The sequence below is a fragment of the Niallia taxi genome (assembly GCF_032818155.1).
GTDB classification, from domain to species: Bacteria; Bacillota; Bacilli; order Bacillales; family Cytobacillaceae; genus Niallia; species Niallia taxi_A.
Map to the genome: position 1 here is coordinate 2,378,814 of NZ_CP102589.1, position 57,671 is coordinate 2,436,484.

Consider the following 57,671-nt stretch of genomic DNA (forward strand, 5'->3'; position numbering starts at 1 on the left):
GCATTACCACATTGATGGGCGATAAGGTAGAACCTCGCCGCAAGTGGATTGAATCAAATGTAGCGTTTGGTTTAGAAGAAGAAGGAAATATTCTCGAAAATGAAAATATCGTGGTTGCAGAGGAGGGGGATGAATCATGAGTTCAACAGAACAATTTCGTGATTTACCTTTAGAGGACGTTCTCGGTGATCGCTTTGGACGTTATAGTAAATACATCATTCAGGAACGGGCATTACCAGATGCCCGTGATGGCTTAAAACCGGTACAACGCCGTATATTATATGCGATGCATGTAGATGGCAATGTGCATGACAAGAACTTCCGTAAGTCAGCTAAGACTGTCGGAAATGTTATCGGTAATTACCATCCTCATGGTGACAGCTCTGTATATGAAGCAATGGTCCGTATGAGCCAGGAATGGAAAGTTAGAAATTTGCTGATAGAAATGCATGGAAATAACGGAAGCATCGACGGTGATCCGCCAGCGGCCATGCGTTATACAGAAGCAAGACTTTCTGCAATATCGTCTGAACTGCTTAAGGATATTGATAAAAGAACAGTCGATTTCATTCCAAACTTTGATGATACATCCAGTGAACCGACCGTTTTACCCGCAAAGTTTCCAAACCTGCTTGTAAATGGTTCAACTGGAATATCTGCCGGATATGCTACTGATATTCCACCACATCATCTTGGAGAAGTCATCGATGGTGTCATCGAAAGAATGGACAATCCAGCTTCAACAGTAGATGACATTATGCAGCATATTAAAGGTCCTGATTTCCCGACAGGCGGCATTATCCAAGGCGTGGAAGGTATTAAAAAAGCCTATGAAACAGGAAAAGGCAAAATCATCGTTAGAGGAAAAGCTGCCATTGAAGACATTCGCGGCGGTAGACAGCAAATAGTTATAACAGAAATACCTTATGAAATAAACAAAAGTAATTTAGTGAAAAAAATGGATGAAATCAGACTTGATCGCAAGGTGGAGGGCATCTCAGAGGTGCGTGACGAAACCGACCGTACTGGTTTAAGAATTGTAGTTGAACTGAAAAAAGACGCAGACGCATCTGGCATTCTGCATTACTTATACAAAAATACAGATTTACAAATTACTTATAGCTTCAATATGGTAGCCATCCACAATAAACGTCCAAAGCTAATGGGCATTCTTGAGATGCTTGATGCTTATATTGAGCATCAAAAGGATGTTGTCATAAGAAGGACTCGTTTTGATCTTGAAAAAGCAAAGGAAAGACAGCATATTGTTGACGGACTTATTAAAGCACTATCGATTTTAGATGAAGTTATCACAACAATCCGTGCTTCTAAAGATAAACGAGATGCTAAGGATAATTTGATTTCATCCTTCCAATTTTCTGAAGCGCAAGCAGAAGCGATCGTTTCCTTGCAGCTTTACAGATTGACGAATACGGATATAACAGCATTGACAGCAGAAGCTGAAGAGCTAGCAAAAAAAATCGAGGAATGGTCTGCCATTCTTTCAAGTGAGAAAAAGCTGGTGTCCGTTATTAAAAAAGAGTTGAAGGATGTCAAAAAACGCTTTATTTCTGAGCGTCGGACTGTTATTCAAGCAGAGATTGAGGAAATCAAAATCAATCTTGAAGTGCTTGTCGGCAGTGAGGATGTTATCGTTACTGTAACGAAAGAAGGCTATATAAAGCGTACAAGTCAGCGTTCTTTTGCCGCAAGCAATGGACAGGATTTCGGTATGAAGGATACAGACCGAATTCTCGCCAAGTTGGATATTAATACAACAGAAGTTGTATTGTTGTTCACTAATAAAGGGAATTATTTATATTGCCCTGTTCATGAACTCCCAGATATTCGCTGGAAGGATCTTGGTCAGCATATTTCCAATATCATTCCGATTGACAGGGATGAAAGCATCATCCATGCTATCCCTGTTAAAAGCTTTGATGAGGGTAAATACTTGCTATTCTTCACGAAAAATGGAATGGCGAAAAAGACTGAAATGACAAGCTATAAAGCACAGCGCTATAGCAAGCCCCTTGTTGCCTTAAATCTGAAAGGCGATGATGAGGTAGTAGATGTTGTCGTTACAGATGGAACGAAAGAAATCTTAATGGCTACACACTATGGCTATGCATTACGCTTCCACGAGGAAGAAGTTAATATTGTTGGACCAAGAGCTTCCGGAGTGAAGGGGATAGCCTTGAAGGATGATGATTTTGTTGTATCAGGTCAAATCATTACCGATGTGAAAAGTGAATCGGTTGTCATTATCACACAACGAGGATCCATTAAGAAAATGAAATTAAGTGAATTCGAAAATGGCGGCAGGGCGAAGCGTGGCGTTGTTATGCTAAGAGAACTGAAATCGAATCCACATCGTATTGTTAATATGTTTATTGCCGCAAAGGCAGATATTGTTCATATTCATACAGAAAAGGGAATGCTTGAAGAAGTATTGGTCGAATCCATTCGATTTAATGACAGATATTCAAATGGTTCGTTTGTAATCGACGAAACAGAAGCTGGGAAAGCCGAATCAGCATGGATTACCAAGATTGCAGAAGCTTAAGAAAAAAAATCCTTCACCACATGGTGGAGGATTTTTTCTTTTCCTTTCTTACATGTTTTTTCCATTAATGGAGATGATATTAATAATGGGATTTATGTAGGAGGGATAATTTTGAGAAAAGAACTATTGTTCGCATTTACAGCATTTTTTTTCATGTCACTAAGTGCGATAACAGGCGCATACGCATTAGAAAACGGAGAGCAAGAAAAGATATTATTGGAGGAACAAAAGGACTTCAACGGCGATGGGAAAACAGAAAACATGACGTTACTTGGCATTTCTTCTGAGGATGAAGACAATTTCTTTAAAAAGCTGACAATTCAAGTGTCAGACGAAAAAGAAACGAAAGCAGATATAACGATGGATGGTGGATATAATCCAAACTTAGAACTGTATGATCTTGATGGTGATAAACAGGAGGAAATGTTTCTGACGATTTCTGATAACGAACGAAACAGCAGAAAAAGATACCAATTATTTGATTTTAATGGGACTGAAATAAAGGAAGTAGCAATTCCTGAATTACCTGTAATGACAAGCAGCTTTAAGGATGATTATAAAGCAGAGCTAGTTATTGATGGTCTAAAAACATATAATTTTGATTTATATGAACGAAAAAATACATATGAACAATTAGGCTTGTACCAAAACGGACATTTAAATGAGTCAACAGAGCTTATAATCAATCCTTTTACTAGTTTAAAGCCTTCTAGGTATAAACAAAAATTCTCATTAGAAGGCAAGCAAATCATCAGTGGAATAGCAGCTGTTGATAAAATTGCTTATCTGGAAACAGTATGGACAAGCAAAAAAGATGGATGGAAGCTAGAAAAATTTAAAGTGAAAGAAATTAGCAGCAAAACAAAATAACTAAAAAAATTACTCAGCCATGCTAATTGAAAGCAGGTTGAGTAATTTTCTCTGACAAAATATTTCGTATTTCCAACTATTTTTTATGATAGTATATGTTATATACATCTATTAAATTAGCAAGAAGGGATATTGCATGTCATTTTATAAAATGTTAGCATCAGCGCTTATTGGTGGTACAGTTTTTTATTTGTGTCATTTGCCGTTAGCCTGGCTCTTAGGTGCTATGATTGGCACATTAGCTTATGTAAAGCTCTCCAAACAGACTCCAAAACTACCTTTTTCCTTTCGAACATACGGGTTAATTCCAATCGGCTATACAATTGGGGAACATTTTAATAAACAAACACTAATGGATATGGTCACACATCTGCCGTCAATGCTCCTTATGACAGTTGGTTTAATCCTGTTCAGTCTGCTGTTGGCAGTTGTGACAAATAAGCTGACACACAGTAATTTAAAGTCAACGATAGCAGGGAGTATTCCCGGTGGACTAACGCAAATGATCGCCATCAGCTCTGAGATAAAGGGAATAGATCTTACGGTCGTTACGATTATACAAGTATGCAGGATAATAACAGTTATTATGCTAGTGCCTTTTATTGTATACAGTCCAATCCTGCATGCTGGCAGTACAGTAGTATCGGTTGCAGGAGGAGCACCTGTTAGCTGGCTGATTCTGCCGTTTATGACTATTGCCTTTATTGCTGGAATCATCGCAAAAAAATGCAAATTTCCAACTCCATTTATGCTCGGACCGCTCATTATTATTGCCATTTTGCTGCTTGCAGGTGTTAATGTAGCAACAATTCCAACACCAATAATAGCTGCAGCACAGGTATTGATTGGGATTGATTTAGGTTTACAGATGAAATTCGGAAAAATTGAAAATAAATCACGTTTTCTTGCCGTTTCCGTCATTTCATCAATTGTGCTTGTAAGCTTTTCTTTTCTACTTTCCGCCATATTGTTGGGAATAGAAGAGAATATCTCATTATTAACCGCATTTATTGGCTTAGCACCAGGAGGAATGGCTGAAATGGCCATTTTAGGTCAAGCTGTGCATGCCGATTTAACGATCATTACCACATACCAGCTGTTCCGATTATTATTTATTCTATTTATTGTACCAATTATCATGAAAAAAATATTCCTATATATGGAACGAAGGAAAGAGATAAAAGCAATATTAAAATGAACCTATGAAACTAGACATATAAACATTATGTCTAGTTTTTTTGTATGAAAAGCGCTTACATAATAATCAAAAGTGAACTAGGAAAATGAATCTAATAGTAATTAATTTATGATGAAATCAATTAATAAAGACAGGATAAACTATATTATTAATGAAGCGAACGAAATTTAATCTAAAGTACAAAATATTTGCTAGTAGATTACGGACAAGCAACCTAGAATCAAAACATCACATGAAACAGCAAAAAAACAATATAAGCAGATATCATTAAAATTTTTTATTCTGTCTCACTATCTAAAGTATACTTAAATTTGAGACAAGATTTTTCAATTTTACCTTTGCTTGTGATAATATATATTATGTAAACTAGAAAAAAAGAAAATCCTGATAATCATACTTGCTGTTAGTTTTCTCTTCTTCTGCCATAATAACAATAATAAATATGTTTTAAGGAGCTTTGTTCATGTATTTTGATTTTCTTTCAGCATTAAATTCATTGCCTATAAATACATCCGTTTCGAAAGAATTACTTTTAACGACAGAATTTCAAATTTATGCTGAGCAAGATCTTGTTATGTACTATTCACCACATAATGATTATGTTAACAAGAATGCAAAAATTGTCATTGTTGGTATAACTCCTGGCTGGCTGCAAATGAAAACGGCTTTTGAAGCTTATTTATCGTGCGAGCAGCAATCTTTAATAGATAAACTGCAATTTACAAAAGAAACAGCAAGCTACGCTGGAACAATGCGAGCAAATTTAATTGCCATGCTAGATGAAATTGGTCTCCATAAAGCGTTTGGTATATCCTAGCTGTACTGAATTATTTGCAAACAAACGCTCGTTGCTGCATACTACCTCCCTTCTTAAATATCCTGTCTTTTATAAAGGGAAAAACTACACAGGTCATAATCCGTCTATGAAGCACAGCAAGCTTCTTACCTCCTTCGTTTTCTCGGTGTTTCCAGAGGAACTAAAGCTAATCGACAAGAATGCTTTAATCATTCCACTTGGAAAAATTGTCGATGAGATGATAAAGGAATTAGCTTCAGCAGGTAAAATTAATCAGCCCTTTCTTACTGGTTTTCCCCACCCATCTGGAGCAAATGGCCACCGCCTAAAACAGCTGGAACAGGAAAAAAACCAGCTAGCTAAGCTAGTATCTTCGTGGAAAAACGACTTGGCATAAGCATAAAACAGCCTTCTGCGATCAGAAGGCTGTTTGCGAGCTATTTATTGTTTCCATGAATCCTTCAGCAGCAGTGCATGCTTCGTTAAGTTTTTAGCTGCCTCCGGTGAAATGTTTTTACTTTTATCTTTACTGATCTGATCAATAAGTTTATCAAGTGCCTTTAATGCTTGCTTTGTTTTGCCTTTATGCTCATGTTTTAATGCCTGTTGAAAGCTGCTGTTTAATTGTGAATAGGATTTTTTTGACAGCTCTCCCTTCGCCTTATAATCGGTCAGTAGCTGCTCTAATATAACAGCTAATCCAGGAGTGTTAAATGTCGGAATCGGCACTTTCGACCAATCTGTATCACTTGCGAAATAAAAGCTTGTATACGAAGGCTGATTATAGGTAGTGCTTTGTCTTGCAACACCAGTGCGGTATTGAACATCATGCATAAGCGTGTAAAGCTTTCTGTTTGTCACTTCTGTGCTGAGAAATATTCTGATTGCTGAGCTGTCTGTCGTGCGGACAAGCAGCTCCTCGCGCCAATCGCCAAAGATATCAGCTACAAGTGAAGGATTTCCCTTTGTGCCGTTATTTGTTCTTGTGCCGTCTAGGGTTAAAAGTCTTCCCTTCTGCCAATCTTCAATAGTAGGTGTTACATCAAGTGCACCATCGACTATTTGTGTTGTCATATCTGCTGCCCATTTAATATTCATATTTGTCCCTGGTGCTGTGTCACTGAGCTTTGTTCCTCCTGCTGTATATAAACCGACACCAGTGTTTGCCCACGTTTCAAGACCGCGCTTTGTTGGGTCAATATCACCGATAATCCCCCTTCCTGTATCCTTACCTGTATATCCGCCATAAATTACCTCGCCGGTCTTAGCATCCCTTAAAGTGTAGCCATACGGGGCACCTGTTGCTCCTTCATGCACCATATATATCTCCAACCCGGGACGGTCTGGATCAATATCAGTCACATGGAGAGCATCACCATGGCCAATTCTTGCAGTTGTTCCTGGTGCAGAGCTTCCTTCAGGCAGAACACCTGTAGAACTGTATAAAAGCGAGCCGTCATCATCAATTGTCGCACCGCCATACACAATTTCCTGCTTACCATCACCATCTACATCAGCAGCCTCTAATGAATGCGCACCTTGTGTTGTCAAAGTGGCGAATTCTTTATTGGTGCCATCCTTGCCGTGTGGGCTATCATTGAATGGATTGGACATCGGTGTCCACCCGCTGTCGACATCCCATTTTTTCTGTAAATGCTTGCCGTCCCAGCTGTAAGACACAAGGGTTGTTCTTGTATAATAGCCTCTGGCAAACACAGCATACGGCTTTTGTCCGTCAAGATAAGCCACAGTGCCTAAAAAGCGGTCAACACGGTTACCAGGTTCAATTCGTGCCATCGCATAATCGCCCCACATAAGCCCATCATCATGTCTGTCTGTTTCATAATGGATGGTTTCTAGCTCCTTGCCTGTCGAGCCTTCAAACACAGATAAATACTCAGGACCATCTACGATAAAGCCCTCAAATGTCCTTAAATCGTTACGCGTGCTTCTGCTTGGTGCATATACATCCATAAAATAATCGACAAGGCTTTCTGCATCCTGTTTCCCTAACGGGTAGCTGTATTTTTTCTCCGTTCCGAATGCCTCTTCCAGCGTTTTTGGCCAATTACCGTTAACGACCTCTTCTTGCTTATGCCAATTCATAAACATTTCCACCATATGATCATAATAATCATCAGCACTCATGCGATAGTCGTCTTTATTACTGTAACCAGCTTTAATATCTTCTTTAGGCATTGTGATGTACTTTTCAGACGTAATATTCCCTTTTTTGTCATAGTGGATGACCTTTGTACCTGGAGCCGTCTTAAACATCATTTCTGCTTTACCGTCCCCATCAAAATCATATACAGACATTTGCGTATAATGAGCACCTGCTCTGATATTCACACCAAGATCAATTCGATAAAGCAATGTGCCCTCCAGTGTATAACAGTCAATATAGACATTCCCCGTATAGCCCTTTTGTGATACATCCTTAGAGTTAGATGGGTCCCATTTCACGAAATACTCATATTTGCCATCGCCATCCACATCACCGACACTCATATCGTTCGCAGAATAAGTGTAAGCCTCCCCAGCAGGTGTGACACCATCAGCAGGCTTTTGGAGCGGTAGATCATAATACTGATTGGACCATGGGCGAACCTCGTCACTTTCATCGACCTCTTTGCCGTTCACTACTGCTCGTACCTCATAGGCAGACTTTGCGGTCCCTTTTTTATCAAGAAAATTGGTGCTGTCTGTAACAGCAGCAATTTTCTTATTATCTCGATAAACATGAAATGTGGCACCCTTCATTCCCGTTTTCGTATAGCCTGTCACCTCTGTACCTAAAAGCCGCCAGCTGAGGAATATTCCTTCAGACGTTTGTGCAGCAGTCAAGCCTCTGTCCAAATACTCAAGCTGAACCTTCTGTGTGGCATACTTGTCATTTGAACTTGCAGCAAAAGCTCCGCTTGTATCAACTAATAATAACGGCAGTGCTACAGCAGCACAAAGCGCTTTTCTTACATAGGTCGAACCTTTTTTCCACGACATTTGCAGTCACCTCAGTTTCTAATAATAGTAAAACGTTTTCATTTTATTGTTTTTAAGGAAGCCCATTTAAAAGGACTTCCTCATGGTAATCACTTTCACTGACAATCCTGCAGGAATTCTGCCAGACAGAGAACAGCAAGGGATTGCCCATATGGCATGGCGGTGATTCTGATATCTTTATAGAATTGACGCGAATCTCCCATCCCTGTGCCGACAGAGACCTTCTGCAGCACGCCATCTGTGTTTATCTCCGCCCTTATAGCCTCTATTGCCTTATAAGCGGTCTCTCGATACTTTTCTGCTACATAGCCCATATGCACAGCCTTTAAGATTCCATAGGCAAACCCCGCAGAAGCAGATGCTTCTAAATAGGAGGAACGGTCATCAAGCAATGTGTGCCATAACCCGCTGTCATGCTGCAGCTCGTAAAGTGCTTCTATTTGTCTGTTTAATGTATCAAGGAGGAAGCTGCGAAAGAAATCCCCTTCCTGTAATTCCAATATGTCAATCAGTTCAGGGATAGCAATTGTTATCCAGCAATTCCCCCTTCCCCACAGCGCCTCTGCATAATGATGATTTCCTTCAAATGTCCAGCCGTGGAACCATAGACCTGATTTTCTATCTGCCAAGTACTTGATATGAATCAGAAATTGCTTTTTCGCTTCCTCTACATACTCTTGTCTATGTGTCAGCATACCGATTTTTGCAAGTGGAAGAACGGTCATCATCAGCGTATCATCCCAGAGCTGATTTTTGTTTTCTGGACCGTATGTCATATGCTGAAGTCCGTCATCCTTTGTTCTAGGCATTTCCTTCATCACCCAGTTTGCCCACTCTTCCAAATAGGGCAACAGGTTAGGATCCTGTGTTTTTTCATAAAGAAATGCCAGTGTTAAAAGCGGGGCCATTGTATTGACGTTTTTAGGTGGAACACCTTCTGCAAATCTTGCAGTGAACCAGTCGTGAATTATCTGGATAGCACTCTCATCCTTAGTGAGCTTCCAGTACTGATAGATTCCATATAAACCAACACCTTGCGGCCAATTCCAAACATGCCAGCTTTTGTCATCCACAATTAAGCCATCAAAATTCAGTAAGTATTCTCCTGTGTCATCCTGTATTTTCGTCAAATTAGTCATTAACAGCTCAATTGTCTCGATTACCTGTTTTTTATCAGCTGCTGTTGTTTTTGTCATCTATATCTCTCCTTTCACTAGTTTTGCTGCCATACGTCCATTTCTTCAAATAAGGAAACTGCATTATCGTATGAAATAGCAGCGATAAGCGGATCATTAACAAAAGCATTGCGTGCCAGATTTTTATCTTCAGTTAGAACAGCTTGTATAACTGCTTCCTGATTAAGAATATGCCTGTTCACCATATTAGCGACATTAAGGGGGATATCGTTTGTTCTCACAGGCTGGACACTGTTTTTTCGGATTAAAGCATTTGTTTCCACGATAGCATCCTTGGGCAGATTTTGAATTTGTCCTTTATTCGGGAAGTTGACATTCGTTACAAGGTCTTCTATTCCAAGCAATGCTAAGAGAATTTCGACACCTTCCTCCCCAGAGGGCTCAAGGACAATCCTTGTATCATCTGTAAAGACCTTTTCATTTTCTGATATCTTTCGTTGCTGGTCCTTCACACGAAAATCAAGCGTTGTTAAATGAAACTTCCAGTCATGTACGGTTTGCGGATTTTTCAAGTAAACAGGTGGCATGAATTCTGCAAGATGGCGATCTCCAGCGGCAGCGATTAACCGGTATTTTTGAAACAAATCAAATTTGACCCGATTGCTTGAGTGGAAGACACTTTCCTCCCATTTTCCTTGTTCCTTTTCAAAGCCTGTATGTGCGTACTTCTCGGCAAACTTGGCATACAGAGGGAATAAATCGATATTTTGATAGGTTGCTTCATTAATCCATGTAAAGTGATTGATACCTGTTACACTTACCTTAATGTCCTTACGGTTTTCGACCGTGACACCGAGCATTTCTTCTGCCATATTTGCCAACAAATGCTGTGTTTCAAAGACTTCATGACAGCAGCCAATTGCTTTTATTTGCGGAAAGGCTTTATATAATGTTCTTGTACAGACAGACATCGGGTTTGTATAGTTAATGACCCATGCATCTGGACAATGCAGTTTAATCTGTTCTCCAATTTCCATAAACAGTGGAATCGACCTGACAGCTCTCCTTATTCCGCCAGGTCCAACCGTATCCCCGACAGATTGATAGATTCCATACTTCTCGGGAAAATGAACATCCTTTGCCATGTCAGCAAATGTACCTGGGAGAATCGAGATAATCACAAAATCAGCATCTTTAAGTGCTTCCTCAATTGTTGGGATCGCTTCATACGTCCATTTTCCTGTTGCATCTGGATGGTTGGAAATGAGTGTCCCGATTCTTTGATTTGTTTTAGCTGCATCGTGATTAATGTCGTAAAGAGCAATAGTACCTGACAGGCGCGGCTCTAAAGCAAGGTCATACATTAACCTTCTTGCCCAGCCTTGAGACCCGCCGCCAATATAAGCAATTTTAATAGTATCCGTAGCCATGTTTATTCTCCTCTATATAGATTGTAAGATTCGATATTCATATTTCCCTAGCTTCCATTCTCCTGCAGGAATGTTCTCCTGTGTGATACAATCCCTAACAGCTTGCGGAACAGTAACACCTCCGCCTCTTCCATCCATATTGACAACAATCCAATATTTCCTTCCGTCCTGTTCTCTTGGTGCTGCAATTGTTCCTTCAGAAGTTATGATGTCCTCTGATACTCCTGCCTCCCTTGCATAGGTATGGATCATTTCAGTGAGCATTTTGCTGCCCTCTTCACCTGTTGGCAGGGAACCAAGCATTACAAGCTTGCCTTTCCCAAGCTGTTTTTCTGTTAAAAATGCTTTCCCGCAAACAAGACCGCCTTTTATTGTGCCGATTACCTTGGCATCCTTCTCGTCAAAAACAGCACTCCATAACCCTAAAGGAGCTGTTAAGCCGTATGCTTCCCCAACAGAGCCAGTGTTTTCAATAGGAAAGGTAAAAGCTGTCTCCATTCCCGCAAGCTCTTCTAATTTTCCTAAAGCAGCATCTGTATGAATCGTATGATGCGCTGTTCTGCCGCCAGTCATCGGTCCAACAATCCAAACTCCGCCCTGTTCTACAAATGCTTTCGCTCTGTTTATGTAATCATCTGACAAATAAGGAACAAAAGGGGTAAGCAGCAGCTTGTAGCCACTTAGTTCTGCGCCTTCTGGCAACAGGTCACGATGTATTCCGGCAGCTAAAGTATGCTTATAAATGTCGGTTATCAATTCTTTATAATGCAAGCCTTTATGTGGCTCTGTGTTTAGAAATATTTTGGCTCTGTCCGAATAGGTAATCGCAACCTCTGCTTGAAGAGGACGTGTGCTTGTTATGAATGGCTCAATGGCAATCCGAGCTTTTTCTGTCTCTAATACCTCCTCATAACCGACAGTCGGTTTTCCCCATGCACTTATAACCGAGCCATGTGGCTGTTCGCATCCAGCTCTTTGCTGGCGCCACAGCCAATAGCAAAACCCTGCTCCTCCGAGAGCGTAGCTTGCTACCGCTTCTGCTTTCAAGTAGCCCTTCGGATGCGGGGTCGCATAGCTTTCAAGGGAAGCGCTGTAGGACGGACTCGTTTCCATTATCCAAAAATCCTTGCCTTTTTTCAGGTTTCGCCATAAATCACAATTGAACAAGTAGGAAAAATAAGACGCTGCTGGAGCGTAAGTGTCAAAAGAAGCAAAATCAAGGTTTTGAAAGAGGCGCTCATTGTCGACAGCGAACATGATGGTGCTGTTATGAGTGATTGGTAATTGTGAATGCTCGCGGATAATTGCTGCTTGTTCTTCGGCAAATTCGGCTATTGCTTCTGTTGAAAAAAGTTGATACATCGTTTTTAAGGAGGAATTATGCAAAAACGGTACAGGGCCAGGCTGCGGCACCTGCTCGAAGTCATGGTAATATTCACTCCATATATCTGTGCCCCAGGCATCGTTTAATTGCTCCACGTTGTCATAACGATGTTCAAGCCATTTATGCCATTGCTCTTTGCAAGTAACACACATGCATTCTGCAACATGGCATTTAAATTCATTGTCTAGCTGCCAGCCAATAACACCTGGCATATTGCCTAAAGCTTTAGCAAGCTCATTGGTGAGGATTGCTGCACGCTTTCTGAAATAGGGATTACTCGTACAAATATGCTGACGAGAGCCATGAATCATTGTTCTGCCGTCTGCATCCACATACATTCGCTCAGGATGATTGTCAGACATCCATATTGGCGGAGTTGCCGTTGGTGTGCACATAATGACCTCAATACCATTCTCGTTTAGTAAGGAAATGATCTGCCGGAAAAAGGTAAGATCTATCTCTCCTTCTATTGCTTCCATTTTTGACCAGGCGAACTCACCGATCCGAACGACATTTATCCCTGTTTCCTTCATAAGACGAATATCTGTAAGTATCGTCTTCTCATCCCATAGCTCTGGATAATAAGCCGCACCATGGTACAGTTTTTTTGCCATGTTTGTCATTCACTCCAATCTAATCTCTTGATATTAATCACGCTAACTAATGTTTAACCCAAGTTCTTTCATTCCTTCTAGAACGAGCCTGCAAATTTCAGAGGCGCCTAATGTGCAAAAATGGGTGTCATCCTGCAGACCCTCCGGATAATTTGGATGCTCCTTTGCACCAAGCCAAACAAACAGCTCCTTTGATTTTTCCGGACCATAGCCTTCGTACAGGTCTTTCGTTTTGACATGTAAATCAAGGAGCGGGACATCAAGCCTTGCTGCCAACTGACGCATAGCATTTGGATAATCGCCAAGCGTATTCACCAGCTTCCCATCCTCACCAAATTTCCGTCTGTTTACAGATGTTAAGAAAACAGGAAATGCTCCTTTACTTTGTGCTGCCTCTGCATATTCCTTCAGGCACGCTTGATAGGTAGTATAAGGCACGGTGCCATAAGATTTTTGGTCATTATGCCCGAATTGAATAAACAGATAATCGCCTGCAGCGATTCTTTTTGTTATTGTTTCAAGTCTGCCTTCCTCTATAAAACTATTAGAGCTCCTTCCTCCCATCGCTTCATTACAGACTTCTACTTTTTCCAAAAAAGGCTGCAGCATTTGTCCCCAGCCTGCCATTGGCGCTTCATATGCAGGGCAGGCTGCAGCTGTTGAGTCACCAGCAATAAAAAGGCGGATTTTCTTCGTATTCACCCCTTTTTCCTCCTTTAAATTCAATCGATAAAACGTTAAGCATACACACGCTTCGAGCTTTTCAAGAGCTGGGAGAGATAAACAAGAGAAAGGCCTTGTCCCCAGCCATGAATCCGTTTGAACGGTACTGCTTTATAGCCTGCCGTGTCATCCATAACAGCAGTACCTGCAGACACATTCATCACCTTTCCTTCTTCTGTGATACGCTCTAAAATACTTGGGATTGCCTTTTGTGTATACTTGTTGTACAAAGAGCCTCGTGTTAATAAAGCAGCTAATATCCCGCAGGAGCCGGATACTTCTAGATAGGAGCTAGAATCAGTCAGAACTGTGTGCCAAAGACCTGAGTTTTCATCCTGCAGTCTTGCTAATGCACTTAACTGGTCTCTTAGTGAGCCATCGATGATCATAAAGGATGGATGTGTTACTTCAATCAACTCAAGGGCCTTTGCCATCGTAAGTGCTGCCCAGCCATTTCCTCTTGCCCAAAATACCCCAGACATATGCGATCTTTCGATATTATCCCAGCCGTGGTAGTATAAATCCGTTAATGGGTCTTGAAGTACGTCTTCATGGCCATGATATTGGCGCAGTCCATCGTTGAAATAGTCAATATTCCCTGTAAGCTTGCCGATTCTTAGCAAAAAAAGGCCTGCCATCATCATCGTGTCCACCCATGCCTGTTCATGAAAGATATAAGTGGTTGAATTAACTGTATGCTGGAGAATGCCATCACCAAACCGCTCTGCATCCTGTTGTAAAAATTCGGCAAGCTGAAGGGCGGTATCTAAGTATTTTTGTTCATTTGTGGCCGTATAAAGGGAAAGAAGAGCATGCCCCATGGAAACACCGTTGACAGACAGCTTAGGCAGTCCATCCTCCAGTCTTTCATCCATCCAGCTTTTTAAGAGATCAAGATACTCTGCTTTTCCTGTCGCCTCATACGCTTCTGCCACCCCGTAAAAAGCGACACCTGCTGGCCAATCCCAATTAAAATCCATTTGAAACGTCTTACTAACAACAGCATCTATCGCTTCAAGGACACTGTTTTCATCAAAAACAAGTGCTGGCATAATTTCACTCCTCCTAATTATTTTAATCCGCTCGTGCTAATACCTTCGACAATATACTTTTGGAACAGGAAGAAGATAAGGACAACTGGCAATAGTGATACGACAGACATCGCGAACATCGCACCCCAGTTAGAGGCTGTTTCCGAATCAAGGAAAAGCTTTAAGGCAAGGGAAACCGGATATTTCTCTGGACTGTTTAAATAAAGGACAGGGTTGATTAAGTCTTCCCATTTCCAGTAAAAGGAGAAGATACCGGCAGTCGCAAGTGCTGGTGTAATCAACGGTAAAATGATTCGGTAAAAAATGCTGAATCTGCCACATCCGTCAATTCTGGCCGCTTCATCAAGCTCAAGCGGAATATTGCGAATGAATTGAACCATAAGGAAAATAAAGAACGCATGACCAAAATACTGTGGAATAACAATTGGCTTAATTGAATTGAGCCAGCCTAGCTTGGCAAAAATAATGTATTGAGGAATCATGATGATTTCATGTGGAAGCATCATCGTCACCATCATACAGGCGAACCAAAATGCTTTCCATTTAAACTGAATTCTCGCAAAACCATACGCAATCAGAGCGGATGAAGCGACGGCTCCAATTGTGGACAAGCCGACAATCACTAGGGAGTTTTTAATGAATACACCAAAGGACTGTCCTGCAATGCCCTCCCAGCCTGCTGCATAGTTGCTCCAAATAAACGGCTTTGGGATAAGGGAATGGGCTGTTATAAACACTTGTGAGCTTTCTTTAAAGGAGCTCATTAATAGCCAGATAATCGGATAGAGCATAATTAGTGCAAATCCGCCTGTAAGGATGTGATAAATCCACTTTTTAGCCTTAAAACGAGGAGTCTTATACGATATAACCGGATCAGTCATGATTGGGCCCGTATCTTTAGTGACTGTTTTCATGTGATTAATCCTCCTTCGATTCGTAATGAACCCAGAATTTAGACGTTTTGAACAAAATAAGTGTTAATATGCCAACAATGACGAGCAGCACCCATGCCATCGCAGATGCATAGCCCATTTGAAAGAAGTTGAACGCCTTTTGAAAGATATACAGGGAATACAGAAGTGTGCCATCAAGCGGTCCACCTTCCCCCTTTGTGATGATGTATGCTGGAGTGAAAGTCATAAAGGCAGAAATCGTCTGCATTACAAGGTTAAAGAAAATAATTGGGCTTAATAGTGGTAGCGTGATTTTAAAGAAAACTTGAAATCTGTTAGCACCATCTACATTTGCCGCTTCATGATAGGAAGGCGGAATGTTTTTCAAGCCTGCCAAAAAGATCAGCATCGAGGAACCAAATTGCCAAATAGCAAGGAAAATCAGCGTCCATAATGCTTTTGTTGGGTCTTGATACCAAAGGATTTTCTTATCAATACCAAAGAAAAACAGCAGGGCATTCAGTGTTCCTTCATTACCGAAAATGTTTCTCCACATGATCGCAACAGCAACACTTCCTCCGATAATGGAAGGCAGATAAAAAAGGGTGCGATAAAGTCCTACTGCTCTAGACGCCTTATTGAGAAGCATGGCGACAATCAGCGCAAAAATCAGCCTGAGAGGCACACCTGCAAACACGTACGTAAAGGTTACCTTTAATGATTGCCAAAACTTTTCATCACCTGTGAACATTTCCTTGAAATTATCCAAGCCAACCCACACTGGTGTTGAAAATAAATCGTAGCTTGTAAAGGATAAGTACAAGGAAACGGCCATTGGAATAATGGTAAATGCCATAAAACCGATAATGAACGGGGATATAAATGCATAGCCTGCCAGATTTTCACTTGCGAGCCGTTTTTTCATGCGGTTCAACTCCTCCATGGAACTTAGCAGGAAAGGAGGAACATGTTATTCCTCCCTTCTTGCCTTACTTGTTTCTTGCTAATATTTCTTCTGCTTTTGTGCGGAACGTTTTTGCACCTGCATCAGGAGTGATTTTCTTGAATAGAATTTGTTCTGATACATCTTTTAGTGCCTTCATCACTTCGGCACTGCCTAGTGGGTCAGGTGGATCAGCCTTGCTTGCGTTTTGAGAAGCCATTTCCACATATTCAAAGATTTTCGTCTCTTCTTCCGTCAATTCTGGCTTGATTGCTTCCATGACTTTAGAAGATACAGGTACACCTCTGTCGCCTTTGATTAATTTGTTTGCTTCCACATCGTTTACGAAGAAGTCGATAAATTTAGCTGCTTCTTCTTTATGCTCTGAGCTTTTTGGAACAGAGAAATACATGCTTGGCTTCAAGAATAAAGCTGTATTATCTGCTTGCTCTGGTGGAAGATTTAACGAAAGCGGTGAATCCGTTAATTGAGCAAATCCTAAATATTGGTTTGACCAATTCCAAGTCATTGCCGCATTGCCCTTGACGATAAAGTCATCTTCCAGTCCTTTAACCTGTGCTTGCACATCTGGTGTTGGGAATGCCTTTGCATCAACTAAATCGAGCTGCATGTTGAAATAGTCCACAAATAGCTGGTCATCTTTATATGCCAAACCATTGCCTGCTTCATTATAGAAGCGCTCGCCCTGTGTTCTTAAATAATAAGGGAAAAAGACATCTGCCGGGTTCATGCCATTTGTGCCGTACTTGTCTGTTGATTTTTGCACATCTGTTGCCATTTGCACGAATTGATCCCATGTCCAAGCTTCATCATTAAGCTCAACACCAGAGTCTGTTAACATATCATCATTTGTAATAACAGACAGTACGTTAGAGCCTAAGTTAAAGCCATATAGATTGTCGCCGATTTTTCCGCCAGAAATGGTATTCTCATCAATCGAGCTGACATCAATCGTTCCGTCCTCTGTATACTTTGTTAAGTCCTCAAGCTGTCCTTTTTCCCCGTATTGAGAAAGATAGGCTGTATCCATCTGAATGATGTCAGGAAGCTGGTTAGCTGCAGCCATTGGCGCCAGCTTTTTCCAATAATCATCAAAGTTGGCAAACTCCGCTTCTATCTTTATATTTGGATGCGCCTTTTCGTACATTTCAATTACCTTCATTGTGTAGTCATGCCTTGGCTGGCCGCCCCACCATGCTACACGCAAAGTGATTTTGTCGTCTTTTCCGCCTGAAGTTTCTTTACCGCTTGAGCTGCAGGCTGCCAAAGAAAAAAGCAAGATAAAACTTAACGCTATAATGCCAAACTTCTTCATAAATTGCCCTCCTTTATTGAAAGTGCTTACATTATTAATTTAATGCATTTTCACCGGATTCGTAATGAAAAAAACAGACTTCGATGTGTAAATAACAGAGGTGATTAAAACGCTTTCATATTTTATTTAAGGTTTTTCTATATTCTGAAGGTGTGTAGCCTGTGTATTTCTTGAATACTTGGCTGAAATATTGTGGATTGTCACCAAAGCCAATCTGATCGGCCAAGGTCACCATTTTGACATCTTCCACATCTGTAATATAGGCAATAGCTTTTTCAATTCTCCATTTAGTCAAATAGGCAGAAAACCGTTCTCCAGTTTCTTGTTTAAATAACTTGCCTAAGTAGTCCGGATTCATATAAAGCATTTCATTTGCCACATTTTTAAGAGACAGCTCTGGATTAGCAAAATGTGTTTCGATAATATCGATTACTTTGCTAATAACAGATGATTGCTTTGATTGAAGGCGAGCTTTGTTTTTTTTCGCCAAAAGTGTAGCAACTGTATCCAAGTATTCCTTCATTTGCTGAACCGTCTTCATTGCCAGCAGCTCGGCAGTACCTGCATGCAAGTCCATCTGGTTTTCCCTATCAACCGTTTGAATAATCGTTTTGTAAAGCTGGATACAATAGGATTTAGTCTGATGAATGCCAAGCCGTTCCCGCCCCATTCGTTCAAATAGGTTATTTAGCTCTTTATGTGCTTCGTCCTCTATTCCAGCTTTAATCATGAGACAAACAGGCTGTTCGTCCATCACAAACTTTGGAGAACATTTTTGTGCTGTTTGCGGGTGAATATCTGTATTTGTAATAATTTTGCCTATTCCTACATAAAACTTGTGACCAATGTATTCAAGTGCGAGATTATATAAGGTTTTCACTGTCTCAACAGGACCTGGTCCGCTTAGTGCGACTGTCATTTCGACACAATGATTGAAAGTTAGCTCTTTTTGCATGGCTATAATCTTGTTTTTACATTCCTCTATCCCTGTCTCTGTATCCATTATGAAAATGGCATGCTTACCAATCACCGTATGGAGAACAAGATTTGGCAGAAAGTCTGCAGCAGTTTCGACTATTGATGATAATTGCTCATATGTTACGTCACCTTCCATTTCAATAAGCACAAGCATGACTTGGTGCATGCGGTCTGTAATGGCAAATAAATGCTCATAACGGGAGAAATCCTTTTTATCTCCTTTTCCTGTGAAGAGCTCTGACAATAGCTGCGCTTTCATAAATGGTTGGATTTTTTCTAAATTTTCCTCTAAAAGCAGAAATTTTTCTTGCTGTTGCTTCTTCTCTTCTAGCTCTTTAATGATGTCTTGAAGTGCAGCTGTTATTTTCTCTTCATTACATGGCTTTAACAAGTAGTTTTTAACACCATACAGCATCGCTTTCCTTGCATACTCAAACTCTCCAAAGCCTGACAGAAGAATGAAGCTAGTGGATGGGAACTCCTCATGAACTTTTTTGGCAAGTGCGATTCCATCCATTCCAGGCATCTTAATATCACTTATGACAATATCCGGTTTACAGGTCGATATTTTTTCGTATGCATCAATCCCATTCCTCGCTGTTGCCACAAGCTCTGTATTTAAAGAGCTCCAATTAATCACACTCGAAATGCCTTCTACAATAATTCTTTCATCATCTGCCAATAATACTTTATAGGTCATCTCTAACACCCCTTTGTAATAGGTAAAATGACTGTTACAGCTGTCCCTTTCTCATCAAGATTCTCTATTTGTAGACCATACTGTTCACCGAATCCTAATTTAATGCGTGTATCAATATTATTTAGACCAATTCCTGTGCCTTTCGGTTTAATAATGCCTTTTTTTATGTATTGAAGTGTATTAGGATCAATCCCTGGGCCATTATCCTCAACGCGGATGTGCAGATTGTTATCTACAACAACTGCTTCAAGCTTTATAATCGACATTTCCAGCGAAGGCTCTACTGCGTGTTGAAAGGAATTCTCCAGAAGCGGCTGGAGAGTTAATTTCGGGATAGAAACACACATTACAGATGCTGGAATATCCATCTGGAATTCGAGGCGATCTCCAAAACGATAATGTTGAATAGTCAAATAGCTTTGGACGATTTCCAGCTCCTTTTCCACTGTTATGATATCTTCATTGAAGTTAATGGAATTACGCATTAGATGTCCAAGTGCCTCGACCATACTGGAAATTTGCTGCTGCTTGTTGGTTTTGGCAAGCCAGTTGACCGATTCCAAAGTATTATAAAGAAAATGCGGATTGATTTGTGCTTGTAATGCCTTGAACTCTGTTTCCTTTACTAGTAATTGCTTTGAGAAATTTTCCTTTATCAGTTCATCTATGCGCTGAACCATCGTTTTAAAGTTCCGATAAAGGGTTCCTACCTCATCAACAGGCATTTCATCTACTTTAAGTGCTTGCACTGCCATAAAGTCGCCTTTTTGTACCTGCTGCATCGTCGTCGCAAGCCCCTCAATTGGGTTAGTAATTCTTTTTAAAAACTCGAATCCAATCGAAATTAACAAAATAAATAACAAGCTGAAAATAAGAATCATCGAATATTTGACTACTGTTATTTTTGAAAACATAGCGTTAAAGGGAATGACGTTCCAATAGGTCCAGTCTTCAAAATTAGTGGCAATATGATTAACAAAATATCTTTCTCCATTTATTTTTTCGATGCCATAGCCTTGCCCTTTTTTAGACTGAAAATAATATTCTGTTAAACCAGCCCTTTCTTTTTGTGAATAAAAGACTTGATTACTATTGGAGATGATAATATTGCCTCCTGCTTCTCCTTGTGATAAAGGAAGGCCTGTGACAATTTTATCTAGGTTAACCCGAATCACTAATTTACCTAATTTTTCGAAATTTAAGTTCTCATAGGAGCGAAGAAGACGAACAGATGTTAAAAATTCATTTACACCGTCCATTTCCAACCAATAATTTTTGCCTTCATATTGATCTGCTTGATATAGGGCCAGACGCTTTTCCTTTTCACCAAGCGGTTTGGAGCTGGAGCCTGCCAGAAACTCGCGGCCGCTCGAATCGTATATATAGATAGAGTGAATATATTTCTCTGAACTGACATAACTGGCCAATTCTTCCTCTAACTTTTGTTCTAACCGGTATATATCATAGTGTGTTACATTGCCTTGCAGCTCTTGCAGAGCAGATTGTATTTGCGGATCTACCGCAATATTAAAGCTCGCCTCTTCTACTCGTTCGAGCTGTTCTTCAATGCTGTTAGACGACATCATTAACACCTGCGACGATTTAGCATATATTTGTTCATCATAAAGAGAAAAGGCATATTGCAAACCTATTAATACAAGTGCAAGGGTGACAATCATCAACAGCGTGATGCGGATAAAGAGCTTAACATTAAGCTTGGAATTTTGATAGGTTGCTACTAATTTGGACCAAGTTTTTTTCATGTGAAAGCTCCCTTACCTTAAAAATTATTGGCGGGCCTCTTGGTTGCCTGTTTGGCTGCTGATGCTTTGGAATGCTTTAAGAGCAAATGCGGTCGTTATTACTGCAAACAAACTGCCGCTAAAGAAAATAATGACGGTAACATGAAGCAAGCTGACAAAAATGGCCCCCATACCGCCCGCCACTAAGCCAAGTGTATGAAATGGCTTTGTAAAGCCGATAAGAAAAGCATATTTAAAGGTGCTGACCAATGGAATATCATAGTGTACGTACACGGGAAATACAAACAATAGCAGTACAGTGAACACAAGCAGCAAGCTTAATAAAATAATGGCCATTATGGACGTTTCTTCGTTCATAGATTCAATGATTTTGAAGTCAACATAAAAAATAGCCGCTAACCCAAGCAGGATAAATCCAAGCAAATTTGCTTTCCGAAATTCCTGTTTAAAAGCGGCAAAAAAGCTGGAGAAAATGCGGATATCTGTGTTACCAAGCAGCCATTGTCTCGAAACACTGTACATAGCAACAGTAGAAGGTCCTATCCCAAATACAACCAAACCACAAAGTGTAAACACTCCCCATAGCAGATTAAGATATGCAAGCCTTGTTACCCATTCACAAAAACGGTAAATCCCATTCGCGACAAAATGATACATTGTGCTACCTCCCATATTCCATTAGTTTTGAAGCGCTTTCAAAAATATGTAATTTTCTGCTTTCTTTAAGTGTAATGAAAAATGGTGGCATAAGTGTGCAAAATAACAGATATTAGTGTATAAAAAACAGTGATTTATAGATTACTTGCATCGCTTCCTCTCTATTGCTAGTTAGGTTTGTACGGTTATATTATATAGTAAATCTACCATTTTTTGAAAGCTGTTCAAAAGAATATAGGGAAATAAACCCATTTTTTTCGCGTTATTCTTCGGTTTTGCATGCTTATCTACCAATGCTTATAAAAAAAGATGCCCGCAATAATTTGCGCAAGCATCATCCCTACTCTGTTATTTAAACCAGCCCTTCCTTCTAAACCACAAGATCATCATTACTCCCATTGCTGCCATGAAGGCAAGAGAAATATAATAGCCATAATGCCAAGTTAATTCTGGCATATGCTTAAAGTTCATTCCATAAATACCCGCAATGAATGTTAATGGGGAAAATATCGAGGTGATGATGGTGAGCACCTTCATCACATTATTTGTTTGATGGGAGTTCAAAGACAAATAGCTGTCGCGCATATCTGCCGTCATTTCTCTATTTGACATCACCATCTCTGAGAGCTTTAACAAGTGATCATAAATATCGGAAAAATACTCTCTTCGTTCCTTAATTCCGCCTAAATGATGAGAGTTAAGCATCCGGTATAATAAATCACGCATTGGATGCACAGTATGCCTTAAATTCAGCAGCATATACCTTACATCAAAAAGCTCCTCCATTAAATCGTTCATCGAAATATTTTGCGTATTATCTTCAATCTTATCGAGTTCGTCCTCTAAACTGTAGATAAGCGGAAAATAATTATCAACAATTTTATCCAGTATGTGATAAAACACATAATAGGGATCCCATTTTTCTGCATGCTGATGGGATAATAAATTGCTCCACACCTGCGTTACTTCGATTGTCGGTGAAAAATGAAAGGTGACAATTCCAGCATCACCAACAAACATATCAAGCTCTTCTTTTACGATTTCTTTCTCCTCAATACGCAAAATATGTGTGACATAAAAGGCATGATTTTCATAATAATCAAGCTTTGGTCGCTGTAAACGGTGAATGCAGTCCTCAACAGCAAGTGGATGAAAATGAAATGTTTCAGTAAGATGTCTGATTTCATCCTCTGTCGGTTCACTAAAGTCAACCCAGTACCATTTAAACTTACCGATATCGACATTATTTAAGGAACTACTTCCTTCTAATTTATTTTCATATGTAATGCCAATAATCTGAATCAAAAAAAACAGCTCCTTTGTCTGAACAGTTCCCGTTATGCTTATCGTTCCCGACAGGTCGAATTTTCATGAAAGTTAATATTCGTTTTAGCTGATTTGCTGATCATAGAAAAGTATGATAAAAGGCGTAATTATGACTAAAGAAAAATGAACCTATTATAGAGATTTCTATAATAGGTTCATTTTTCTTTTGGTTAATGTTATAAGCTTGCGTTCTACAAAAAGCGAGTTTGTTCAATAGAACTTTGTTTAGTTAATAATCAGCCTATTTCATTGAATAATATGGTTAACACTTAAATAGCTGAAAAACACTGCTTGACAAAAAAACAGGAGTCCCCAAATAAAAGCGGGGATGATTTTTGTCATTTCGGCAAGGCTTGTTGCATCTCCGGCCCTTTTCGGCCTTTTAATGCTCAAATAAAGGATTGTAAAAGCACTTTTAATGGATTCAGCAAACAAAATACATGTAAGGAGCTGGAGTATATGAACCTTTAGCATTGCGCTTCCATAAATCGAAAGCCATAGAAAAACGCTGCTTGCACAAACAATCCAAATAAAACCATAAAGATTTCTAATCCACAAAACTAATGCTGTTAAGCACAAACCTACATAAATAAATAACAGCATACCATAAGCTCCTATTGTTATCATCCAAATAGAAAAGAAGGAGAACGCAGATGCAAACACATACCCTGACAGTGTTGTGATGAATCTTGAAAACCAATTAGCATGCATAGTAAAGGCGAGGCCCTCTGTATTTGCAAACAAGTGAATTTTTTTGACTTTTCCTCCACAAATAATCGCCATTACTCCATGCCCTATTTCATGGATCAATGTTTGAATGACCGCAACATATTTTCCTAGTATGGGGATATGCAGAAGAACGACTGCGGCAAGTAAATATATTAGAAAGCTAGTTAATGTCATGATTGCTCCTCCTATATTAATAATGTCTGTGTTTTCTGTAATAAGTTGTACTCCCTTTAGCATTATAGCCGCTGATTCTTAATAAATCCTAAAATCTTAATTATTTTTGTGATTTATAAGCACGATTCCTATTTTGATGCTTTGTCCAAGCAAACTAGCTTTAAGCCACATTTAATAATATGAATAGCATGCAGAAGCAAAGGAATGATGATATTGAATTTACAGGAACTAAAAGGGTCCTATGATTTACTGCTCGGAATTGGCAGCTGGTGTGGACCTTCCTTGAATTTAAGAAGGCATAATTTACGGAGATTTGCCTTTCCCCTTGATTGGATGGTTTCCAACTCAGTTTCAGATGTGACTCGGTTATTTAACAACAAGTTTCAAGGCTTTATGGAATTCTCGAATCTTGTCCAGACAGAAGGAAGTTCCAGCTCTCTTGATGATGGTGTTGCAGTTATGCCCGCACAAGGCGGAACAGAACCAGTTAATGCGCACTTTATTTACGATACCTTTTATAATATCACCTCTGTTCATGATTTCCCGATTGTCCCTAATCAAGATTGGTCTGTTCATTATCCGGCTTACAAGGAAAAGCTGCAAAAGCGTATCTCCAGCCTTTTTGAAAAGTTGGCAAGTAGCCCGAAAGTGTTGTTTGTAAGATGGGGATTTGCTACACAAGAAGAGGCAGAAGCACTTTATGATGCCATTTCACACTATCGTAATGGGCTTCCGTTTAATCTGTTAATTATGCAGCCGGTAAGCATACAAACTGTTAGCGATATGCATTGGTCACATCCAAGTATATGTGCTGTTCAAGTGCCTTTAGAGGAGCCTAATAATGACGCTATTTGGGACGAGGTATACAGCGGACTGTCTGTTACTAGTTACTGGTCATAAACAAAACAAAGCTTTATAGCGATACTGCTATAAGGCTTTGTTTTGTAATCCTTTTATTTTCTTCACTACTTCATTCCCTTTCTGTAACCATCCCTTTTTGAAACCAACACGCAACTATTCTCAGGATTACTAACATCATAAGACTGGAACAAAAGCCTAACAGCCAATTCCAATGCAAATATTCTACTAAGGAGGTTGTCCTTTCAACGACAACACTATATGTCGGAATGATGAGCCCAAATACCAAAAAGTGGACAATTACCCTTAATTTATTCGTTCCTTGCGGATAATGAAGGATAAATAGCATTCCTATAGTTGGAAAAATCATATAATGAAGCGAAAAACTTAAATCGGTGGCGAATGGAAATTCTCTATAGGGAAATTTGACGAGATGCAGTTTAATTTGAATGAATTCATAAACCCATGCAATGGACTGTGAGCACAGAAAAACCATTTGGGCTAGTCGTTTATTGCTTTTTCGGAAATAGCGAAATAATACTATAAGTGCAGCTGACCATAAAATGAGTAATATCCAAGCCTCTTTTTGCATGGTTTTCACCCTAATCCTTTTTTAAACCATTGATAATAAGTATGACTTAAAAATAATACAAATATAACACTTGAGTAGCTCCAATACCATTGCCATTGATGATATTCTACCAACTTTGTATAGCGTTCAAGCATAAATTCAATGGCAGTGAAAAAACCGGCAATCACAAGATAATATAATACTTGAAACAGAAGCTTTTTTGTTTCTGGGTAATGAAAATTAAAAAGTATGGCCGTTAATGGAAACAAAAAAAACTCAAAATATATACTCGACTTATAATCATGATTATCATCTGGGAGTAATTGAATGGGATATTCGATCCATTTCATTTCCACAACCAACAATCCTGTCGGCCATGTTATGAATTGGATAACCAGATATAAAATGAAGGCATCCCTCGCTTTTTCTTTCGGGATGAATCTCCATGCAATGATGATACTAATAACAAGTATGCTGGCTAAAATGAATCGATCCACCACCACCAAAAACAATCACCTCAAATGCTTTGCATACTGTTAGCTTACCCAATAAGTTAAAACCTAGTATCTTGTTTATCATAATACAAACCCCTGCATTAGCAGGGGTTCATAATTAACTTTTCTATTCTTTAAACAGCTGAGCCTATGATTCTCTAAATGCTTATTTAATCCGAATTGTTTGGCCAATACTAAGCTTTGTTGCGTTTACATTTGGATTAAGCTTCTCTAATGTTCCATGATCAATGTTCAATCTTTCTTCAATATCCCAAAGTGTATCTCCTGATTTAATTTTATAGGTTGAAACGGCTGCTTTTTTCTTTAAATTGAATGCTCTTTCAAGTCCTTTAACATGTCCTGCTGCAACGGCATTAAGAAATTCATCGTTTTTCAAAAGGGTTGCATCCTTGCGTGTGTCGATAAATAAGCTTTCTGTTAAAATGGCGTCCATATTAGACTCACGTAATACATGCAGATCGGATGCTTTTGTACCTCTGTCTACGATGTTGTAAGCTGCTAACTCATCCATAATAGCATTATGAATGGTCGCATGAATTTTGCCTGTTCTGCTTGAAATAGCAAGTGTATTGTAGCGGTAGTCCTCATACCCTGTTCCGCCGCCTGCATTGATATGAACCGATAATAAAAAGTCTGCATTCCAATTATTAGCAGCATTTGTACGTTGAGTGAGCGATAATGTTTTATCTGTCGTGCGGCTCATCCGCACCTCAACATCTTCATATCCTTGAAGCAAGCTTTGAATCTTTTTGGCGATTGTTAAAGTCAAATCCTTTTCCAGTAATCCATTTCCAACAGCTCCAGAATCAGTTCCACCATGCCCTGGATCAATAAAAATTTTTGTCATACTAACCATCTCCTTTATAGAACTAGTGAGTATGAACCGTCTAAAAGGTAAATATAGTTATAAAGACTCTTTCCTTTCATCGGTCAACTAATATCAGTGTATGGAGACCAGATGATTTTCGTGACAAATGGTAGTACTGACTTCTTGTCGGGAGAAATACAGTTGCTTACGGCATATATTTAGTTGAGTTAGAAAGTTAATTTTTTTCGACATTTAAACTTAAATAATTAATAAATACAATTGAACTGGACTTCATTTATTGTTCATTTGCTTCACTTTTTTGTTCCTCTTTTTTTATGTATGCATACAGAAAAGCTGTCACTGTTTGAATCACTAAGAATACCGGGATGGAATGAATGAGCTTGTAGCCGTTTTGTAATGTGATGATATGCAGGATCGTAAACACAAATTGGGCACCGATCCCGATACCAACCCACCCTATAATGTAAAGCAAGCTCATTACACCTCTTATCTTCAATACCTCATAAAAGTAATTAAAGCAGTAACCGAATGGAACAAACAACAGATAATAAACCAAATCAAACAGTTCAAAATGATTTGTATCATTGACCTTGTAGTAATCAAGCAGACCGCCACCAATACTGAAATCAAACAGAACACCAATGGTAAACCCCCACACAATGCTTAATACAGTCAATTCTGTTGATAATCTCTTAGGCAATATTGCCATGATGGCATAGGAAACACCGATAAAAATAAGCAATGCTATTTCATTCGTATCAAAAGTTCCAATTAGTTTCATGTCATATTACCCTCTTTTTGTATAGTTGCTACATAAAAATAATGGATGACTAAAACTGCACAAAAATACAGGACGAAATATAGATAGTCAAAAATAAGATTCCAATGCTTCATCTCTATAATGTCCCCTGCTAATGCAAGTAAAATAAACGCAAATAAACAGAAAGCACCACCAAAGGTGACAATGATTGTTTTTAGCTTCGTAGTGTTTGTCTGAATGATGTTTATATAGATAATTGCAGCTAGGGGAACGATGACACTGCGAAAAATCAAAAAAGATAGATAGTCTCCCGTACTTTTTGAGATGGATACTAAAATAAGCTCCTCGTAAATAATCCAATTCCAATGAATACTTATGACAAGCATAATTAAAAAAATAATCATATTTTCAGCTTTAGAAATTACTTTTGGTTGGATATAGAAGATGGCTGCAAACAGCCAAGCGAAACAGAAAAAAATAACAAAGAACATACTTCTCACCCACTAAGCATTTTTTTTAGCTTTTCCGCACCTTGCTTTTGCTATACAGCCACTAAGAAATTTCACCTATGCTTCCTCTCCTCCTATCAGACAAGCCCGAACAAATGGTTACAATTCAACATATTGTAATTAAGAGGACTAAGGAAGGTGTGATACGATGGATTGGAAAAAATATTTAATCATTGCAACTTCAGCTTTCTTTATTATTTTATTGGGAATCGGTGCATTCTTGTATTCAAATTCAAAGCCCGCAGCTGTCGCTGACAGTACTGATGCCACTGGCAATGTTTGCACAGAAAATCAGTCTGACCAACAAAACACAGAGCAAACCAGTGCAAACTTATCTGTTACGGATAACATTCAAAACAATGTAAGTGGTGAAGCGAAAGCAGACATTGAGAGTGCGATAAAAAACGAAGTAGACAATCAAGATGCAGAAATACAAAATAGTTTAACAAACTCTATCAGCAATCAAGCAGAAGTTACACTTACAAATAAACTAGAGAGTCTTTTAAATGGTACGCTGACTGGTTCTTTGAATAACAGCATTCATAATTTAGGTAACTGGCAACGGTCAAACTAAAAATTGAAAATAATCTAATTAATAACATCCAGCTTATGTTAATGTAGACGTGAGAAATGATAATACAACAACTGGCAAGCCTTTACAAACGGAGGATTCTAGTGAGGAGCAAGCTACTGAAGAAGAAGCAACTAATGAAAACAATAATTCCTCGGAAGAAAAGCCTGTTATATTTGGGGAATTGATTCAACTAGTGAAGCAACAAAAGAGTTTTATCAATGTGTTATCGAGAACTTAGGAAACCCAAAAGTTGTGGCACGCTATTTAGGTCATAATGTAGGCGTTTCAGCAGGCTTAACAAGTGGACAGATTGACTTATTTCATGAAAATGATGCAGATGTTTTGCTCATCCACAATGGCTTTAATGACGCTACAGGATATGACAATGGTGTAAATGAAGCAAAAGAGGTAATTGATCTGGCAAATGAACTAGGAGCACCCGATGGGGTTGCTATATTTGCAGATATAGAGCCAACATATCCTGTTGATGCTGCTTTTATTGAAGGCTGGTATGATGAAATAAAGGCGTATAATTTTGAGCCAGGCATCTATAGCGTTTTTGACAGTGGCAGTGACTTAGTGAATACGTTCTAACCAAGCGCTGAAAACAAACAGGAAATTAAGGATAACACATTTATTTGGTCAGCATCACCAAGTATTGGCGTATCAATGGAAGAAAATGCACCTGACTTTGATGTGGATGCACCAGAGGGCGCAATGGCATATGGCTGGCAGTATGGAATTGATGCAGAAACATGCAATATTGATACTAATTTGTTTGACAGCAAATTTAACAGACGTGTTGTGGAGTGCATAAAATAAACTGGCACGAAATAAAATCGTACAAGTTTTTTCTGCGTATTCCTAGCTTCGTATGTAATTAAAATACTCTCAACATTTTGGCTATTTTTAAAAAATGAATAGACTAATGAACGGAATTAATATAAGCTACGAAAGGTGCGTCTTTTCTCATAAAAGGAACAAAAAAATAGCTATAGAAATAGGCACTGTCTTTTCACATTAATTATCAACAATGATGTATGTGAGAAATATGGTCATTAGTCTTTAGATGCATGTGAATCACCTCACTTCTGACTATAATAAAGAAGTGAAATCGAAAAATAAGGGGGGGGAATATGAGAGTTTATTTAATTATGACACAAATTGTTTATGTGCTTTGCCTTATACCTTGGCTGCCTATTTGGGGTCTTTCATTCATGAGCTTTGACGGTGGTTTCAGCTTTTATAATATTTTATTTGTTCTTATTATTAGTTTATATCCAGTTGCCGTTATTGCTTGTACGATTCTTTCCTGGATATTCAGGAAAAAAAGAAAAACAGCAGCAATTATCATTAACCTGATACCGATGCTGTGGGTAGTTGGCTTAACACTCGTTTTATTTACATTTAGGTTCTCCTAAAAGGGTCTTGCTTAAGACCCTTTTTTTATGTATTTCCAGTTGCTTCGATTTAGTACTTCCTTCCAAACAACCTTAGCCCTTCATAAGGATAGTTAACACATTATTGTACATACTATCATTACAAATAGTTAGGGGAGGAAGACAATGAATAATTTCTTAGGAGCTATGCTGGCAAAAGCAAAAAATACCTTTATGCAGACAGCAGAATCTGTTCAAATTCAGCAAGAACCCACTGTTTCTGTCATAGAGCTAGCAGAATTTATTGAAAAACATGCAGATTCAAAAATGGTTAGCCAGTTTTTATTAGAAGACTTTTATTATTTTTATGAGTTACAGGCAGAAGGAATCAATTATTACTTAGAGAAAAAACGTGATTATATCCTGCAGCTGGATGCTTCCAAAGAGGATCAAATCCTTGTTTCCTATCGATCTTATCGCGATAAGGAACATATACAGAAGCTGTTTTCGTTTCCTTCCGCCCATAAGCAATGACCTATTAACACTGTTATCTGCGACGATGAGACCTTTTTTGCTTCGGACAATTCATATCTGTCCGCAATTTCATAAAGCCAGAAATAAGTCTTGCTGTACTGCCTTCATGCGTCCTTTCAGTCCTTTTACTTTGAACACATTCAATTAACTGCTTGTCACATCTGCAGCTAGAGCCGAATCGTGCTACACAGTCGTCATGCTGCTTGCAGCATGAATCCACATAGTTTATTGGTGCACCAGGACCACTGCAACCAGGTCCGCAATATCGATAGCCTCCTGGCAGGCAAAATCCTCTGTTTCGTTTCGTCCTTTTCATTTTTTCACCTTCCATAAAAGCTTCTATTAACATATTATGGATTTAGAGAATAAAAGTATGGTTTAAAACCTAAAACAAAAAAAATCACTTACGATTTGTTTGTATAGCCGTTTAGCGTACAAACATCATAAGTGATTGTTTTTTTATTGTTTTTGGAAAATAGTAGATATAATTTTGTTTGTTGACATGGAGCTGTCAATTTTATATGAGCCTGGTTTCAAGTATTTTTCGACGCCTTTTTTCTCTACTTCTTTAGAGAATTCAAAGCCGCTCATTTTGATGATGTCAGCATCCTTCAATGCATTACCAACATCAATACTTGTCATTCCGTTTGATACGTAAATTGCAGTGCGGTACACTACATCACCATTGCTCTCTTTGCTTTCACTTGCTTTTTCTTCAGCAGCATCGACTTTTTTCTGCCAATCTGATTCTGCTTTCTCAGCAGCTTCCTTTGTTTGAACTACATATCCTGAGGATGAAAGTATATTTTGCATCTCTTCGACAGTCGGTGTTGTTTCAACACCTTCTGTGCTCTCCTCTGTTGCAGTCGTGTTTGTAGCTGTAGTTTCTGCTGCTTTTGGTGCATCTTCTTTTGTGACAAAATAAGCAACGCTGCTGACTGATGCTGCTAATAGTAAACCTGCTGCAAAACTGCTGATGATACTAGGCTTCATTTACAACAGGTCTCCTTTCGTCCTTCTCCATAATAAAAGGAGCAAGCATTTTTTCCACTTGTTCTACTGGAAGCTTCTTTTGGCCAGCAATACTTTCAATAGAATATTTGCGACGATGCAAATCTAAAACTTCTCTTAATTTAACGCGATCAGCTGAAGATAAACGTACGCCAGTTTCTTTTTCAATAATCTCTATATCGAGCTCTAGATTGCGCACTTGTGTTTGCAGCTGTGTCAATTCTTCTGTCACAGAAAGGTGAATCATATCGATTTCTCTTTGTTCTGCTTTAGCTGTTCTTCGGCTTCTGATTGTTGAAGCAATCAACAGCAATAGTGCTGCACCAAATAAAATGGCTAATGTCCATTCCATTACTATCAGATCCTCCCTCTTGTTAGAATCTACTATTCTAAAAGTCTATTATACATGCTTTTCTGATATTTTTCGATTATATTCTACAAAATTCCTCCGTTAGTAAGATAAGATTATCCAATAAAAAGGAATTCAAGCTTGATATATAGGTATTTTCAACCTGCGCATATGGATAAAAAAGGATATTTATAGTCTAAACGCCTCTTTTATTTCCCCATACTAAAGCATGAAGCTGTGGAAGAACACGGACAGCATTCATTTCTTTTGTATTCATTGTTATATCGATAAGCCATTCATACTTTGCTAAAAGCTTTCGAAGCAATTCTTCATTATTGCCATTTGTAATATCATCATTTCCGACCTGCAAATAAAATGGTACTTGTGGGTAACGATTATGCACTTGTTTCGCATATTCGTAATCAGCCTCATTAAATACAACTACCTTTAAACTGAACACATTATTTTTTTCTGTTAGCCTCTCAATGATATCATCTAAAATGGCGAAGTTGGTATTCATCCCAGAGCTTGGCGGCTTAGGTGAAATCGTCAAATCATCAATTTGCCAGAACCAATCCTGCCATTTGCTTCCTTGTGTTTCCAATGCCAATTGGATCTTCTTCTTCTTAGCCAATTCAATAAAATGGATAAGATTTGTCAGAAGCGCTGGATTCCCTCCTGAAATGGTGACATGGTCAAAGCAATCTCCACCTATTTCATAAAGTCGGTCCCATATCTCCTCTGCTGTCATGAGGACGATGTCATCCTTGCCAGTGCCATCCCATGTAAAAGCAGAATCACACCATGAGCAGCGGTAATCGCACCCGGCAGTGCGGATAAACATTGTTTTTCGGCCGACAACCATTCCTTCTCCTTGTATTGTCGGTCCGAAAATTTCAAGCACCGGTATTTTGCTCATCCCATCCATTCCCTTCTTGCTTCTGCAAAACTCGTTGGTGTTTCATAAAGCTTTATATATTCTACTCTTAATTGCTGAATGTCATTGTTGTATTGCTTTAACTCAAGCTTCAATTTTTCATACATCCACACAACCATATTTTCTGCGGTTGTGTTCATGCTTGGAAGTGTTTCATTTAAGTAGCGATGGTCCAAATAAATTTCGATTTTATCCTTCCAAATGGTTTTTAAGTCACCAAAATCGATAACAAGCCCGATTTCATTCGTCAATCCGCTTACTGCTAAAATAACCTTATAAGTGTGCCCATGAAGGTTTTTGCATTTTCCTTCATAGCAATGAAGATGGTGTGCTGCATCAAAAGTAAATTCCTTTGAAATCAATACTCTTTTTTGATGGTAGTTAAGCTCTTCTTTTTTTATGTCTTTACCGAATTTCTGCAGGTTTTCCACGATTTTAAAGCCGAAGAAGTTTGTATCCATCATTCTTAGTTCGCTTCCTTTTCTTGAAGATATTTATCTAATCCAGCCTTTCTCAAAACACAAGACGGACATTGCCCGCAGCCATCCCCGATAACACCTTCATAGCATGTTAATGTTTTTTCTCTCACATAATCAAGTCTGCCTAATTCGTCAGCAAGCTTCCACGTTTCCGCTTTATCAAGCCACATTAATGGTGTATGAATAACAAATGAAGTATCCATTGCCAAATTAAGCGTCACATTAAGTGATTTTACAAAAGAATCACGGCAATCTGGATATCCACTGAAGTCTGTTTCACAAACGCCTGTAATAATATGCTTTGCACCAATTTGGCTTGCCAATATAGAAGCAAAGGATAAGAAAACAAGATTTCTTCCTGGAACAAACGTAGAAGGAAGCTCCCCGTTTTCTCCTTCTTTGACTTCAATATCACTTCTAGTTAGAGCATTTGGTGCCAATTGATTTAATAATTCCATATCTAAAAGGTGATGCTTTACACCAAGCTCATCAGCAATATCAATCGCACATTGAATTTCCGCCTTATGTCTTTGGTTATAATTAAAGGTAACAACCTCTACCTCTTTAAATGTTTCCAACGCCCAGAACAAACATGTCGTGCTGTCTTGACCGCCACTAAAAACTACAACTGCTTTTTCATCTCTTAACATACTAAATTACTCCCTTTCTACCAAACCGCAACAATGATATTTATAATCGTTGCACCAAAATTAAACGTATCTTAGCCTATTCATAAAAAAAAACAGCACTCCAAGAGAGAAGTGCTGCTTCTTCTTAGTTTTTTTAAAGAGGGGGGCTAGAACCTCTCAATCTTAAATTATCGGCATAAATGCCTAGGACTGTTAAAAACTCAACCATTATTATAACGTAAATACAAGAAAACACAAATAATTAAATTAATGGCAGTTTTTTTAAGCAGCAGGTGTTAGACAGTTTTTCTTTGTAATAGAAAATTATCTGCACAAAAGGCTACTAATATCCCAATTGTATACCGAACTAAATCGATCCATAAAAATCCTTTTCCTAAAATAAGTCCACCTATTATGGTGCTGCGCATATGCACTATCCAATTTGCTTGATACACTTGGCTAAATTCAATGAAGCAGCAAAACAAAAGAGCATAAAGGATTGCGGGCAGTTTTTTATCATTAGGTAAAATTAGCTTACATCCAAAGTAAATCATACTCGCCCACACGGCATCACCAAGATGAACCTGTAATATTTTTGGATAAATGCTTGTATATCTCGATGACAAACCAATAAGTATACAAACAATAACTGCTGCTATATAAATTGCTGCTCTTTTCATTCCCGCACCAGCCTTTTTGTTGTCGCTATCTATTTTACACAACAAAGCATGAATAACACAAAAATATTGCTATCCTTGACTTAAGCCACTCTGATTGCAGGCTGCTTGTGCATACACTTCCTCTAGCTCTGTTATCGTAAGTTCAAACAAATGAAGTGCTTCTTTCTTATATATACCAAGTGCTATTAGTTTTTCAATCAATTCATCCTTTTCATCCTGAAAAGATGATGTTTGTTCAAAGTCCATTATTTTGCCTCCTGTAAAACTCATCCTAGTCTTGTATAGGGAGGAAATAAAAAAATCCTCTTCTTAACAGAAGAGGATTTTTTATTACATATAATGCATTGTCGTATGCATTTCTTCCTCTTATCTGTAAGACCGAATAATTCGCGTCCTTGGAATTGGCACAGTTTTCATCAAAAATGATGAACCCGCTGCCGAGGTTTCAATGGGCCAGTTCCCTCCACCTCTCTGGATAAGTTTTTGAAATATAATATTTGGATTTATTTAAACATATAGATTGATAAATGTCAATACTTAAGACTTTTGCAGTAGTGAACTCTGCAATTCCAAGTCAGTCATTGGAACAGCTAAAGGCTTTGCAAACATATATCCTTGAAATAAGTCATATCCCATTTCCTTTAGGAAGTGATAATCATCGATATGCTCGACACCCTCTGCTAGGGCAAGTGCACCAATTGCATGACTTCTTTGTAATACAGCTAGAGCTACCTCTTGCTTCAGTTTGTCCTTGCTGACACCATTTACATAATCTATCGCAAGCTTTACTACATCTGGGTCGAGCAGCTCCAACTTATCAACGTGATTGTACCCAGTGCCAACATCATCAAGCGCATATTTAAAGCCATGCTTTCGATAGTACGAAAGAATTGACTTCAAATGATCAATATTTTGCACCTCGTCTGTTTCTACTACTTCAAACACTACTTGTGAAGGCTCTACTTCTAACTCCTTGATTAAAGCAAAGGTACTTGCAAGACAATGTTCCGGTACATAGATAGCAGTAGGTATAAAATTAATGAAAATTAACTTATCTTTAACAATGCCAGCATTTCTGACAGATTGGAGACGACAAGCGCGATCTAATGAAAAAACTCTATTTCTAACCCTGGCTGCCTCAAACAGTTTATATGGCGGTATGATAGATTCGTCTTTATTCAAGCCTCTTGAAAGGAATTCATGTCCATAAATTGTTGGGATATTTTCTTCCATACGAATAATTGGTTGATAATGAGTTATAATTCTGTTTTCTGAAATTAACTCATCTATCCATGCAGTTTCCCTTTCTTTTGCAAACTGATGAATCGGCTTTTTGTTGTTTTTATTTTTTGCTGGATTAAAAACCTCTGCTTCGACTGCTTCAATTCCATATTCACCTAAATGAACTGCTGCATAATCGACAAACGAAAAAAAAACAGGCTCTAACAGCCAAACGGTTGTATTGTTTATCAATTTATATTCATCTGCAGAGCTTTCCTTGAGATAGTCTAAAAGCAGTGTCATGGAATGTGCATCTTGAAAAAAAACACTATAGCCCTTTGCTCTCGGAACACATACATCGCAAACCAAATTTGTTTCCCCCACTTCGTTCTTTACGTCTAGATGTTTATCGTTCATTTTCCCTAGATTTTTAACAAGCAAACATAGTTTTAGTACTATTTTACTATAATTTATTTTAACAATGTAGGCAAGATTTGCGACTTTTTCCTATTATTTTTTGGATTAACTGTTTTTTATTTCCTCTGCTGGGGAACATAATGTTAAACAATAAGAGGAGATGAAATTGTATGAAGGAACATCAGTCATTATGGAGAGAGTCAGTAAAGCTACCATCCTTTTCAACGCTTTCTAAGGATGAAGTAACAGAGGTTTGTATTGTTGGTGGAGGAATTACTGGAATGACAGCAGCTTATTTGCTCGGCAGACAGGGTCATCAAGTTATATTGCTTGAAGCAGATACATTAATGAGTGGTACAACAGGCTACACAACAGCAAAAATTACCGCACAACATGGACTAATTTATGATGAGCTGATAGAAAATATGGGATTAGAAAAAGCCAAACTATATTATGAAGCAAATAAGAATGCGATGGAGTTTATAAAATTGTTGGCAGAGCAGCTAGATATAGACTGCGGACTGGAAAAGCATGATGCGGTTTTATATGCTGTTGCGGATGAATACGCAGAAAAAGTAAAGAAGGAGCATGTTGCATATCAAAAAATCGGCATTGATTGTGAGCTAGTAACCTCTATTCCATTGCCAATCCCAATTAAAGCAGCATTAATAATGAAAGATCAATATCAATTTCATCCATTACAGTTTTTCAAAAAGTTAATAGAGAAAATGGAAAATGTACAAATATTTGAAAATACAACAGCTACAGATGTTGAGGAAAATCAATCCGAAAAAGTGGCAGTAATTACAAGAGATGGCTTTAAGGTCCATGCAGACAAGGTTATCAGTGCATCCCATTTTCCATTTTACGATGCAAATGGTTTCTACTTTGCTCGGATGTATCCGGAAAGGTCGTATATAGTCGCAGTAGAAGAAACGAATGACTATCCTGGCGGAATGTACTATAGCGCTGATACTCCTACTAGATCCCTGCGTCCTGTTACACATAATGGCAAGAACCTCATCTTAATAAGTGGTGACAGTCATAAAACAGGACAAGATGAAGATACAGCAAGGCATTATGAAGCACTTAAGGAGTTTGGAAAAAATGCTTTGAAAACAGACAAGGTTTTATACGAATGGTCGGCACAGGACTTAATCACACTAGACAAAGTTCCGTATGTTGGCTGTATTAAAAAAGGTCATGATTCTGTATTCGTGGCAACAGGGTATCGAAAATGGGGTATGACTAACGGAGCAGCAGCAGCTCTTTTGCTTGCTGATTTGGTGTTAAACAAGCAAAATCCATATGAAGAATTGTATACACCTTCTCGCTTTTATTCAGATCCGAGCTTACGCAAATTTATTAGTATTAACTTAGATGTAGCGAAGCATTTGATTGGCGGAAAGCTTAAGTCAGCTGATCAAGAAAAGGAATTATCCCTTGATGAAGCTTCCATACTCCGCATAAACGGCAAAAAAGTCGGCTGTTACAAGGACAAGGAAGGAACTGTGCATATGGTGGATACAACATGTACCCATCTTGGATGTGAGGTAGCTTGGAATAATGGGGAAAAAACCTGGGATTGCCCGTGCCACGGCTCCCGCTTCTCTTTTGATGGAGATGTTTTAGAAGGACCGGCTGACGAGCCTTTAAAGAAATACCAATAACCGAAAAGGGACAGGAATTTCTTTTGTGAAATTCCCTGTCCCTTTTCGGTTATTTTGCTATGATTGCTTTTAATTGTTTCTTGATAGTACCTGCAGCAATACCACCATGGTAGCAAATTACTGTATCAATATTATAGTGAAGAAATTTAGCTGCGGATTCTAACGCTTCTTCCATATTTAATGTATGCTGGGGAACAGGTCCGGCTAGTTTCCCGTCTATGCAAGTGAGAGCATCCCCAGCAATAAGTGTTTTCTTGTCTTTTATATAAAGACTGACATGGCCAGGTGTGTGACCTGGTGTAGTAATGACCTCAATGCCAGGATAACCTTCAAGCTCCGCTTTATCTGTGAGGAGAAGCGTTACATCCGCACTTGGTGGATTCTCATAGAATGGTTTTAAACTATCAGGTATAGATGCCCATTTTTCTGCGGTTAAATTCTCTCCGCTCAATTTAAGAAGAAGCTTTGTTCCTTCTATATAAGGTTTATCCAGTTCATGTGCAAATACAGCTAACCTTTTGTTTGATGCTTCCATTAATTCTGGCAGACTACCGATATGGTCCAAATCCTGATGTGTTAATATAATGGCGGAAAGTTTCTCAAAAGGTACATCATTTTCTGCAAATGCTTTCTGCAGTGCAGCAAGCGTGCCGGGCATGCCTGTATCCACTAGAAGAGCATTCGTTTTATTCCATAATAATGTAGGGAAAATCGTGAACGAACCAAGATCTATCTTTAATGCGCTAAAATTCCATTGAGACTCCATCTTATTCTCCTCCTTTTTCGGATATTTCACCATTTCTATTATCCTTACAAATCCAGATATTGTCAAAAATAAATCAAGCTCTGAACAAATGACAAAACAGCCTGCTAAGGCTGTTTCTGTCGTTTCTATTCCATAATTTTGCAGATATTATTCGTAAATTCTACTGGATCCTCAATTGGAAGTCCTTCAATAAGCAGCGCTTGATTGTATAATAGATTTGTATACAGTGTAAGCTTATCGTTATCCTGTGCAAATGCTGTTTTTAATGATTGAAATACTTCATGGCTTGTATTAATTTCGAGCACTTTATCGGCTGTCACACCCTGGCTGTCAGGCATCGCATTAAGGATTTTTTCCATTTCAATCGTTAATTCGCCTTCTGTCGAAAGACAAACTGGATGAGATTTTAATCTTGTTGAGATCTTCACATCCTTCACCTTCCCGTTAAGGGCCTCTTTCATAAACTGCAGTAATGGTTTAACTTCTTCCTCTGTTTCTGTCGTTTCCTTATCATTCACATTAATACCAAGATCGCTTGAAGATACAGATTTAAATTCTTTGTCTTTATAGACATGAAGCATCTTAATGGCGAACTCATCGATATCATCAGTGAAATAAAGAATTTCATAGCCTTCGTCAGCGACAAGCTCTGTTTGGGGAAGTTTATTGATTCTTTCAATAGACTCACCTGTTGCATAGTATATATACTTTTGCTCGTCTGCCATTTTTGAGATATATTCATCTAAAGAAACGAGCTTTTTCTCTTTTGAGGAATAAAACAGCAGTAAATCCTCTAGCATTTCTTTATTTGCTCCAAAATCATTATAGACTCCGAATTTCAATTGTCTGCCAAAAGATTGATAGAATGCTTCATATTTTTCCCGCTCATCCTTTAACAGTGTTTTCAATTGGCCTTTAATTTTTTTGGTGATATTTTTTTCGATTTTTTTCAGCTGTCTGTCATGCTGAAGCATCTCTCGGGAAATATTTAAGGAAAGATCCTCTGAATCAACAAGCCCTTTTACAAAGCTGAAATAATCAGGCAGAAGATCTGCGCATTTTTCCATAATCAGAACACCGTTAGAATACAGCTCTACGCCTTTTTCATATTCCTTCGAATAATAATCAAATGGTGCCTTTTCCGGTACATACAAAATGGCATTATAGCGGATTGCTCCATCCACGCTCACATGAATATGTGTTAACGGCTTATCAAATCCATAACGTTTATCCTCGTAAAAGCGCTCATAATCTTCATCCGTAAGTTCACTTTTGTTTTTTCTCCAAATTGGCACCATACTGTTAATTGTTTGTTCCTCCACAAACTCAGCAAATTCTCCATTCTCATCTTGCTCTGGAGCAGAAACAGACACATCCATTTTAATTGGGTAACGGATAAAATCTGAGTATTTTTTGATAATTTGTTTTAAACGATGCTCGTCTAAAAACTCATCATATTGGTCTTCCTCACTGTTTTCCTTTAATGTTAGCACTATTTCCGTTCCGACTTGTTCCTTTGCAGCTTCTTCGATTGTGTACCCGTCAGCACCCTTTGATTGCCATTTGTAGGCAATGCTGCTGTCCAACGATTTTGAAGTAACAGTTACAACATCTGCGACCATAAAGGCAGCATAGAAACCTACACCAAATTGGCCGATAATATCATGCCCGTCCTTTAGCACTGTTTCATTCTTAAAGGCAAAAGAACCGCTTTTTGCAATTGTCCCTAAGTTATTCTCCAACTCTTCTTTTGTCATTCCGATGCCACTGTCTGTTATGGTCAACGTCCGCTTCTGTTTATCTGCTTTAATCTTTATATAGTAATCTTCTTTATGGAAGGTTATTGCATCATCTGATAATGCCCTGTAATAGATTTTATCAATGGCATCACTTGCATTAGAAATCAGTTCTCTTAAAAAAACCTCTCTTTGGGAGTAAATAGAGTTAATCATCATTTCGAGAAGCCTTTTGGATTCGGCTTTGAATTCCTTTGTTTCCATCATTAGCAAATAGCTCCTTTCAAAAGTAAGAATAAACGAATATGTAACGCCGTTAGCACTCATAGATTTCAAGTGCTAACGCTTATTTAATACCATATATTTGGAATTTTGTCAACATATCTGCAAAAAGAAACAGCCTGCTGTTATAAACACAGCAGGCTAAATCATTATTAATATGGATCAGAGGGATGGGACACATCCTCTGCTGTTTGCACAGCCTCTTCCATTTTATCGACTCTAGTTTCTGTAATCTTCTTAATTCCTTCGGCAATTCTTTTACCGTAATCTTCATCGCATTGTGTCAGCATATCGACCATTTTTGCTTGTATTTCCTCTCGACAAGCAGCAAGTGCGGATGATAGGTTACTGATGAGTTCATCTCGTTCAAAATCAGAAAAACGTCTGTATGTTTCTCCGGCCTGTCCGAAATTATTCTCACGAGAGATTTTTTCCCGTTTCACTTCGCCCTCCACATGCGGCTCATGCTCTTTTCCGGGATTTTCCGCTTCCTTTAAGCCGCCGATAACAGATGGCTCATAATTGATGTGCGGATTTTGGTGTTTGCCGAACTCAGTACGGAAATCCATTTGGCCGCCTTCCTGATTTGTTGCCACATGCTTTTTCGGCTTATTGATTGGCAATTGCAGGTAGTTTGTTCCGACTCTGTGTCGCTGTGTATCAGAGTATGAGAATGTTCTTCCTTGAAGAAGCTTGTCATCAGAAAAGTCCATTCCATCCACGATTACACCTGTACCAAATGCAACTTGCTCTACTTCTGTAAAGTAGTTTTCCGGATTCTTATTCAAAACCATCTTTCCGACTGGAAGCCAAGGGAAATCGTCTTTATACCAAAGCTTTGTCGGATCAAGTGGATCAAAATCCAATTCTGGATGCTCTCCATCCTCCATGATTTGAACATAAAGCTCCCATTCCGGATAATCGCCTTTTTCAATGGCTTCATATAAATCCTGTGTTGCATGGCTATAGTTCTTTCCTTGAATCTCATCTGCTTCTTTTTGTGTTAAGTTCTTGATGCCTTGTTTTGGCTCCCAATGGTATTTAACAAGAACACCTTTACCTTCCTCGTTCACCCATTTATAGGCATGAACACCAGATCCTTGCATCTGCCGGTAATTCGCAGGTATGCCCCATGGTGAAAACAAGAATGTGATCATATGCATGGATTCAGGAGTCAATGCAAGGAAGTCAAACATTCTTTCCGGGTCTGACAGGTTTGTAACAGGGTCTGGCTTAAAGGAATGAACCATATCTGGAAATTTCAGCGGATCACGGATAAAGAAAATCTTTATGTTGTTCCCCACTAAATCCCAGTTGCCATCCTCTGTATAAAACTTGATCGCAAATCCTCGTGGATCTCTTAATGATTCTGGTGAATGAACACCATGGACAACTGTTGAAAAACGCACGAAAAGCGGTGTTTGTTTGCCTTTTTCTTGAAAAATCTTTGCTCTTGTATATTTGGAAATAGGTTCATCACCAACAGTACCATATGACTCAAAATACCCATGTGCTCCAGCACCTCTTGCGTGAACAACCCTTTCCGGGATTTTTTCACGATCAAAGTGTGTGATTTTTTCTAAGAAATCGTAATTTTCCAGTGTTGTCGGGCCTCTGTTCCCAACCGTTCTTACATTTTGATTATCTGTTACAGGATGACCTTGGCGATTTGTTAACATGTCTTCGCCGGTAGGCTCATTCATTTTTTCTTCCATACATTCCAACTCCTTTATATGTATAACAGTATCGTTACCAAAATTAGGAGTGATATGCATATTTTAGTTGGATTTTACAATATTTTCATAGCTGATTTTTTATTTAAATTAAAATTGTCATGCCAGGAGCGTCTGTTTCTCTCTCTTGAAAGCCTAGCTTCTTATAGAAGGGATGCTTTCCCTTTGCTGAAAAAAGCTGGACTGTTTGAATGCCGCTATCTTTGCATTTTTGAATAAGCTCTTCAATCACCTTTTTGCCAAGACCTTGCCCTTGCATATCTGGGTTTACCATTACATCACAGATTAGGGACTGATAAACACCATCTGAAATCATTCTTCCAAATGCTGTTAATGTGTCATTATGGTAAATAGCTGTATAATACCAGCTGTTTTTGGCTGCTTCATATAATTGTTCTCGTGTATAATTTCCTTTTTTATTTTGCAGCAATCCACTTGCTTCATGCAGTGCTGCAAACTGTTCAAATGTAGGGAGTTCATTTGTTATTTGGTAGTCCATTGTTATTCTCCTCAGTACGATTGTTTATATAATATTTATACAATATTATTAATAAATATTCAATTATTAGTTTAAAAAAACACCTAATTGTAGGTGTCAAAGTAGAGGTAATCTTTAAAGAAGAGTTATTTTCAAGTTTAATTAGTTAGTTCTTACCGTTTTCAACAAAGTAAATCATGATTACTGCTGCTGTTCGTAAGCATTTAAGCTGTTTTCGCTTTTTCTTTTCTGCTTTTTATAAATATAACCAAAAAATAGATGATTCCAAACAAGGCGAAGAGGATGGCGGAATATATTGCTTTTTTCTCATTTGTAAGTGGTAAATATTGTACTGCTAATGTAGGTACATAAATCATTAATGGAATAAAAGGTAATAAGGATTTCGACCACCATGCAAACCATGCTAAGAAAACGAATGCAACTGCAGCAATACTCAGCTTTCCAGCAAAATCGTCAATTATAAGCACTGGTGTCCCTTTGTTTCCAAAGTATAAAAGCAGAACAAATGCTGAAGTACACAGGATATTGAGTATCATAACAACAATCATCATCTTTTTTGACAGCGCTTCTGTATTTGAAGCAAACTTTTTGAATGTAAGGACAAATAATAAAAGCATTACTGCAACAACTAAAGGCTGACCAATGATGACTGCTAATGAATAGCTTAACTCACCTAGAATGGTGTCACCGATTACTTTATAGGCAATAACACTTATAAACACAAGAGGAATATACTTTAACCATTCTCTATAGTCTGTTTTCATTTCGTTAGCTAAACTTTCCATATAGGATTTTGGGGAGTCGCCTGTAATTTCTGTAATGTTTTTGCCGTCCTTTTCCGCTTCTACTAGATGGTCTGTCAATTCTTCCACTATCTCATTAATTTCTGTTTCTTTTTTGCCGCTGGCCATTAAATACAATTGAAGATTATCGATAAATTCCTGCCCCTTCGCAGATAGCTCCATAACTTAGGTCCTCCTTTATTTCTTGTTTAATAATTCGTTGACACTGTTGGATAAATGCAGCCATCTTTCCTCGAATTGCGTTAATTCACTGTATCCTTCTGCTGTTAGTGTGTAATACTTTCTTTTCGGTCCAGATGGTGATGCTTTTGTTTCAACATGAACAAGCATTTCTTTTTTCATACGCAGCAGCACAGGATAGATGCTGCCTTCACTAATCATTGTAAATCCGTACGCTTCTAGCTTTTCAATCATTTCATACCCATACACTTCGCCTTTTGCGATGACTGCTAATAAACAGCCTTCGAGAACGCCTTTAAGCATTTGACTTGATGACATCTGCTTCTTCCCTTCAATCGACTAGCTATTTTGCAATGCAAGATAGCTTATGAATACAGATTATCATACACTATTTTGCTTTACAAGATAGTTCGAGTAATTATTTTCCTTTTTTAAAATAATTGGGCTTTTCTGCTATACATAGTGGACTTCCTCTCCTACATAAGTTGTGGTAAAGGAGGTTTTTTAGTGAAAAAAGTTATTTTTTTCTCCATTTTACCAATCATGCTTGTTTTATCTGCATGCTTCAACGATCCGATTCAGGATGATTTAATGGACTATGTTAATAAGGAAATGCTAACAGCCTTTGAGCTGGAGGCAACTGCTGTTTCTGCCTACGATCAAGTTTCAGGTTTAAACTATAGTGATGATATAACCATGTATGATGCTTTAGTATCAACCGTCATCCCAACCTACAATGAGTTTATTAAGGAATTGAATTCTGTTCCAATTGAAACAAGTGAGTTAAGGGAAATTCATGAGATTTATATAAAAGGCGCAGATCTTCAATATAATGCGTTTGTAAAAATTGTCAGGGCTCTTGAAACACAGGATCCGTTGTTGATAGAAGAGGCAAACGGTATGTTAGAAGAAGCCCGCTCTTTGCTTCGTGAATATCAAAATGAGATTGATAAGCTGGCAGAAGAGCATAATGTCGACTGGGAGGAAAAGAATAGTAGTACTTCCTCTATATAAAAAAAAGCGAAGCATTTTTTCTGCTTCGCTTTTTTTTATTTATTAGTTAGACTTTGGCTGCGGCGGACTTTTGGATAAAATAATATACCGCTTGCGAGTAGGATGACTCCGAACAGAAATGTCTTAATATCTGCTGTTCCTGCAATAATGACCCATATGGAGTAAATGGATGCAAGTACGCCGATTACCATGTCTAATTTCCGGCCTTTATTATGCACATATGTTTCTCCTGTGAAGGTAAGCTTCACTTGGAACAACGAGGCAATCAAGTATGGAACAAGATATGCCAATGTAGCAATGTAAATGACAAAATCAAATGCTTGTGAAATACTGTTTGACACAGTAGAGAAAATGAATAATTGTCCAAGTAGGTTTGTCAGCACTAAAGAAAATACTGGCATGCCATGCTTATTTTCTTTCTTAAAAGGATTTAAGAAAATCCCTTGCTTTGCAGCTTGATAAGGTATTTCAGCACTCAGCATTACCCAGCCGATTGTGGACCCAAATAAGCTGATCAGCCCGATACCAGCAAGAACTTTTCCGCCTATTGGACCAAGCACGACCTCAATGGCATCAATCAATGGTTTTTGTGAAGAAACCAGCGCTTCTTGACTTAACAGTCCCATAACCAATGTGCTTATGCCAATATAGATTGCTAGTGCAAGAAACAGTCCCAAAATCGTAGCACGTTTCACATCAATTTTCTTTTTGGCTCTGCCTGCAAACACAACGGCAGATTCAACACCAAGAAATGCCCACAGTGTCGTAACTGCTGCATTATTAACTTGTCCTAATAAACCAACTGAGTTGCCTGCTGCATCTATTTTTGCTTCAGCAAATGGCAGTATATTACTTGCTTCAAACGCAAACAGTGCAATGATTATAAACAGCAAAAATCCGACAACTTTAGCTGCAGTAGCAAGGAAGTTCAGTTTTCCTGCATTTTCAAGCCCGCGCAAAATAATAAAATGTGTCCCCCATAAAAGCAAGGTACAAACGGCGAATGTAAAGGCATTTCCGACTCTTAAAGTAAAGGAACCTGCTGTAAACAGGACAGCCTCACTAGTTAAAATAGGGAAAAACGTTGATAAATAACCGGCAAATGTTGTGATTATCGCAACATTTCCTGCAAGGTTCCCAATCCAGTATCCCCATGAGGACATAAAACCGGAAAGCAACGACAGGTTCGTCCCTTCCTTAAACAACTGCTTTGCATATATTTGTGGACCACCAGTTAATTCAGGTTTTCTAATTGCTAAATTTCCAAAGACTAAAGCTGTAACTAATACTCCTAAACCAGTTAAAACCCATGCGAGTATGACACCTGCAGGGCTTGCTACCTCTGACAGAGAGCGAGGAAGCATAAAGATTCCCGAACCGACCATATTACCGACAACAAGTGATGTCAATATAGCCAGTCCAAGTTTATTACCATTGCTCATGATGTTTGTGTTCTCTCCTTTATTGTGTAATTGCTAGTTGTAAATTGGAGATTACTTGTAAATTGTTAAAAGCTATTACATATACTTCTACTATTTTTCCAAATTAAAATCAAAGAATACAAGCACATCCATTAGTAATTTCCATAAACGGCAATTTGGCTCTTTTTTTTGTGGGCCCTGCCTCCGTTCCAAATTAATCAAAATACGGTGAACGGTATATATATACCATACGGTAAGAAAACTAGTGCTGTCAATAATAACTTTTACCCTGCTAAAGTACTAAAATATTCTGAATAAAAAATCACAAAGTAAATAAAATAAAGCCAGCAGAAATGAATTCTGCTGGCTTTATTTTATAGTGTTGTAATAATAGGCTTATCTTTCGTAATGATTACGGTATGCTCATATTGTGCTACAAAGCTTTTGTTTTTCGTTGAGAATGTCCAGCCATCAGACTCTTCATACACCTCTTCAGCACTAGTCGAAATAAATGGCTCAAAGGCAATAACCATTCCTTCTTTTAGCAGGTCATTGTCCCATGAATCAAAATAATTAAGGATATGATCTGGCTCTTCGTGCAAGGATGTGCCGATACCATGGCCAGTCAGGTTTTTAATAACCGTAAATCCATGCTTTTTAGCCGTATTATAAACAAATTTCCCGATTCTGTTCTTTTTAGCACCTGGTTTAAAGCATTTAAGTCCTTCTTCAAACGCTTCTTTTGCTACTTCACATAATTTCACTAATTTAGGGTCTCCGTTGCCGACAACGAAAGACTTTCCAGTATCTGCGAAATAACCGTTTTTACTTGCCGAAACGTCAATATTTACTAAGTCGCCTTCCTGGATAACGCGGCTTCCCGGAATTCCATGAGCAACCTCATCATTTACAGAAATACATGTATAGCCTGGAAAATCATACATGTCCTGAGGTGCTGACACAGCGCCATTCTCTGCAAATAATTTTCCTGCCAGTTCATCCAATTCCTTTGTCGTGATGCCAGGAACCGTTTTTCTATATAGTTCTTCCCTAATTAAGCTGACTATTTTCCCAATTTCCATTAATCCATTAATGTCTTGCTCATTTTTAACAATCATAAAATTCTCCTCTTTGTTTCATCTAACGTTGATTAATTCATCCACTAAAACGTTATTATTATAGTCTAACATCCTTTATTAGTAAAATATATCCCCTTCCTAACAATTGTATAAGGTGATTTCTTTATCTCTGTTATATTGTTCCTTATTCAGGATATGTTTCTCGCAGAAATTTGACAGAGGATGTAATTAGCTCCTTTAAAACATCTATATTAATATCTGCGACTTTATTTATGTATACACAAGCCTTTCCAGTGGTGTGTTTGCCAAAGTGCTTTAGTAATTCCTCTCTTTTTTGTTCCCCAGGAGCAAAATAAAGACTGATTTTTGCCTTTCTTGGTGAAAAGCCCACTAATGGTGCATCTCCCTCGTGTCCTGTCGCGTATTTATAATGATAAGCTCCAAACCCAATAATGCTTGGTCCCCACATTTTTGGAGAATAATTGGTTGTTTCCGCAAAAATATCCACTAATTTATAAGCGTCTTCTCTTTTTTTTACGCTATCGATTGCTTCAATAAATTCAATCACACTATTTTCTGTTTCCTTTGTCTTTAATTCATACATTAGCCCAGGTTCAGCTCCTTTTATTAGCTTTTGTCTGCCATTGTTACTTTCATTTGCCTTCTTGCTTCATCTAGTATTTCCATTGTTATTAAAGTCTTTGCCCATGTATTGCGAGGTGATTCAATGGTATTTGATTGAATAGTCTCTATAAATTCCTTGATTTCATAGTACATCGGTTCTAACTGCTCGAGTTTGCTGATATCCTCTGCTGTTCCGTTAGGAATTAGGATCTCTGACTTTTTCGGGCTGGATATATGATGAATCAGCATCGTGCCGTCTTCTCCTTGGATTTCTGTCGGCAAAGTCGATTCAGATATGCAGGAGAACAATACATTCGCTCTAAATCCATCATATTCAAGCGTAATTTGGCCATTTCCATCAACACCAGTAGACAAAAGATTCCCAAAGGCAGCGATAGATCTCGGTGCACCAAACAATTCAACTATCGGGTATACAGTGTAAACACCTAAATCCATTAACGCTCCGCCAGATAGCTTTGGATTGAAAAGGTTAGGCAGTTCACCATTTTTGTATTGCTCATAAAAGGGAGATAATCGGCAATTGGCAGAGAAATAGGATTGTATTTTTCCGATTTTATGGATATTTTCCTTCACAGCAAGGAAATTTGGCATGAGTGTTGATTTCATCGCTTCCATTAATGTCACACCGTTATTCTTTGCTGCGGCCATCATCTTTTCTGCTTCTTCACGATTGGAGGCAAATGGCTTCTCACATATAACATGCTTTTTATTATTCATAAACAGTATTGCCTGTTCACAATGCAGACTATTCGGTGTAGCAATATATACTGCATCTATTTCTGTAGATGCTGCCATTTCCTCCAGATTATGAAATGCATGCTTGATTTCCTGCTTTTTTGCAAACTCCCGCGCCTTTTTTTCGGAGCGTGAATAGACAGCGCTTACTAAAAATTGTTCATGCTGTCTTCCTGCTTTAATAAATCTCTCTGTTATCCAGTTGGAACCAACAATGCCAAAACGTATCATGTCTCCACCACTTTCAATTTGATTATTACTAGAATAGCAGACTGTCAGATAAAAACATATGATGAGTACTTCATTTTACAAATTTGCTGTACGTGTCAATGGGAACTTTCTTAAATCATTGAAACATATTTGCTTTTTGCTAAACATAGACTTGGATGTACAAGCAGTTGTGATGGAGGGAGAAAAATGAGCCTAAGCATATTACTTGGCTATATTTTATTAGGTTTTACGTTAGCTGCGCCAATAGGTCCTGTTAATTCAGCCCGGCTCGATAAGGGCATCAAAAATGGCTTTTGGCATGCGTGGGTTGTCGGCATTGGCTCTATGGTCGCAGATGCAATCTTCATGCTGATGGTGTATCTTGGCATGGTGAATTTTTTAGAATTATCTTATGTGCAGGTTTTTCTTTGGCTTTTCGGAGGATTTATCTTTATTTATACAGGTGTTGAAAGCATTATTAGCGCAAATTCTATTAAACTGGATGATATAAGAGGGAAAGACTCCTTATTCAAATGCTTTATGACTGGGTTTATTTTATCTGCAACAAGTCCATTGTCCTTTCTGTTTTGGCTTGGAATTTATGGATCTGTTTTAGCAAAAACAGCAGCAGAAAATGGTACAGGCATGTTACTTCTATACAGCAGTATGATCTTTATCGGACTTACAATTTGGGATGTTACCTTTGCGGCACTTACTTCTGGTTTTAGAAGATTTCTAAATAAAAATACATTAAGAATAATCTCCATAATCTCAGGCGTGACGCTCTTATTATTTGGTGTTTATTTTGCGTTCCAAGGACTTAATAAGCTATTTTACTAGAAAAAAAGGAACGGTTAAACCCGTTCCTTTTTTTCTGCTATATTAGTTAGGAAGTCCCCAAACGGATACACTCTGCCCATCAACTAGAAAATCGGCAAAGCCATCCTCTTCAATGACAATTTCTTCGTTTCTTGTGTTTGTTAGGTCAATCCACGTTTCGCCAGCGCGCTCCGTGCCGACAAACATGCGCTTACTGCCTTCCACATCATTTGAAATGACGACAGCACAGCCTGAATTTTCGATATTTTCATCACCATGTCTAACCCAGCCGATAACATTTTTGTCATCAAAATAATCATCCTGTTGTCCGTACGCTTTCTTTTTCCTTGCGTAAAGAAGAGGATCAATCGCCATTTGTTTGCCATCAACAGGAACAGGCCCTTTTATTCCATAATAATCTCCATAAAACACACAAGGGTAGCCGTCCTCTCGCAACAAAATTAAGCTATAAGCAATCTGCTTAAACCAATCCTCCACCCACGACTCTAACGATTCATTTGGCTGTGTGTCATGATTATCGACAAATGTGACACTATTCATCGGATGAAGTTTAACTAAGGTATCATCAAATATTGTTGATAAATCAAACTCACTGCCTTGTATGGATGCTGTATGTAGCTTATAGTGGAGCGGAACATCAAACAAGTCAATAGTGTAATCCATCTCCTCTAAAAATTGCTTGCATTCATCGATTTCGCCTTTCCAAAACTCGCCGACAAAGTAAAAATCATCGCCTTTTTCTTTCTTTAAGTTAACAGCAAAATCCTTAATGAATTCATGATTAATATGTTTGATAGCATCAAGGCGGAAGCCATTGCATGAAAGTGTTTCACTTATCCATGTTCCCCATTTGAACATCTCTTCCCTGACCGTTTCATTGTTAAAATCGATATTGGAGAACATTAAGAAGTCGTAGTTTCCTAACTCTTTATCGACATTATTGTTCCAATACTTGTTCTCACCAAGTATACGGAATACACCCTCCTTCTCTTCTTTAGCATCATAATCTGTGCCATTAAAGTGGTTGTAATTCCATTGGAAATCAGAATATTGCCCATTTCTGCCAGGGAAAGTGAATTTCGTCCATCCTTCAATATCGTAAGGTTCTGAAATATCTTCTTCCCGATTATCTGGATTCACTTCGACAACCTTAAAGGTTTCTAATTCATCTGCTCCAGCTTTATGGTTCATGACAATATCGACATAGACAGAAATGCCGACATTATGGCAAGCCTGTATCGCTTCAAGCAGCTCCTCCTTTGTTCCATATTTCGTACGGACTGTTCCTTTTTGATCGAATTCCCCTAAATCGTAAAGATCGTATATGCCATAGCCATTATCATCCTGTGTAATTCCTTTTGTCACAGGCGGAACCCATACAGCATCAATTCCTGCATCCTTCAGTTCACTTGCTCTTTCCTTTAATCTCTTCCAGTGGTTTCCATCTGCATCTAAATGCCATTCGAAAAATTGCATAATTGTCTTGTTTTCCATATAAACACTCCTTGTATTTTATGATTATGCCTAATAAGTACCCCAATTTCTTTTTTTTAAAGCATTTAGCCAGTTAATTAGAAAATTTTTTTCATTGGATTTTTTCGTATTGCGAAATATTAATAATGCATTTACAATAAAAAAACAGAATAATCAAAAATAATAGACGATAAAGGAGCAGCAATGAATAAGAAGATTTTTTTATACGTGAAGGCATTTTCAGATCTGGGAACATATATGGATTTAATTGCTATAAATGTTTTAATGTACGCTGCAACCGGGAGTACTGGCTTGCTTGCTGCTACAATGGCATTCCGCACAATTGGAGGCTTGATTTCAAGCGTTTTTTCAGGGGTTCTTGCAGACAGATTTGACAGACGAAAGATTATGATACTCGCTGATATACTACGAGCTGCCATCATATTGTTACTGTTGTTTTTTCCTAATCCTGTCATGATTATTGCAGTATGCTTTTTGATTGGTTTCACCACTAGCCTGTTTTCGGTTAGCTATAGTGCAGAAATTCCGCAAATATTTGGTGAGGATAAAGTAATCCAAACAAACGCACTTATAGCAAGGCTGACATCGGTAAGTCTAGTGTTCGGATTTATCGGTGCTGGAATAATAACGAATGTGGTTGGATATAAATGGACGTTGATTATAGATGCCGTTACCTATATTTTATCTGCATTGATTTTAATGAAAATGAAATGGCAAACATCCACTGCACAAAAAAACGCAACCTCTGCCGCTGGAAGTGTAAAAAAAATCCTATCAAGTCTCAGCAAGGATTTAAAGGAAGTTAACGCCTTTATCTTATTAGCTCCAATGCTGTTATTAGTTAATGCCGTTTTTTTAATAGGGTCCTTTGCCGGAGCATCCCACAACTTAGGGATTCCCCTTCTGGCTGAAATGATTAGCGAGGAGAAGCAAAGCTTATATTATGGTCTGATTTGGGGAGCATGGGGACTCGGCTCTGTTTTTTCCACCATGATTATTCCGAAAATCAAATTTAACGATGATAGAAGTCTTTATTATGCAGCCTTTTTTTCGGCAATGCTCATGTCAGCAGGCTTTATCACTTTCTTTTCAAACAGTAATAGTTGGCTTATTCTTGCATTTGCCTTTTTTACAGGGATTTTTGATGCAACCTTTACAACCCTGCATGCTGTCATTCTTCAAAAAACCAATAATCATATTAGAGGGAGAATATTTGGTGTTGGCATGCTGTTAAAATCGCTTGGATTTGCCCTCGGCTTTATTGTTGCACCAATTGTGCTTGAGGCAAGCTCTTTAAAAATAATGGTATGGATTTTCCATGGCACATTAATTTCAGCAACACTTTGCATTATTTTCTACGCAACACATTTACATAAAAAAGGAAAACAGTTGAAGAGTGTCTCTTAGCAAAAAACAATCCCCGGCAATTTGCAGGGGATTGTTTTTGTATTATTGCATACGATTAAATTCAGCTTTAATCTTTTGCAGTAATTCCGGGTTTGTTAATACTTCATACCCAGTTAACGCCATAGATTTAGCGCCGACAATCATTGCTTCTCTTGCCTGATCTGTCATCGCTGCCTCTCTGAATTCATGTGTATGGCATGCATACGCTTCGTTACAAATTTTAATATAAGGATGAATAGACGGCACTGCTTGGCTGACATTCCCCATATCAAGAGAACCAGAGCCATCTCTTTGTTCATAAATTTCCTCAACAGGTATGCCAAGAGACACTAGTTCGTTTGTGAAAGCTTCTGAAAGGGTGTCATTTGAAATCATATCATCATAAGAGAATTCATAGTTTGATACTTTAAATGTTGTACCAGTTTGCAGGGCAGCACCTTCTGCACACTTCTTCACCTTTTCAACTAGTTCATTAACATACTCTCTTTTGGCAGCACGAACATAGAATTGAGCAACAGCATAATCAGGTACAACATTCGCTGCTTTTCCGCCTTCTGGGATAATACCATGAATACGAGCATCTGAGGTTACATGCTGGCGTAGTGCGTTAATGCTGTTGAATGTTTGGATAACGGCATCTAATGCATTAATGCCCATATGCGGACTTGCAGCTGCGTGTGCTGCTTTTCCGAAAAATTCAAATTGAATCGCATCCATTGCAAGAGATGCACCGCTTTTCATATTATTATCAAGTGGATGAACCATCATAGCCACATCAAGCTCTGAAAAGATGTCCTTCTCTGCCATTGTTACCTTGCCGCCCTTTGTTTCTTCTGCAGGCGTTCCATATACGATTACCTTTCCGCCAGTCTCAGCAAGCACCTTGCTAAGACCGATTCCTGCTGCAATTCCCATTGTTCCAATCAAGTTATGACCGCATGCATGTCCGACTTCTGGCAGCGCATCATATTCTGACATAAAGCCGATAACAGGACCTTCCTTTCCACTGTCAAATACGGCCCGAAAGGCAGTTGGCAGACCACAAAACTCTCTTTCGACCTCAAAGTCATGATCTAATAATGTTTTAATTAAAATAGCGCTCGCCTTGAATTCTTCATGTCCAAGTTCTGGATTTTCCCCAATATATATACTAATTTCCTCGAATGTTTTTTTATGTTGTTCAATTGTGTCAATGATTGTTTGTTTCAACTAAACCTTTCCCTTCTCCCTATAATGATACTATTTTACCAAAATTATTAGAGATTAACATTATAAAATGATTAAAAATTATATTTTAAGCATATTTATACAAAAAACAAAAAATGAAAAAGACAGACCTTATCGCCTGTCTTCTTTATTAACCGCTTATATTTTTTCCGTAAAAAATTTCATTCATCTCTACAGTGAGCTTTTCGGTTATGTCTGCTTGCTCCTTTTCACTGAGCTCATCTGCCGTATAACCGAATAAATAATTATTTAAGTCAAATTGCTTTAGCTTGCATTTCGTATGAAAAATATTTTCTTGATAAATATTCACATCAATCATATCGAAAATTTTCTGCGCTTCTAATGGAATATAATTTTGGATGGAATTAATATCATGGTCAATAAACAATTTATGGCCATGAATATCACGTGTAAACCCTCTGACTCTGTAATCAATAATCATAATGTCAGTATCAAAGGAATGGATTAAGTAGTTAAGTGCCTTTAAGGGAGATATCTCTCCACATGTAGAAACATCTATATCTGCTCTAAATGTGCTGATTCCTTCATCTGGATGATATTCTGGATAAGTATGAACAGTTATATGACTTTTATCAAGGTGGATAACAACAGAATCAGGCAGGGGCCCAGGAGATTCTTCAAATACATCCTCAGGAGCCTCCGCCACAGGACCTTCAGAAACTAGCAGTGTCACACTTGCTCCCTGCGGTTCATAATCCTGTTTTGCCACATTTAAAACATGTGCTCCGATAATTTCCGCCACATTCTTTAAAATGCTTGTTAATCTATCAGCATTATATTGCTCATCAATGTATTGAAGATAGCTTTCTCGTTCTTCCTTTGTTCTTGTATAGCAAATATCATACATGTTGAAGCTCAGTGATTTTGTCAAATTATTAAATCCATGCAATTCAATGCGTTGTTCAGGTGTTAAGCTCATGTTCGTAATCCCCCTATTTGTGCTAAAAATAAGTGCACTTTCAAATAGTCTTATGTTACCCCTATCTGTTTGAAAATAACCACAAGTATAGAAGTGTAAAAAAACTGCTATAGAGGGATTAGTTGATCAGAACATACTCAGTGAATATTTTTTCGCCAGAATTTCAAGCAGTTTTAAGCCGGCAACACTATTTCCTTTATCATCAAGAGCAGGTCCAGAAATACCAATACCGAAACGATTAGGAACAGCTCCTAAAATGCCGCCAGAAACACCACTTTTAGCCGGGATGCCAACACGTACAGCAAACTCGCCTGATGCATTATACATGCCGCATGTAACCATAAAGGTCTTACAAATTCGAGCAACATGTGCTGGCATAATTCTGTTGTTTGTACCTGGCTCTACCCCGTCCATGGCGAAAATAATGCCAATTCGTGCTAAATCGAGACAATTTACTTCAATCGCACACTGTTTCGTATACAGATCTAGCAGCTCTTCAACATCCTCATTAATAATGCCATGCTGCTTCATGAAGTGACATAAGGCTCTGTTTAAATGAGAGGTTTCATATTCTGATCTTGCTACCTCTTCTGAGTAACTGATATCATCATTGCCAGAAAGCTTTTTCACAAATTCAAGGATGTTGTCAAACCGTTCTTTAACAGAGCTACCTTTTATCATGCTAGTTACAGCAAGTGCACCTGCATTTATCATCGGATTTAATGGCTTGGATGGATTACTCATTTCCAGCTTTACAATCGAATTGAAGGGGTCTCCTGTCGGTTCATAGCCGACTTTTTGGAACACAGTGTCTTCTCCTGACTCCATCAGCGCCAGTGCAAGTGTTAGTACCTTTGAAATGCTTTGCAGCGTAATTTTTTCTTTGATACAACCGGCTGAATAACAAGTGCCGTTCGGGTATATAACCGCTATCGACAGATTATCTGGGTTTGCTTTGCTTAACGCTGGTATGTAATCAGCAACTTTTCCTTCCTTTGTGTAGCTTTTTGCTTCTTCTAATATAACTTCTAACTCTTCTACCGTTTTACATGGCATCCTTTATCACCAACTCTTTTAATATCGTTTTCCTTCATTATTTCCTTATCAGAAGGAAATAAACTTACCTGCCAAAACAAGCACGCTTCTATATACTTATACTACACAAAAAGACTGGAAACAATCACCAACCTAGTTTATGTAATCTAAAAAAGGACTGGAATCGTTGCTTCCAGTCCTTTTTTTAGTTAATGTTTTTTAGCTGTTCATGCAGCATTTTTTCAATGTCCTCTTTCGGCAGAGGTTTGCTGTAGTAGAAACCCTGCCCGAGAACACAATGGTTATGTTTTAAAAATTCTAGTTGTTCTTTTTGTTCAATTCCCTCGGCGATAACCGAGAAGTTCATATTATGTCCCATATCGATGATGGCCTTAACTAAGGAACCTTTGTGAACTGGGTCTGTAATATCATCAACAAAAGTTTTATCAATTTTAATCGTGTCAATCGGTAAATACTTTAAGTAGCTTAATGACGAATAGCCTTTGCCAAAGTCATCTATTGAAATATTAAAACCATATGCTTTTAGTTTATGAAGTATCTCTAAGGATAAATCCATATTTTGCAAGGTGCTTTCTGTAATTTCCAATTCAATCATTTTTGTATTTAATCCATATTTGTCGACATGCTCCCCAATAATTTCAGCAAAATCAGAACAATGAAATTGTCTTGCTGAAATATTAATCGACATTTTTATGTCATTAATGCCTTGCTTATTCCATGCCCTCATTTGCTGGGCTGCTTGTTTGATAACCCAATCGCCAATCGGCACGATTAAATTTGTCTCTTCTGCTATTGGAATAAATTCTGCCGGAGAAACAAAGCCGAATTTCGGATGATTCCAGCGTAGTAATGCTTCGACACCGAATATTTCCTCTGTAAGAATATTAAATTGCGGCTGGTAATACAATGAAAGCTCCTGCTTTTTAATCGCCTTTCTTAGCTCCATTTCCAGCATCATTTTTCGGGCGCCACTTTCCTCGAGCGCATGTGAATAAAACTGATAGTTATTTTTTCCATTTTCCTTTGCTAAATACATAGCGGCATCGGCATTTTTGATTAACGTTTCCTGATCCTTACCATCTGCTGGATAATTACTGATGCCTATGCTTGGTGTAACGAAAAATTCCTCTGTCTTAATTATTAGCGGCTGGTTGAAGGCCTCTAGTATAGTATTTGCCTTTTGCTTTACTTCCAGCAAATTTGCATTTTCGAGAATTATCACAAATTCATCACCGCCAAGCCGTGCGACAAAATCTTCGTCTTTCAGCGATAAGCTAAGAGTATTGGCTACCTTTTTCAAAATTATATCGCCGGTAGAGTGTCCTCTTGTGTCATTGATTCGCTTAAACTGATCCAAATCTAAAAACAATACGTATAAGGAATCGACTGCAGGACTATGAAGGCGTTCATG

At 38.3% G+C, this 57,671-nt stretch carries 60 protein-coding genes and 1 riboswitch (2 of these 61 cut by a window edge); of the genes, 17 read left to right on the forward strand and 43 right to left on the reverse strand.

The window, feature by feature from the left end; genetic code table 11:
- The 6 genes from parE to NQZ71_RS11830 all read left to right on the forward strand — a co-directional run.
- On the forward strand, window positions 1-140 hold the final stretch of the coding sequence (gene parE, locus NQZ71_RS11805; protein WP_144455817.1) for a DNA topoisomerase IV subunit B. Its footprint begins 1,840 nt before the window's first position; only the last 140 of its 1,980 coding nucleotides appear in the window; its start codon lies off the left edge, out of view; it ends in the stop codon at window positions 138-140.
- On the forward strand, window positions 137-2,566 hold the full coding sequence (gene parC, locus NQZ71_RS11810) for a DNA topoisomerase IV subunit A (protein ID WP_275007623.1): 2,430 nt from the start codon (window positions 137-139) through the stop codon (window positions 2,564-2,566). Before parE ends, parC begins: the two co-directional genes overlap by 4 nt.
- 111 nt (window positions 2,567-2,677) lie before the next feature.
- Window positions 2,678-3,436, forward strand: a complete 759-nt coding sequence (locus tag NQZ71_RS11815; protein WP_317010676.1) for a hypothetical protein — start codon at window positions 2,678-2,680, stop codon at window positions 3,434-3,436.
- Window positions 3,437-3,572: 136 nt separating this feature from the next.
- Window positions 3,573-4,634, forward strand: a complete 1,062-nt coding sequence (locus NQZ71_RS11820) for an AbrB family transcriptional regulator (protein WP_317010677.1) — start codon at window positions 3,573-3,575, stop codon at window positions 4,632-4,634.
- Between the two features lie 463 nt (window positions 4,635-5,097).
- The gene (locus NQZ71_RS11825) at window positions 5,098-5,451 is read left to right on the forward strand and encodes a hypothetical protein (RefSeq protein ID WP_317010678.1); all 354 of its coding nucleotides are present in this window, start codon (window positions 5,098-5,100) and stop codon (window positions 5,449-5,451) included.
- 106 nt (window positions 5,452-5,557) lie between these two features.
- A complete protein-coding gene (locus NQZ71_RS11830) occupies window positions 5,558-5,827 on the forward strand; it encodes a hypothetical protein (RefSeq protein WP_317010679.1) in 270 nt (89 codons plus the stop codon).
- A 44-nt stretch (window positions 5,828-5,871) separates the two neighbouring features.
- On the opposite strand, the gene NQZ71_RS11835 is transcribed toward NQZ71_RS11830, so the two are convergent.
- The 14 genes from NQZ71_RS11835 to NQZ71_RS11900 all read right to left on the reverse strand — a co-directional run bounded on the left by NQZ71_RS11835 (window position 5,872) and on the right by NQZ71_RS11900 (window position 24,271).
- Window positions 5,872-8,433, reverse strand: a complete 2,562-nt coding sequence (locus NQZ71_RS11835; RefSeq protein WP_317010680.1) for a rhamnogalacturonan lyase — start codon at window positions 8,431-8,433, stop codon at window positions 5,872-5,874.
- A 95-nt stretch (window positions 8,434-8,528) separates the two neighbouring features.
- Window positions 8,529-9,629 carry a beta-galactosidase BglB gene (bglB, locus tag NQZ71_RS11840; protein ID WP_317010681.1) on the reverse strand — a complete coding sequence of 367 codons (1,101 nt, stop codon included), beginning with the start codon at window positions 9,627-9,629 and terminating at the stop codon, window positions 8,529-8,531.
- 17 nt (window positions 9,630-9,646) lie between these two features.
- Window positions 9,647-10,999: a family 4 glycosyl hydrolase gene (locus NQZ71_RS11845; RefSeq protein WP_317010682.1), complete on the reverse strand. Its 1,353-nt coding sequence runs from the start codon at window positions 10,997-10,999 to the stop codon at window positions 9,647-9,649.
- A gap of 12 nt (window positions 11,000-11,011) precedes the next feature.
- Complete coding sequence (locus NQZ71_RS11850; protein WP_317010683.1) at window positions 11,012-12,997, reverse strand: beta-galactosidase; 1,986 nt, start codon at window positions 12,995-12,997, stop codon at window positions 11,012-11,014.
- 42 nt (window positions 12,998-13,039) lie between these two features.
- On the reverse strand, window positions 13,040-13,699 hold the full coding sequence (locus NQZ71_RS11855; protein ID WP_144455834.1) for a rhamnogalacturonan acetylesterase: 660 nt from the start codon (window positions 13,697-13,699) through the stop codon (window positions 13,040-13,042).
- A gap of 35 nt (window positions 13,700-13,734) precedes the next feature.
- A complete protein-coding gene (locus NQZ71_RS11860; protein ID WP_144455836.1) occupies window positions 13,735-14,772 on the reverse strand; it encodes a glycoside hydrolase family 88/105 protein in 1,038 nt (345 codons plus the stop codon).
- Window positions 14,773-14,789: 17 nt separating this feature from the next.
- Window positions 14,790-15,563, reverse strand: coding sequence for a carbohydrate ABC transporter permease (locus NQZ71_RS11865; protein ID WP_375545207.1), 774 nt, complete (start codon window positions 15,561-15,563; stop codon window positions 14,790-14,792).
- 127 nt (window positions 15,564-15,690) lie between these two features.
- Entirely contained in the window at window positions 15,691-16,590 is a 900-nt protein-coding gene (locus tag NQZ71_RS11870) for a carbohydrate ABC transporter permease (protein WP_144455838.1), read from the reverse strand.
- 64 nt (window positions 16,591-16,654) lie between these two features.
- On the reverse strand, window positions 16,655-17,944 hold the full coding sequence (locus NQZ71_RS11875; protein WP_317010684.1) for an ABC transporter substrate-binding protein: 1,290 nt from the start codon (window positions 17,942-17,944) through the stop codon (window positions 16,655-16,657).
- A gap of 115 nt (window positions 17,945-18,059) precedes the next feature.
- Window positions 18,060-19,622, reverse strand: coding sequence for a response regulator (locus NQZ71_RS11880; protein ID WP_317010685.1), 1,563 nt, complete (start codon window positions 19,620-19,622; stop codon window positions 18,060-18,062).
- A 2-nt stretch (window positions 19,623-19,624) separates the two neighbouring features.
- Complete coding sequence (locus NQZ71_RS11885; RefSeq protein ID WP_317010686.1) at window positions 19,625-21,385, reverse strand: cache domain-containing sensor histidine kinase; 1,761 nt, start codon at window positions 21,383-21,385, stop codon at window positions 19,625-19,627.
- A gap of 24 nt (window positions 21,386-21,409) precedes the next feature.
- Window positions 21,410-22,042, reverse strand: a complete 633-nt coding sequence (locus NQZ71_RS11890; protein ID WP_186304090.1) for a YesL family protein — start codon at window positions 22,040-22,042, stop codon at window positions 21,410-21,412.
- A 348-nt stretch (window positions 22,043-22,390) separates the two neighbouring features.
- Window positions 22,391-23,347, reverse strand: coding sequence for a magnesium/cobalt transporter CorA (gene corA, locus NQZ71_RS11895; RefSeq protein ID WP_144455846.1), 957 nt, complete (start codon window positions 23,345-23,347; stop codon window positions 22,391-22,393).
- A 267-nt stretch (window positions 23,348-23,614) separates the two neighbouring features.
- On the reverse strand, window positions 23,615-24,271 hold the full coding sequence (locus NQZ71_RS11900; RefSeq protein ID WP_317010687.1) for a M50 family metallopeptidase: 657 nt from the start codon (window positions 24,269-24,271) through the stop codon (window positions 23,615-23,617).
- 204 nt (window positions 24,272-24,475) lie between these two features.
- Between NQZ71_RS11900 and NQZ71_RS11905 the strand changes: the two genes are divergently transcribed.
- Window positions 24,476-25,171: a DUF1796 family putative cysteine peptidase gene (locus NQZ71_RS11905; RefSeq protein ID WP_144455850.1), complete on the forward strand. Its 696-nt coding sequence runs from the start codon at window positions 24,476-24,478 to the stop codon at window positions 25,169-25,171.
- 70 nt (window positions 25,172-25,241) lie between these two features.
- Here NQZ71_RS11905 and NQZ71_RS11910 read toward each other — a convergent pair whose 3' ends face one another.
- The 5 genes from NQZ71_RS11910 to NQZ71_RS11930 all read right to left on the reverse strand — a co-directional run bounded on the left by NQZ71_RS11910 (window position 25,242) and on the right by NQZ71_RS11930 (window position 28,295).
- Complete coding sequence (locus NQZ71_RS11910) at window positions 25,242-25,721, reverse strand: CBO0543 family protein (protein WP_144455852.1); 480 nt, start codon at window positions 25,719-25,721, stop codon at window positions 25,242-25,244.
- A gap of 5 nt (window positions 25,722-25,726) precedes the next feature.
- Window positions 25,727-26,203, reverse strand: coding sequence for a CBO0543 family protein (locus tag NQZ71_RS11915; RefSeq protein WP_144455854.1), 477 nt, complete (start codon window positions 26,201-26,203; stop codon window positions 25,727-25,729).
- A gap of 157 nt (window positions 26,204-26,360) precedes the next feature.
- The gene (locus NQZ71_RS11920; protein ID WP_186304092.1) at window positions 26,361-27,062 is read right to left on the reverse strand and encodes an N-acetylmuramoyl-L-alanine amidase; all 702 of its coding nucleotides are present in this window, start codon (window positions 27,060-27,062) and stop codon (window positions 26,361-26,363) included.
- A gap of 256 nt (window positions 27,063-27,318) precedes the next feature.
- A complete protein-coding gene (locus tag NQZ71_RS11925; RefSeq protein ID WP_275007610.1) occupies window positions 27,319-27,825 on the reverse strand; it encodes a hypothetical protein in 507 nt (168 codons plus the stop codon).
- On the reverse strand, window positions 27,822-28,295 hold the full coding sequence (locus NQZ71_RS11930) for a hypothetical protein (RefSeq protein ID WP_144455860.1): 474 nt from the start codon (window positions 28,293-28,295) through the stop codon (window positions 27,822-27,824). Before NQZ71_RS11930 ends, NQZ71_RS11925 begins: the two co-directional genes overlap by 4 nt.
- Window positions 28,296-28,461: 166 nt before the next feature.
- Between NQZ71_RS11930 and NQZ71_RS11935 the strand changes: the two genes are divergently transcribed.
- The 6 genes from NQZ71_RS11935 (at window position 28,462) to NQZ71_RS11960 (ending at window position 30,800) form a co-directional block, all read left to right on the forward strand.
- A complete protein-coding gene (locus tag NQZ71_RS11935) occupies window positions 28,462-28,887 on the forward strand; it encodes a hypothetical protein (RefSeq protein ID WP_317010688.1) in 426 nt (141 codons plus the stop codon).
- Window positions 28,888-28,936: 49 nt separating this feature from the next.
- Window positions 28,937-29,125 (forward strand): hypothetical protein, encoded by a 189-nt coding sequence (locus NQZ71_RS11940; RefSeq protein ID WP_260053857.1) that lies wholly within the window; start codon window positions 28,937-28,939, stop codon window positions 29,123-29,125.
- A 14-nt stretch (window positions 29,126-29,139) separates the two neighbouring features.
- Window positions 29,140-29,481: a glycoside hydrolase domain-containing protein gene (locus NQZ71_RS11945; protein WP_317010689.1), complete on the forward strand. Its 342-nt coding sequence runs from the start codon at window positions 29,140-29,142 to the stop codon at window positions 29,479-29,481.
- 75 nt (window positions 29,482-29,556) lie between these two features.
- The gene (locus tag NQZ71_RS11950; RefSeq protein WP_275007606.1) at window positions 29,557-29,709 is read left to right on the forward strand and encodes a hypothetical protein; all 153 of its coding nucleotides are present in this window, start codon (window positions 29,557-29,559) and stop codon (window positions 29,707-29,709) included.
- Window positions 29,710-30,023: 314 nt separating this feature from the next.
- Window positions 30,024-30,308 (forward strand): hypothetical protein, encoded by a 285-nt coding sequence (locus tag NQZ71_RS11955; RefSeq protein WP_144455867.1) that lies wholly within the window; start codon window positions 30,024-30,026, stop codon window positions 30,306-30,308.
- 144 nt (window positions 30,309-30,452) lie between these two features.
- Window positions 30,453-30,800 carry a hypothetical protein gene (locus NQZ71_RS11960; protein WP_144455869.1) on the forward strand — a complete coding sequence of 116 codons (348 nt, stop codon included), beginning with the start codon at window positions 30,453-30,455 and terminating at the stop codon, window positions 30,798-30,800.
- Window positions 30,801-30,813: 13 nt separating this feature from the next.
- On the opposite strand, the gene NQZ71_RS11965 is transcribed toward NQZ71_RS11960, so the two are convergent.
- The 9 genes from NQZ71_RS11965 to NQZ71_RS12005 form a co-directional block, all read right to left on the reverse strand.
- The gene (locus NQZ71_RS11965) at window positions 30,814-31,116 is read right to left on the reverse strand and encodes a phospholipase A2 family protein (protein ID WP_317010690.1); all 303 of its coding nucleotides are present in this window, start codon (window positions 31,114-31,116) and stop codon (window positions 30,814-30,816) included.
- A 143-nt stretch (window positions 31,117-31,259) separates the two neighbouring features.
- Window positions 31,260-31,793, reverse strand: a complete 534-nt coding sequence (locus NQZ71_RS11970; protein ID WP_317010691.1) for a TroA family protein — start codon at window positions 31,791-31,793, stop codon at window positions 31,260-31,262.
- Window positions 31,783-32,163, reverse strand: coding sequence for a hypothetical protein (locus tag NQZ71_RS11975; protein ID WP_144455875.1), 381 nt, complete (start codon window positions 32,161-32,163; stop codon window positions 31,783-31,785). Before NQZ71_RS11975 ends, NQZ71_RS11970 begins: the two co-directional genes overlap by 11 nt.
- 193 nt (window positions 32,164-32,356) lie before the next feature.
- A complete protein-coding gene (gene queE, locus NQZ71_RS11980; protein ID WP_317010692.1) occupies window positions 32,357-33,079 on the reverse strand; it encodes a 7-carboxy-7-deazaguanine synthase QueE in 723 nt (240 codons plus the stop codon).
- Window positions 33,076-33,558 carry a 6-carboxytetrahydropterin synthase QueD gene (gene queD / locus NQZ71_RS11985; protein WP_144455970.1) on the reverse strand — a complete coding sequence of 161 codons (483 nt, stop codon included), beginning with the start codon at window positions 33,556-33,558 and terminating at the stop codon, window positions 33,076-33,078. Before queD ends, queE begins: the two co-directional genes overlap by 4 nt.
- Window positions 33,559-33,563: 5 nt before the next feature.
- Window positions 33,564-34,226, reverse strand: a complete 663-nt coding sequence (queC, locus tag NQZ71_RS11990) for a 7-cyano-7-deazaguanine synthase QueC (RefSeq protein WP_144455879.1) — start codon at window positions 34,224-34,226, stop codon at window positions 33,564-33,566.
- A 275-nt stretch (window positions 34,227-34,501) separates the two neighbouring features.
- On the reverse strand, window positions 34,502-34,885 hold the full coding sequence (locus NQZ71_RS11995; protein WP_144455881.1) for a ribosomal maturation YjgA family protein: 384 nt from the start codon (window positions 34,883-34,885) through the stop codon (window positions 34,502-34,504).
- Window positions 34,886-34,954: 69 nt separating this feature from the next.
- Window positions 34,955-35,131 carry a Fur-regulated basic protein FbpA gene (locus NQZ71_RS12000; RefSeq protein WP_144455883.1) on the reverse strand — a complete coding sequence of 59 codons (177 nt, stop codon included), beginning with the start codon at window positions 35,129-35,131 and terminating at the stop codon, window positions 34,955-34,957.
- 117 nt (window positions 35,132-35,248) lie between these two features.
- A riboswitch (SAM riboswitch) is annotated at window positions 35,249-35,367 on the reverse strand.
- Window positions 35,368-35,422: 55 nt separating this feature from the next.
- Window positions 35,423-36,523 carry an EAL domain-containing protein gene (locus tag NQZ71_RS12005; protein ID WP_317010693.1) on the reverse strand — a complete coding sequence of 367 codons (1,101 nt, stop codon included), beginning with the start codon at window positions 36,521-36,523 and terminating at the stop codon, window positions 35,423-35,425.
- A gap of 170 nt (window positions 36,524-36,693) precedes the next feature.
- Here NQZ71_RS12005 and NQZ71_RS12010 point away from each other — a divergent pair, with 170 nt between their 5' ends.
- Window positions 36,694-38,193: an FAD-dependent oxidoreductase gene (locus NQZ71_RS12010; protein WP_317010694.1), complete on the forward strand. Its 1,500-nt coding sequence runs from the start codon at window positions 36,694-36,696 to the stop codon at window positions 38,191-38,193.
- Window positions 38,194-38,242: 49 nt separating this feature from the next.
- Here the strand turns inward: NQZ71_RS12010 and NQZ71_RS12015 are convergent, their stop codons facing one another.
- From NQZ71_RS12015 to NQZ71_RS12040, 6 genes are all read right to left on the reverse strand, one after another.
- The gene (locus NQZ71_RS12015; protein ID WP_317010695.1) at window positions 38,243-38,959 is read right to left on the reverse strand and encodes an MBL fold metallo-hydrolase; all 717 of its coding nucleotides are present in this window, start codon (window positions 38,957-38,959) and stop codon (window positions 38,243-38,245) included.
- A gap of 125 nt (window positions 38,960-39,084) precedes the next feature.
- Complete coding sequence (gene htpG / locus NQZ71_RS12020; RefSeq protein WP_275008080.1) at window positions 39,085-40,959, reverse strand: molecular chaperone HtpG; 1,875 nt, start codon at window positions 40,957-40,959, stop codon at window positions 39,085-39,087.
- A gap of 170 nt (window positions 40,960-41,129) precedes the next feature.
- Window positions 41,130-42,692 (reverse strand): catalase, encoded by a 1,563-nt coding sequence (locus NQZ71_RS12025; protein ID WP_260053847.1) that lies wholly within the window; start codon window positions 42,690-42,692, stop codon window positions 41,130-41,132.
- 103 nt (window positions 42,693-42,795) lie between these two features.
- Window positions 42,796-43,209, reverse strand: a complete 414-nt coding sequence (locus tag NQZ71_RS12030; RefSeq protein WP_144455892.1) for a GNAT family N-acetyltransferase — start codon at window positions 43,207-43,209, stop codon at window positions 42,796-42,798.
- Window positions 43,210-43,412: 203 nt separating this feature from the next.
- Window positions 43,413-44,174: a hypothetical protein gene (locus NQZ71_RS12035; protein ID WP_317010696.1), complete on the reverse strand. Its 762-nt coding sequence runs from the start codon at window positions 44,172-44,174 to the stop codon at window positions 43,413-43,415.
- Between the two features lie 15 nt (window positions 44,175-44,189).
- A complete protein-coding gene (locus tag NQZ71_RS12040; RefSeq protein ID WP_144455896.1) occupies window positions 44,190-44,510 on the reverse strand; it encodes a PadR family transcriptional regulator in 321 nt (106 codons plus the stop codon).
- Window positions 44,511-44,699: 189 nt separating this feature from the next.
- On the opposite strand from NQZ71_RS12040, the gene NQZ71_RS12045 reads away from it, so the two are divergent.
- The gene (locus NQZ71_RS12045; RefSeq protein WP_317010697.1) at window positions 44,700-45,206 is read left to right on the forward strand and encodes a hypothetical protein; all 507 of its coding nucleotides are present in this window, start codon (window positions 44,700-44,702) and stop codon (window positions 45,204-45,206) included.
- 35 nt (window positions 45,207-45,241) lie between these two features.
- On the opposite strand, the gene NQZ71_RS12050 is transcribed toward NQZ71_RS12045, so the two are convergent.
- From NQZ71_RS12050 to NQZ71_RS12065, 4 genes are all read right to left on the reverse strand, one after another.
- The gene (locus NQZ71_RS12050) at window positions 45,242-46,648 is read right to left on the reverse strand and encodes an amino acid permease (RefSeq protein WP_317010698.1); all 1,407 of its coding nucleotides are present in this window, start codon (window positions 46,646-46,648) and stop codon (window positions 45,242-45,244) included.
- 353 nt (window positions 46,649-47,001) lie between these two features.
- Window positions 47,002-47,745 carry a type I methionyl aminopeptidase gene (map, locus tag NQZ71_RS12055; RefSeq protein ID WP_275007599.1) on the reverse strand — a complete coding sequence of 248 codons (744 nt, stop codon included), beginning with the start codon at window positions 47,743-47,745 and terminating at the stop codon, window positions 47,002-47,004.
- A gap of 145 nt (window positions 47,746-47,890) precedes the next feature.
- Window positions 47,891-48,310 (reverse strand): DUF1801 domain-containing protein, encoded by a 420-nt coding sequence (locus tag NQZ71_RS12060; protein ID WP_275007598.1) that lies wholly within the window; start codon window positions 48,308-48,310, stop codon window positions 47,891-47,893.
- A 23-nt stretch (window positions 48,311-48,333) separates the two neighbouring features.
- The gene (locus NQZ71_RS12065) at window positions 48,334-49,317 is read right to left on the reverse strand and encodes a Gfo/Idh/MocA family protein (protein WP_275007597.1); all 984 of its coding nucleotides are present in this window, start codon (window positions 49,315-49,317) and stop codon (window positions 48,334-48,336) included.
- Window positions 49,318-49,503: 186 nt separating this feature from the next.
- Here NQZ71_RS12065 and NQZ71_RS12070 point away from each other — a divergent pair, with 186 nt between their 5' ends.
- Window positions 49,504-50,136, forward strand: coding sequence for a LysE family translocator (locus tag NQZ71_RS12070; protein ID WP_317010699.1), 633 nt, complete (start codon window positions 49,504-49,506; stop codon window positions 50,134-50,136).
- 42 nt (window positions 50,137-50,178) lie between these two features.
- Here the strand turns inward: NQZ71_RS12070 and NQZ71_RS12075 are convergent, their stop codons facing one another.
- Complete coding sequence (locus tag NQZ71_RS12075; RefSeq protein WP_317010700.1) at window positions 50,179-51,630, reverse strand: alpha-amylase; 1,452 nt, start codon at window positions 51,628-51,630, stop codon at window positions 50,179-50,181.
- Between the two features lie 183 nt (window positions 51,631-51,813).
- On the opposite strand from NQZ71_RS12075, the gene NQZ71_RS12080 reads away from it, so the two are divergent.
- On the forward strand, window positions 51,814-53,037 hold the full coding sequence (locus tag NQZ71_RS12080) for an MFS transporter (RefSeq protein WP_317010701.1): 1,224 nt from the start codon (window positions 51,814-51,816) through the stop codon (window positions 53,035-53,037).
- Between the two features lie 42 nt (window positions 53,038-53,079).
- Here NQZ71_RS12080 and NQZ71_RS12085 read toward each other — a convergent pair whose 3' ends face one another.
- The 4 genes from NQZ71_RS12085 to NQZ71_RS12100 all read right to left on the reverse strand — a co-directional run.
- Window positions 53,080-54,246 carry a M20 family metallopeptidase gene (locus NQZ71_RS12085; RefSeq protein WP_260053841.1) on the reverse strand — a complete coding sequence of 389 codons (1,167 nt, stop codon included), beginning with the start codon at window positions 54,244-54,246 and terminating at the stop codon, window positions 53,080-53,082.
- A 148-nt stretch (window positions 54,247-54,394) separates the two neighbouring features.
- Entirely contained in the window at window positions 54,395-55,204 is an 810-nt protein-coding gene (gene speD, locus NQZ71_RS12090) for an adenosylmethionine decarboxylase (RefSeq protein WP_144455916.1), read from the reverse strand.
- Between the two features lie 126 nt (window positions 55,205-55,330).
- On the reverse strand, window positions 55,331-56,260 hold the full coding sequence (gene glsA / locus NQZ71_RS12095) for a glutaminase A (protein WP_144455918.1): 930 nt from the start codon (window positions 56,258-56,260) through the stop codon (window positions 55,331-55,333).
- Between the two features lie 184 nt (window positions 56,261-56,444).
- A protein-coding gene (locus NQZ71_RS12100; protein ID WP_317010702.1) for a sensor domain-containing protein crosses the window boundary here: on the reverse strand, window positions 56,445-57,671 show its 3' portion. 987 nt of this gene lie beyond the right edge of the window; only the last 1,227 of its 2,214 coding nucleotides appear in the window; its start codon lies beyond the right edge, outside the window — the gene reads right to left on this strand; it ends in the stop codon at window positions 56,445-56,447.

Bases quoted from the DNA above. Each gene is read 5' to 3' on its own strand.
- NQZ71_RS11875 (WP_317010684.1), bottom strand. From the start codon at position 17,944: ATGAAGAAGTTTGGCATTATAGCGTTAAGTTTTATCTTGCTTTTTTCT.
- htpG (WP_275008080.1), bottom strand. From the start codon at position 40,959: ATGGAAACAAAGGAATTCAAAGCCGAATCCAAAAGGCTTCTCGAAATG.
- NQZ71_RS11820 (WP_317010677.1), top strand. From the start codon at position 3,573: ATGTCATTTTATAAAATGTTAGCATCAGCGCTTATTGGTGGTACAGTT.
- NQZ71_RS12065 (WP_275007597.1), bottom strand. From the start codon at position 49,317: ATGATACGTTTTGGCATTGTTGGTTCCAACTGGATAACAGAGAGATTT.
- NQZ71_RS12030 (WP_144455892.1), bottom strand. From the start codon at position 43,209: ATGGACTACCAAATAACAAATGAACTCCCTACATTTGAACAGTTTGCA.
- NQZ71_RS11880 (WP_317010685.1), bottom strand. From the start codon at position 19,622: ATGACCTATAAAGTATTATTGGCAGATGATGAAAGAATTATTGTAGAA.
- NQZ71_RS11845 (WP_317010682.1), bottom strand. From the start codon at position 10,999: ATGGCTACGGATACTATTAAAATTGCTTATATTGGCGGCGGGTCTCAA.
- speD (WP_144455916.1), bottom strand. From the start codon at position 55,204: ATGAGCTTAACACCTGAACAACGCATTGAATTGCATGGATTTAATAAT.
- NQZ71_RS12000 (WP_144455883.1), bottom strand. From the start codon at position 35,131: ATGGACTTTGAACAAACATCATCTTTTCAGGATGAAAAGGATGAATTG.
- queE (WP_317010692.1), bottom strand. From the start codon at position 33,079: ATGAGCAAAATACCGGTGCTTGAAATTTTCGGACCGACAATACAAGGA.
- NQZ71_RS11960 (WP_144455869.1), top strand. From the start codon at position 30,453: ATGAATAATTTCTTAGGAGCTATGCTGGCAAAAGCAAAAAATACCTTT.
- NQZ71_RS12075 (WP_317010700.1), bottom strand. From the start codon at position 51,630: ATGGAAAACAAGACAATTATGCAATTTTTCGAATGGCATTTAGATGCA.
- NQZ71_RS11870 (WP_144455838.1), bottom strand. From the start codon at position 16,590: ATGAAAAAACGGCTCGCAAGTGAAAATCTGGCAGGCTATGCATTTATA.
- NQZ71_RS11935 (WP_317010688.1), top strand. From the start codon at position 28,462: ATGGATTGGAAAAAATATTTAATCATTGCAACTTCAGCTTTCTTTATT.
- NQZ71_RS11925 (WP_275007610.1), bottom strand. From the start codon at position 27,825: ATGAAACTAATTGGAACTTTTGATACGAATGAAATAGCATTGCTTATT.
- queC (WP_144455879.1), bottom strand. From the start codon at position 34,226: ATGTTAAGAGATGAAAAAGCAGTTGTAGTTTTTAGTGGCGGTCAAGAC.
- map (WP_275007599.1), bottom strand. From the start codon at position 47,745: ATGATTGTTAAAAATGAGCAAGACATTAATGGATTAATGGAAATTGGG.
- NQZ71_RS12005 (WP_317010693.1), bottom strand. From the start codon at position 36,523: ATGAACGATAAACATCTAGACGTAAAGAACGAAGTGGGGGAAACAAAT.
- NQZ71_RS11975 (WP_144455875.1), bottom strand. From the start codon at position 32,163: ATGGAATGGACATTAGCCATTTTATTTGGTGCAGCACTATTGCTGTTG.
- glsA (WP_144455918.1), bottom strand. From the start codon at position 56,260: ATGCCATGTAAAACGGTAGAAGAGTTAGAAGTTATATTAGAAGAAGCA.
- bglB (WP_317010681.1), bottom strand. From the start codon at position 9,629: ATGACAAAAACAACAGCAGCTGATAAAAAACAGGTAATCGAGACAATT.
- NQZ71_RS11835 (WP_317010680.1), bottom strand. From the start codon at position 8,433: ATGTCGTGGAAAAAAGGTTCGACCTATGTAAGAAAAGCGCTTTGTGCT.
- parC (WP_275007623.1), top strand. From the start codon at position 137: ATGAGTTCAACAGAACAATTTCGTGATTTACCTTTAGAGGACGTTCTC.
- NQZ71_RS11860 (WP_144455836.1), bottom strand. From the start codon at position 14,772: ATGCCAGCACTTGTTTTTGATGAAAACAGTGTCCTTGAAGCGATAGAT.
- NQZ71_RS12035 (WP_317010696.1), bottom strand. From the start codon at position 44,174: ATGGAGCTATCTGCGAAGGGGCAGGAATTTATCGATAATCTTCAATTG.
- NQZ71_RS12060 (WP_275007598.1), bottom strand. From the start codon at position 48,310: ATGTATGAATTAAAGACAAAGGAAACAGAAAATAGTGTGATTGAATTT.
- NQZ71_RS12015 (WP_317010695.1), bottom strand. From the start codon at position 38,959: ATGGAGTCTCAATGGAATTTTAGCGCATTAAAGATAGATCTTGGTTCG.
- NQZ71_RS11995 (WP_144455881.1), bottom strand. From the start codon at position 34,885: ATGAAAAGAGCAGCAATTTATATAGCAGCAGTTATTGTTTGTATACTT.
- NQZ71_RS12010 (WP_317010694.1), top strand. From the start codon at position 36,694: ATGAAGGAACATCAGTCATTATGGAGAGAGTCAGTAAAGCTACCATCC.
- queD (WP_144455970.1), bottom strand. From the start codon at position 33,558: ATGGATACAAACTTCTTCGGCTTTAAAATCGTGGAAAACCTGCAGAAA.
- NQZ71_RS11965 (WP_317010690.1), bottom strand. From the start codon at position 31,116: ATGAAAAGGACGAAACGAAACAGAGGATTTTGCCTGCCAGGAGGCTAT.
- NQZ71_RS11930 (WP_144455860.1), bottom strand. From the start codon at position 28,295: ATGTTCTTTGTTATTTTTTTCTGTTTCGCTTGGCTGTTTGCAGCCATC.
- NQZ71_RS11920 (WP_186304092.1), bottom strand. From the start codon at position 27,062: ATGACAAAAATTTTTATTGATCCAGGGCATGGTGGAACTGATTCTGGA.
- NQZ71_RS11910 (WP_144455852.1), bottom strand. From the start codon at position 25,721: ATGCAAAAAGAGGCTTGGATATTACTCATTTTATGGTCAGCTGCACTT.
- NQZ71_RS12040 (WP_144455896.1), bottom strand. From the start codon at position 44,510: ATGTCATCAAGTCAAATGCTTAAAGGCGTTCTCGAAGGCTGTTTATTA.
- NQZ71_RS12080 (WP_317010701.1), top strand. From the start codon at position 51,814: ATGAATAAGAAGATTTTTTTATACGTGAAGGCATTTTCAGATCTGGGA.
- NQZ71_RS11955 (WP_144455867.1), top strand. From the start codon at position 30,024: ATGAGAGTTTATTTAATTATGACACAAATTGTTTATGTGCTTTGCCTT.
- NQZ71_RS11825 (WP_317010678.1), top strand. From the start codon at position 5,098: ATGTATTTTGATTTTCTTTCAGCATTAAATTCATTGCCTATAAATACA.
- NQZ71_RS11850 (WP_317010683.1), bottom strand. From the start codon at position 12,997: ATGGCAAAAAAACTGTACCATGGTGCGGCTTATTATCCAGAGCTATGG.
- NQZ71_RS12070 (WP_317010699.1), top strand. From the start codon at position 49,504: ATGAGCCTAAGCATATTACTTGGCTATATTTTATTAGGTTTTACGTTA.
- NQZ71_RS11950 (WP_275007606.1), top strand. From the start codon at position 29,557: ATGGAAGAAAATGCACCTGACTTTGATGTGGATGCACCAGAGGGCGCA.
- NQZ71_RS11830 (WP_317010679.1), top strand. From the start codon at position 5,558: ATGAAGCACAGCAAGCTTCTTACCTCCTTCGTTTTCTCGGTGTTTCCA.
- NQZ71_RS11885 (WP_317010686.1), bottom strand. From the start codon at position 21,385: ATGAAAAAAACTTGGTCCAAATTAGTAGCAACCTATCAAAATTCCAAG.
- NQZ71_RS11905 (WP_144455850.1), top strand. From the start codon at position 24,476: ATGATGATATTGAATTTACAGGAACTAAAAGGGTCCTATGATTTACTG.
- NQZ71_RS11865 (WP_375545207.1), bottom strand. From the start codon at position 15,563: ATGCTCTATCCGATTATCTGGCTATTAATGAGCTCCTTTAAAGAAAGC.
- NQZ71_RS12025 (WP_260053847.1), bottom strand. From the start codon at position 42,692: ATGGAAGAAAAAATGAATGAGCCTACCGGCGAAGACATGTTAACAAAT.
- NQZ71_RS12050 (WP_317010698.1), bottom strand. From the start codon at position 46,648: ATGAGCAATGGTAATAAACTTGGACTGGCTATATTGACATCACTTGTT.
- NQZ71_RS11970 (WP_317010691.1), bottom strand. From the start codon at position 31,793: ATGAAGCCTAGTATCATCAGCAGTTTTGCAGCAGGTTTACTATTAGCA.
- NQZ71_RS11890 (WP_186304090.1), bottom strand. From the start codon at position 22,042: ATGTATCATTTTGTCGCGAATGGGATTTACCGTTTTTGTGAATGGGTA.
- NQZ71_RS11900 (WP_317010687.1), bottom strand. From the start codon at position 24,271: ATGACATTAACTAGCTTTCTAATATATTTACTTGCCGCAGTCGTTCTT.